This is a genomic window from Citrobacter sp. Cf088, from assembly GCF_030334295.1.
Taxonomy (GTDB): domain Bacteria; phylum Pseudomonadota; class Gammaproteobacteria; order Enterobacterales; family Enterobacteriaceae; genus Citrobacter; species Citrobacter freundii.
Window position 1 is genome coordinate 1 of the sequence record NZ_JAOWEE010000055.1, and the last position, 57,671, is coordinate 57,671.

At 53.1% G+C, this 57,671-nt stretch carries 52 protein-coding genes (1 of these 52 running past the window's edge); 32 read left to right on the forward strand and 20 right to left on the reverse strand.

Annotation, left to right across the window (positions count from 1 at the left end):
* From OGV71_RS19680 to OGV71_RS19695, 4 genes are all read right to left on the reverse strand, one after another.
* Positions 1 to 876: diol dehydratase reactivase subunit alpha (locus tag OGV71_RS19680; RefSeq protein ID WP_286526051.1), on the reverse strand; the 876-nt coding region annotated here is incomplete at its 3' end.
* A 10-nt stretch (positions 877 to 886) separates the two neighbouring features.
* Complete coding sequence (locus OGV71_RS19685; protein ID WP_003024721.1) at positions 887 to 1,315, reverse strand: diol dehydratase small subunit; 429 nt, start codon at positions 1,313 to 1,315, stop codon at positions 887 to 889.
* A 2-nt stretch (positions 1,316 to 1,317) separates the two neighbouring features.
* Positions 1,318 to 1,902 carry a propanediol/glycerol family dehydratase medium subunit gene (locus OGV71_RS19690; RefSeq protein WP_003024724.1) on the reverse strand — a complete coding sequence of 195 codons (585 nt, stop codon included), beginning with the start codon at positions 1,900 to 1,902 and terminating at the stop codon, positions 1,318 to 1,320.
* An 11-nt stretch (positions 1,903 to 1,913) separates the two neighbouring features.
* Entirely contained in the window at positions 1,914 to 3,581 is a 1,668-nt protein-coding gene (locus OGV71_RS19695) for a propanediol/glycerol family dehydratase large subunit (protein ID WP_048217121.1), read from the reverse strand.
* Between the two features lie 392 nt (positions 3,582 to 3,973).
* Between OGV71_RS19695 and OGV71_RS19700 the strand changes: the two genes are divergently transcribed.
* The 4 genes from OGV71_RS19700 to OGV71_RS19715 are packed head-to-tail and all read left to right on the forward strand — an operon-like array spanning position 3,974 to position 6,489.
* A complete protein-coding gene (locus OGV71_RS19700; RefSeq protein WP_003024730.1) occupies positions 3,974 to 4,402 on the forward strand; it encodes a GlcG/HbpS family heme-binding protein in 429 nt (142 codons plus the stop codon).
* A 22-nt stretch (positions 4,403 to 4,424) separates the two neighbouring features.
* On the forward strand, positions 4,425 to 5,588 hold the full coding sequence (gene dhaT / locus OGV71_RS19705; protein ID WP_148361444.1) for a 1,3-propanediol dehydrogenase: 1,164 nt from the start codon (positions 4,425 to 4,427) through the stop codon (positions 5,586 to 5,588).
* Between the two features lie 16 nt (positions 5,589 to 5,604).
* Positions 5,605 to 5,958 (forward strand): glycerol dehydratase reactivase beta/small subunit family protein, encoded by a 354-nt coding sequence (locus OGV71_RS19710; RefSeq protein ID WP_032950260.1) that lies wholly within the window; start codon positions 5,605 to 5,607, stop codon positions 5,956 to 5,958.
* Positions 5,959 to 6,489: a cob(I)yrinic acid a,c-diamide adenosyltransferase gene (locus OGV71_RS19715; RefSeq protein WP_003841452.1), complete on the forward strand. Its 531-nt coding sequence runs from the start codon at positions 5,959 to 5,961 to the stop codon at positions 6,487 to 6,489.
* Here the strand turns inward: OGV71_RS19715 and dhaR are convergent.
* Positions 6,467 to 8,392, reverse strand: coding sequence for a dihydroxyacetone kinase operon transcriptional regulator DhaR (dhaR, locus tag OGV71_RS19720; RefSeq protein WP_193863309.1), 1,926 nt, complete (start codon positions 8,390 to 8,392; stop codon positions 6,467 to 6,469). The genes OGV71_RS19715 and dhaR overlap by 23 nt on opposite strands.
* A gap of 91 nt (positions 8,393 to 8,483) precedes the next feature.
* On the reverse strand, positions 8,484 to 9,581 hold the full coding sequence (locus tag OGV71_RS19725) for a glycerol dehydrogenase (protein ID WP_003024745.1): 1,098 nt from the start codon (positions 9,579 to 9,581) through the stop codon (positions 8,484 to 8,486).
* A gap of 561 nt (positions 9,582 to 10,142) precedes the next feature.
* Here OGV71_RS19725 and OGV71_RS19730 point away from each other — a divergent pair.
* The gene (locus OGV71_RS19730; RefSeq protein WP_032950267.1) at positions 10,143 to 11,801 is read left to right on the forward strand and encodes a glycerone kinase; all 1,659 of its coding nucleotides are present in this window, start codon (positions 10,143 to 10,145) and stop codon (positions 11,799 to 11,801) included.
* An 89-nt stretch (positions 11,802 to 11,890) separates the two neighbouring features.
* Here the strand turns inward: OGV71_RS19730 and cfa are convergent, their stop codons facing one another.
* A complete protein-coding gene (gene cfa / locus OGV71_RS19735) occupies positions 11,891 to 13,045 on the reverse strand; it encodes a cyclopropane fatty acyl phospholipid synthase (protein ID WP_286533898.1) in 1,155 nt (384 codons plus the stop codon).
* Between the two features lie 67 nt (positions 13,046 to 13,112).
* Between cfa and OGV71_RS19740 the strand changes: the two genes are divergently transcribed.
* Complete coding sequence (locus tag OGV71_RS19740) at positions 13,113 to 13,961, forward strand: helix-turn-helix domain-containing protein (protein ID WP_286533900.1); 849 nt, start codon at positions 13,113 to 13,115, stop codon at positions 13,959 to 13,961.
* On the opposite strand, the gene OGV71_RS19745 is transcribed toward OGV71_RS19740, so the two are convergent.
* Positions 13,958 to 14,740 carry a siderophore-interacting protein gene (locus tag OGV71_RS19745; RefSeq protein WP_016151014.1) on the reverse strand — a complete coding sequence of 261 codons (783 nt, stop codon included), beginning with the start codon at positions 14,738 to 14,740 and terminating at the stop codon, positions 13,958 to 13,960. The genes OGV71_RS19740 and OGV71_RS19745 overlap by 4 nt on opposite strands.
* A 236-nt stretch (positions 14,741 to 14,976) precedes the next feature.
* Between OGV71_RS19745 and OGV71_RS19750 the strand changes: the two genes are divergently transcribed.
* Positions 14,977 to 15,654 carry a PadR family transcriptional regulator gene (locus OGV71_RS19750; protein WP_162138602.1) on the forward strand — a complete coding sequence of 226 codons (678 nt, stop codon included), beginning with the start codon at positions 14,977 to 14,979 and terminating at the stop codon, positions 15,652 to 15,654.
* Between the two features lie 53 nt (positions 15,655 to 15,707).
* Here OGV71_RS19750 and OGV71_RS19755 read toward each other — a convergent pair whose 3' ends face one another.
* Complete coding sequence (locus OGV71_RS19755) at positions 15,708 to 17,228, reverse strand: methyl-accepting chemotaxis protein (protein ID WP_003024763.1); 1,521 nt, start codon at positions 17,226 to 17,228, stop codon at positions 15,708 to 15,710.
* 430 nt (positions 17,229 to 17,658) lie between these two features.
* Between OGV71_RS19755 and ygjG the strand changes: the two genes are divergently transcribed.
* On the forward strand, positions 17,659 to 19,038 hold the full coding sequence (ygjG, locus tag OGV71_RS19760) for a putrescine aminotransferase (protein ID WP_168150126.1): 1,380 nt from the start codon (positions 17,659 to 17,661) through the stop codon (positions 19,036 to 19,038).
* Positions 19,039 to 19,111: 73 nt separating this feature from the next.
* Here ygjG and OGV71_RS19765 read toward each other — a convergent pair whose 3' ends face one another.
* A complete protein-coding gene (locus OGV71_RS19765; RefSeq protein ID WP_003024768.1) occupies positions 19,112 to 19,444 on the reverse strand; it encodes a tRNA-binding protein in 333 nt (110 codons plus the stop codon).
* Positions 19,445 to 19,653: 209 nt separating this feature from the next.
* Between OGV71_RS19765 and ebgR the strand changes: the two genes are divergently transcribed.
* The 7 genes from ebgR (at position 19,654) to OGV71_RS19800 (ending at position 31,683) form a co-directional block, all read left to right on the forward strand.
* Positions 19,654 to 20,637: a transcriptional regulator EbgR gene (ebgR, locus tag OGV71_RS19770; protein WP_003024771.1), complete on the forward strand. Its 984-nt coding sequence runs from the start codon at positions 19,654 to 19,656 to the stop codon at positions 20,635 to 20,637.
* A 207-nt stretch (positions 20,638 to 20,844) separates the two neighbouring features.
* The gene (gene ebgA / locus OGV71_RS19775) at positions 20,845 to 23,937 is read left to right on the forward strand and encodes a beta-galactosidase subunit alpha (RefSeq protein WP_204583254.1); all 3,093 of its coding nucleotides are present in this window, start codon (positions 20,845 to 20,847) and stop codon (positions 23,935 to 23,937) included.
* Entirely contained in the window at positions 23,934 to 24,383 is a 450-nt protein-coding gene (locus OGV71_RS19780; RefSeq protein WP_003024776.1) for a beta-galactosidase subunit beta, read from the forward strand. Before ebgA ends, OGV71_RS19780 begins: the two co-directional genes overlap by 4 nt.
* Positions 24,384 to 24,449: 66 nt before the next feature.
* Positions 24,450 to 25,883: an amino acid permease gene (locus OGV71_RS19785; RefSeq protein ID WP_003846220.1), complete on the forward strand. Its 1,434-nt coding sequence runs from the start codon at positions 24,450 to 24,452 to the stop codon at positions 25,881 to 25,883.
* A gap of 207 nt (positions 25,884 to 26,090) precedes the next feature.
* Entirely contained in the window at positions 26,091 to 27,152 is a 1,062-nt protein-coding gene (gene ygjJ, locus OGV71_RS19790; RefSeq protein ID WP_048232835.1) for a protein YgjJ, read from the forward strand.
* Between the two features lie 15 nt (positions 27,153 to 27,167).
* The gene (gene ygjK / locus OGV71_RS19795) at positions 27,168 to 29,519 is read left to right on the forward strand and encodes an alpha-glucosidase (protein ID WP_204583253.1); all 2,352 of its coding nucleotides are present in this window, start codon (positions 27,168 to 27,170) and stop codon (positions 29,517 to 29,519) included.
* A 145-nt stretch (positions 29,520 to 29,664) separates the two neighbouring features.
* A complete protein-coding gene (locus tag OGV71_RS19800) occupies positions 29,665 to 31,683 on the forward strand; it encodes an oxidoreductase (RefSeq protein ID WP_204583252.1) in 2,019 nt (672 codons plus the stop codon).
* 128 nt (positions 31,684 to 31,811) lie between these two features.
* On the opposite strand, the gene rlmG is transcribed toward OGV71_RS19800, so the two are convergent.
* On the reverse strand, positions 31,812 to 32,948 hold the full coding sequence (gene rlmG, locus OGV71_RS19805) for a 23S rRNA (guanine(1835)-N(2))-methyltransferase RlmG (RefSeq protein WP_003024789.1): 1,137 nt from the start codon (positions 32,946 to 32,948) through the stop codon (positions 31,812 to 31,814).
* An 84-nt stretch (positions 32,949 to 33,032) separates the two neighbouring features.
* On the opposite strand from rlmG, the gene OGV71_RS19810 reads away from it, so the two are divergent.
* The 4 genes from OGV71_RS19810 (at position 33,033) to sstT (ending at position 37,331) form a co-directional block, all read left to right on the forward strand.
* Complete coding sequence (locus tag OGV71_RS19810; protein ID WP_003024792.1) at positions 33,033 to 33,533, forward strand: M48 metallopeptidase family protein; 501 nt, start codon at positions 33,033 to 33,035, stop codon at positions 33,531 to 33,533.
* A 72-nt stretch (positions 33,534 to 33,605) separates the two neighbouring features.
* The gene (locus OGV71_RS19815; RefSeq protein WP_003846207.1) at positions 33,606 to 34,604 is read left to right on the forward strand and encodes a Gfo/Idh/MocA family protein; all 999 of its coding nucleotides are present in this window, start codon (positions 33,606 to 33,608) and stop codon (positions 34,602 to 34,604) included.
* Between the two features lie 271 nt (positions 34,605 to 34,875).
* Positions 34,876 to 35,844, forward strand: coding sequence for a TerC family protein (locus OGV71_RS19820; RefSeq protein ID WP_003828551.1), 969 nt, complete (start codon positions 34,876 to 34,878; stop codon positions 35,842 to 35,844).
* A 242-nt stretch (positions 35,845 to 36,086) separates the two neighbouring features.
* A complete protein-coding gene (sstT, locus tag OGV71_RS19825) occupies positions 36,087 to 37,331 on the forward strand; it encodes a serine/threonine transporter SstT (protein WP_032950278.1) in 1,245 nt (414 codons plus the stop codon).
* Positions 37,332 to 37,347: 16 nt separating this feature from the next.
* Here the strand turns inward: sstT and OGV71_RS19830 are convergent, their stop codons facing one another.
* The 3 genes from OGV71_RS19830 to uxaC all read right to left on the reverse strand — a co-directional run bounded on the left by OGV71_RS19830 (position 37,348) and on the right by uxaC (position 41,025).
* Positions 37,348 to 37,902: a YgjV family protein gene (locus tag OGV71_RS19830; RefSeq protein ID WP_003024807.1), complete on the reverse strand. Its 555-nt coding sequence runs from the start codon at positions 37,900 to 37,902 to the stop codon at positions 37,348 to 37,350.
* 207 nt (positions 37,903 to 38,109) lie between these two features.
* A complete protein-coding gene (locus OGV71_RS19835; protein WP_204583251.1) occupies positions 38,110 to 39,597 on the reverse strand; it encodes a UxaA family hydrolase in 1,488 nt (495 codons plus the stop codon).
* Between the two features lie 15 nt (positions 39,598 to 39,612).
* Positions 39,613 to 41,025 (reverse strand): glucuronate isomerase, encoded by a 1,413-nt coding sequence (uxaC, locus tag OGV71_RS19840; protein ID WP_003024811.1) that lies wholly within the window; start codon positions 41,023 to 41,025, stop codon positions 39,613 to 39,615.
* A 471-nt stretch (positions 41,026 to 41,496) separates the two neighbouring features.
* Here uxaC and OGV71_RS19845 point away from each other — a divergent pair, with 471 nt between their 5' ends.
* The 11 genes from OGV71_RS19845 (at position 41,497) to OGV71_RS19895 (ending at position 49,294) form a co-directional block, all read left to right on the forward strand.
* Positions 41,497 to 42,798: an MFS transporter gene (locus OGV71_RS19845; RefSeq protein WP_003024814.1), complete on the forward strand. Its 1,302-nt coding sequence runs from the start codon at positions 41,497 to 41,499 to the stop codon at positions 42,796 to 42,798.
* A 134-nt stretch (positions 42,799 to 42,932) separates the two neighbouring features.
* On the forward strand, positions 42,933 to 43,709 hold the full coding sequence (gene exuR / locus OGV71_RS19850; protein ID WP_003024817.1) for a transcriptional regulator ExuR: 777 nt from the start codon (positions 42,933 to 42,935) through the stop codon (positions 43,707 to 43,709).
* Between the two features lie 348 nt (positions 43,710 to 44,057).
* Positions 44,058 to 44,720, forward strand: coding sequence for a DedA family general envelope maintenance protein YqjA (gene yqjA / locus OGV71_RS19855; protein WP_003024820.1), 663 nt, complete (start codon positions 44,058 to 44,060; stop codon positions 44,718 to 44,720).
* An 18-nt stretch (positions 44,721 to 44,738) separates the two neighbouring features.
* Complete coding sequence (mzrA, locus tag OGV71_RS19860; protein ID WP_162838710.1) at positions 44,739 to 45,107, forward strand: EnvZ/OmpR regulon moderator MzrA; 369 nt, start codon at positions 44,739 to 44,741, stop codon at positions 45,105 to 45,107.
* Positions 45,108 to 45,255: 148 nt separating this feature from the next.
* Complete coding sequence (locus OGV71_RS19865; protein ID WP_003024825.1) at positions 45,256 to 45,624, forward strand: DUF1090 domain-containing protein; 369 nt, start codon at positions 45,256 to 45,258, stop codon at positions 45,622 to 45,624.
* Between the two features lie 33 nt (positions 45,625 to 45,657).
* Positions 45,658 to 45,963, forward strand: coding sequence for an ElaB/YgaM/YqjD family protein (locus tag OGV71_RS19870; RefSeq protein ID WP_003024832.1), 306 nt, complete (start codon positions 45,658 to 45,660; stop codon positions 45,961 to 45,963).
* 2 nt (positions 45,964 to 45,965) lie between these two features.
* Positions 45,966 to 46,361, forward strand: a complete 396-nt coding sequence (locus OGV71_RS19875) for a phage holin family protein (protein ID WP_003024834.1) — start codon at positions 45,966 to 45,968, stop codon at positions 46,359 to 46,361.
* Positions 46,361 to 46,660 carry a YqjK-like family protein gene (locus tag OGV71_RS19880; protein ID WP_003024845.1) on the forward strand — a complete coding sequence of 100 codons (300 nt, stop codon included), beginning with the start codon at positions 46,361 to 46,363 and terminating at the stop codon, positions 46,658 to 46,660. The genes OGV71_RS19875 and OGV71_RS19880 overlap by 1 nt, the downstream gene beginning before the upstream one ends.
* Positions 46,661 to 46,832: 172 nt before the next feature.
* Positions 46,833 to 47,225 carry a DoxX family protein gene (locus tag OGV71_RS19885; RefSeq protein WP_003024847.1) on the forward strand — a complete coding sequence of 131 codons (393 nt, stop codon included), beginning with the start codon at positions 46,833 to 46,835 and terminating at the stop codon, positions 47,223 to 47,225.
* A gap of 72 nt (positions 47,226 to 47,297) precedes the next feature.
* Positions 47,298 to 48,284 (forward strand): glutathione S-transferase family protein, encoded by a 987-nt coding sequence (locus tag OGV71_RS19890; RefSeq protein ID WP_204583250.1) that lies wholly within the window; start codon positions 47,298 to 47,300, stop codon positions 48,282 to 48,284.
* Positions 48,285 to 48,928: 644 nt separating this feature from the next.
* Positions 48,929 to 49,294, forward strand: a complete 366-nt coding sequence (locus OGV71_RS19895; protein WP_130715090.1) for a DUF805 domain-containing protein — start codon at positions 48,929 to 48,931, stop codon at positions 49,292 to 49,294.
* Positions 49,295 to 49,331: 37 nt separating this feature from the next.
* Here OGV71_RS19895 and yhaJ read toward each other — a convergent pair whose 3' ends face one another.
* Positions 49,332 to 50,228 (reverse strand): DNA-binding transcriptional regulator YhaJ, encoded by an 897-nt coding sequence (yhaJ, locus tag OGV71_RS19900; RefSeq protein ID WP_003024855.1) that lies wholly within the window; start codon positions 50,226 to 50,228, stop codon positions 49,332 to 49,334.
* Between the two features lie 104 nt (positions 50,229 to 50,332).
* On the opposite strand from yhaJ, the gene OGV71_RS19905 reads away from it, so the two are divergent.
* Both OGV71_RS19905 and OGV71_RS19910 read left to right on the forward strand, forming a co-directional pair.
* The gene (locus tag OGV71_RS19905; RefSeq protein ID WP_003024860.1) at positions 50,333 to 51,034 is read left to right on the forward strand and encodes a pirin family protein; all 702 of its coding nucleotides are present in this window, start codon (positions 50,333 to 50,335) and stop codon (positions 51,032 to 51,034) included.
* Between the two features lie 26 nt (positions 51,035 to 51,060).
* Positions 51,061 to 51,210, forward strand: coding sequence for a protein YhaL (locus tag OGV71_RS19910; RefSeq protein WP_003841507.1), 150 nt, complete (start codon positions 51,061 to 51,063; stop codon positions 51,208 to 51,210).
* 54 nt (positions 51,211 to 51,264) lie between these two features.
* Here the strand turns inward: OGV71_RS19910 and OGV71_RS19915 are convergent, their stop codons facing one another.
* The 5 genes from OGV71_RS19915 to pflB all read right to left on the reverse strand — a co-directional run.
* Positions 51,265 to 52,575, reverse strand: a complete 1,311-nt coding sequence (locus tag OGV71_RS19915) for an L-cysteine desulfidase family protein (RefSeq protein WP_086504594.1) — start codon at positions 52,573 to 52,575, stop codon at positions 51,265 to 51,267.
* A 24-nt stretch (positions 52,576 to 52,599) separates the two neighbouring features.
* Positions 52,600 to 53,931 carry an SLC5/6 family protein gene (locus OGV71_RS19920; RefSeq protein ID WP_003841510.1) on the reverse strand — a complete coding sequence of 444 codons (1,332 nt, stop codon included), beginning with the start codon at positions 53,929 to 53,931 and terminating at the stop codon, positions 52,600 to 52,602.
* Positions 53,932 to 54,213: 282 nt separating this feature from the next.
* The gene (gene tdcG / locus OGV71_RS19925; protein ID WP_286533909.1) at positions 54,214 to 55,578 is read right to left on the reverse strand and encodes an L-serine ammonia-lyase; all 1,365 of its coding nucleotides are present in this window, start codon (positions 55,576 to 55,578) and stop codon (positions 54,214 to 54,216) included.
* Between the two features lie 87 nt (positions 55,579 to 55,665).
* Entirely contained in the window at positions 55,666 to 56,061 is a 396-nt protein-coding gene (locus OGV71_RS19930) for an enamine/imine deaminase (RefSeq protein WP_003024870.1), read from the reverse strand.
* A 13-nt stretch (positions 56,062 to 56,074) separates the two neighbouring features.
* A protein-coding gene (gene pflB, locus OGV71_RS19935; RefSeq protein WP_003024871.1) for a formate C-acetyltransferase crosses the window boundary here: on the reverse strand, positions 56,075 to 57,671 show its 3' portion. Its footprint extends 698 nt past the window's final position; only the last 1,597 of its 2,295 coding nucleotides appear in the window; its start codon lies off the right edge, out of view; the stop codon is at positions 56,075 to 56,077.

Genomic DNA, 57,671 nt, shown 5'->3' on the forward strand with positions numbered 1-57,671 from the left:
CACGGGCGCGCAGGCGCTCATCGCCTGCATAATGGCCTGCGCGCCTTGCGCTACGTCGGCTTCACCGCCACGCTTTTCACCACGGATAAAGATCTTACCCGCCGGGATCACTCTTGATTGCACATCGCCCTGCGGGGTTTTCAGCACCACGGCGGAACGGTTGCCAATCAGCGCTCTGGCGATGGGGACGATAGTTTGCGTTTCCTCGGGCGTCAGGGCAAAGAAGGTCGCAATGCCGTAAGGGTTCGACAGCACCCGCACCACCTGTCCTGGGGCCGCCACTTCCACCGCCGCCAGAACACCTTCCGGTACCTTCTCCAGCAGAGTGACTTCATCAACCACCGGCATTGGCCGATGCAGGCGATTATTCACCAGCACGCCATCATCTTTTTTCAGGATGGCCGCCACCACATTGACGCCGCGATCCAGCGCTTCATTGATAAACCAAACCGCCTCAAGGAAATCCATCTCCTCACCTACCAACGGGATCCAGCCCTGGGCAAATCGATCCTCGCTCAACGCCGCCAACTTCTCCACGGCGATGGTGGTTCCCATGCCCACGCCAACGCCACCGGGCGTTTGCGGGTTATGACCAATCATCGTCGATTCGGTAATGATGGTTTCAGTGATGGTTTCCATCGCCACATCGCCAATCACCGGTGCGGCCTCGTTGATGCAAATTTTTGCTACGTCCTGCAGCGACCACGGCGTGTTATTCAGCGCCTGCTGCAGGGACGCGACTACCCCGGCGATATTATCCCGCGTGCCTTTCATACCGGTCGTGGCGACAATCCCGCTGCCGATAAACCGGCCATCCTGCGCCAACGCCACTTCGGTGGTGGCGTTGCCGATATCGATCCCTGCAATTAACGGCATGCTGCCTCCGTCACTGGCTGCCTTTACGCAGCTTATTTCTCTGCTGATATACCTCTGCCGATTCGCGGACAAACCCGGCGTTCACCGTGGCATGCCATGTGTGTTCCAGTTCATCGGCAATGGCCTGCAACTCGGCGAAAGAAGAACGAAACGGTCGCAGCGCGTTGTAGATCTCCAGAATGCGGGCATCCGGAATCGCAATCAGTTCTGCCGCACGACGAAAATTGCGCGCCACGGCATGACGCTGCATCTGCTCGGCAATCTGCGCCTGGTACTCCAGCGTTTGCTGAGAAATACGCACATCCTGCGGTCCTACGCGGCCCGCCAGCACATTCTCAAGAGTAATGTCGGTTAGCGGCTTGCCGGTAGGCGTCTGGATTTTCTCCGGGCAGCGGGTCGCTAATGGGTAATCCTGCGCAGTCATGATGTTGTCGTTCATGGTCATTCCCTTACCAGTGCAATATGCAACGTGACAGGCGCAGCATCCTGCACCACGTGTTTGGTTTCTTTGATATGAAACAGCGCGGCCTTGGCCATAAATTTAGGGCGCACCATCTGGTCATTGACCACTGGCACCGGCGAAGGCGACTCTTTGCGTGCATATCGCGCGGCGTTTTTACCAATCTGACGATAGGTTTCCAGCGTCAGCAGCGGAGCCTGAGAGAACAGCTCGAGGTTGCTTAACGGCAGCAGATCGCGCTGATGAATCACCGTGGTTCCTTTCGACTGGATGCCAATCCCGATGCCTGAGCCGCTGAGGTTTGCCGCATCCCATGCCATAAAAGAAACATCCGAGGTGCGCAGGATCCTCACTACCCGCGCATGTAATCCCTCTTCTTCGATGCCAGCAACCAGCTCTTTCAGAATCGCGTTGTGAGGCATATCAATCAGGGTTTTATGCTGGTGCTTGCCAAAGGCCGGGCCGACGCCAATCACCACTTCATCCACGCGTTCATCCGCGTTAGCCGCCTCGCCTTCGCTCACTTGTAAGGTGAAAACCGGCTTACGTTCAGTTGTGCATTCCACAGTGTTCCGCCTTATTCGATCGAGCCGGGCTGAACCACGCCCGCAATATTTTTAATTTCCGCCCAGCGTTCGGCACTGATGCGATAGCCGGTACCAGGTCCCTGATAATCATTGATGTCGTTGACGGCGCTGACGACGTCGAACTGGCGATCCAGAATGGCCGACGTTTGCAGGTAATCACCAGTAACACGCTGTCTCAGCATATTGAGGATATTGCTGGCGATATCTTCAAAACCGCTGCAACTCAACGCGCCGACGATATCCAGCCCGGTGATATTACGCTTCATCATCTCTTCCACGGCCGCCAGATCCTCCACTACATTGCGCGCAGGCATATCTTTGCTGCCGTGAGCATAAGTAGCGGCTTCCACTTCTTCATCGCTAATCAGCGGCAGGCCCAGTTCGCGGAACACCGCCTGAATGGCGCGTGCAGCCTTATTGCGTATAGCGATGGTTTCTTCTTCAGTCACCGGACGCAGACCGCCGTCAACCATCAGATCGCGTTGCAGGATGTTGTAATCATCGAAGTCTTCAGCGTCGAAGTTCGACCCGGCAAACATGTTGTCGTAGTTGGGTACCGCGCTGTAACCAGAGAAAATAAAGTCGGTACCCGGCAGCATCTGCATCAGGGTGCGGGCAGTACGGCGAATATCGGAGTGAGAAAAGGTCTGGTCATTGGCGGAGGCCACTTCAAGGTCGAGCATTGAGGCAATCAGGTTTTCCGCCAGCACCGCGCGGATCCCCGAAGGCACGGCGCCGGTCATGCCGATGCAGCTGACCGCACCGTTTTGCAGCCCCTGTACGCCCGCGCCTTTAGTGATAAAAATGCAGCGCGACTCCAGATATAGCATCGATTTACTTTCGGAATAGCCCATCAGCGCTTCCGAGCCAGTGCCGGAGGTGTAGCGCATCTTCAGGCCACGCGATGCATAAGCCGAGGCGAGAAACGCTTTGGACCACGGAGTGTCATCACCGTCGGTAAACACCGATTCTGTGCCATACACCGACACAGTTTCGGCATAACTGGTTAGCCCACGCATGCCCAGCTCCAGCTCCGTGGCCTCTTCAACAGAACATTGCGTCAGCACACCAGGACGACCGCACTGGGAACCCACCAGCAGCGCCAGGGCGTTAAACGGCGCGTAGCGGGCGATGCCAACCGTCGTTTCCTGCTCGGAAAAGCCACGGATCCCCGCTTCAGCAGCGTCGGCGGCAATCTGTACCGGGTTATCTTTCAGGTTGGTCACGTGGCACTGGTTGGAGGGCGTGCGTCTGGCACGCATTTTTTGCAGCGCCATCATCATCTCCACCACGTTCATTTGCGCCATCACTTCCACCGCTTTCGCCGGGGTGATGGCAGTGGTAATGGCAATAATATCTTCCCGACTGACGTGGATATCCACCAGCATTCTGGCGATCTCCAGCGCGTCGAGCTGCATGGCGTGCTCGGCCTCAGCCACGTTAATGGCGTAGTCGGCAATGAAACGGTCGATCATGTCGAACTCGGCGCGGCTCTTACCGTCCAGCTCAACAATACGACCATTTTCCACCTTCACCGACGACGCTGGATCGTAGGGGCTTTCCATGGCGATCAGCCCCTCTTCAGGCCATTCGCCAATCAGCCCATCCTGATTTACAGGCCGCTTCGCAAGTACTTCGAATCGTTTTGATCTTCTCATGATTTATTGACTCAAAAGATAAAAAATAGGGACGCCGGGCCGCATTGCCGGGGACACAACACCCGTCATTCGCCTTTCATCAGCAATGGTCGAACTCTAAATGAGCAGAACAATAAAAAAATAAAATTAATTTCGTTCCAATTTGGTACCTAATAAAAACGCATCGTTTCATATTGAAACGCAATTCAGGAATATCCATCGTGAATTGTGACGAGGTTAAATGATCATTATCAATAAACGCAAAACCGGGAAGGTGAATTTAATATCTTTGAAATTTTCGCCCTATTGACTTAATAACGTGCGGCGAGAAAATAAGGTAAAGCCAATGATAAAAATAGCTGTTGCGCGATATGTTTCGTGACCTCAGCCCTACAACATTTTCAGGAGAAACTGTGAATAAGAGCCAACAAATTGCCACCATTACGCTGGCGGCTGCAAAAAAAATGGCGCAGGCCGTTGAGGCTAAAGCGCTTGAGATCAGCGTTCCGGTGGTCTTTTCCGTGGTGGATCGCGGTGGGAATACGCTGCTAATGCAACGCATGGACGATGCGTTTGTCACCAGCTGTGATATCTCTCTTAATAAAGCGTATACCGCCTGCTGCCTGCGCCAGGGTACCCATGAAATTACCGATGCGGTACAACCTGGTGCTTCGCTATATGGTTTGCAGCTTACCAACCAACAGCGCATTGTTATTTTCGGCGGCGGTTTACCTGTCATATTAAACGGTAAATTAATTGGTGCCGTTGGCGTTAGCGGCGGCACCGTGGAACAAGACAGATTATTAGCAGAAACCGCACTGAATTGTTTCTCTGAATTATAATTTAAATCTAAGAAGGTATATTATGAGCTATCGTATGTTTGATTACCTGGTGCCAAATGTGAACTTCTTTGGCCCCAATGCTATTTCCGTTGTCGGCGAACGCTGCAAACTGTTAGGCGGTAAAAAAGCGCTGCTGGTTACTGATAAAGGTCTGCGGGCCATTAAAGACGGCGCGGTAGATAAAACCCTCGCCCATTTACGTGAAGCGGGCATTGACGTGGTGGTTTTTGATAGCGTTGAACCTAACCCCAAAGACACCAACGTGCGTGACGGTCTGGAAGTCTTTCGCAAAGAGCATTGCGATATCATCGTTACCGTCGGTGGCGGTAGCCCGCATGACTGCGGTAAAGGCATCGGTATCGCAGCAACTCACGAAGGCGATCTCTACAGCTATGCCGGGATTGAAACCCTGACCAACCCGCTGCCGCCGATCGTTGCGGTGAATACCACTGCCGGTACCGCCAGCGAAGTCACCCGCCACTGCGTGCTGACCAATACCAAGACCAAAGTGAAGTTTGTGATTGTCAGTTGGCGTAACCTGCCGTCGGTCTCCATTAACGATCCGCTGCTGATGCTTGGCAAACCCGCCCCGCTGACCGCCGCGACGGGTATGGACGCCCTGACCCACGCCGTGGAAGCCTATATTTCCAAAGATGCCAACCCGGTCACCGACGCTGCCGCTATTCAGGCTATTCGCCTGATCGCACGCAACTTGCGTCAGGCCGTAGCGCTGGGCAGCAACCTGAAAGCTCGCGAGAACATGGCCTACGCCTCCCTGCTGGCAGGTATGGCTTTCAACAACGCCAACCTCGGCTACGTTCACGCGATGGCGCATCAGCTTGGCGGTCTGTACGACATGCCGCACGGCGTGGCGAATGCCGTACTGCTGCCGCACGTGGCGCGCTATAACCTGATCGCTAACCCGGAAAAATTTGCCGACATTGCAGAGTTTATGGGCGAAAACACTGACGGACTTTCCACCATGGATGCCGCCGAACTGGCTATTCACGCCATTGCCCGTCTCTCTGCTGACATCGGCATTCCGCAGCATCTGCGCGATCTGGGTGTCAAAGAAGCCGATTTCCCGTACATGGCGGAAATGGCGCTGAAGGACGGCAACGCCTTCTCTAACCCGCGCAAAGGGAACGAGAAAGAAATTGCCGAGATCTTCCGTCAGGCATTCTGATAGTACAGGGGGCGCAATGTCACTTTCATCACCGGGCGTACATCTGTTTTATCACTCACGCTGGCAGGATACTCGCGTGCTTGATGAGCTGTGCTGGGGACTGGAAGAGCAAGGCGTCCCTTGCCGGGCAATCTGTTGCGACGAGCATGACTGCGCACTGGCATTGAGCAAACTTGCGGCCAAAAGCTCAACGCTACGTGTCGGTCTGGGTCTTAACGCCACGGGTGATATTGCGTTAACCCACGCCCAGTTGCCCGAGGATCGGGCGCTGATCCGTGGTCATATCCGCGCCGGTGCAGCCCGGCTCCGCGTCCTCGGTGCTAATGCTGGTCAACTGGTCAAAGTGCTTCCCTTCAGCGAGATAAAATAAATGTACCGCATCTACACCCGAACCGGCGATAAAGGCACGACCGCACTGTTTGGCGGCAGCCGTATCGACAAAGACGACATCCGCGTTGAGGCCTATGGCACGGTGGATGAACTGATTTCCCAACTTGGCGTCTGCTATGCCAGCACGCGTCAGGCCGGGCTACGCCAGGATCTGCACGCCATACAGAAAATGCTGTTTGTTCTGGGTGCGGAACTCGCCAGCGATGAGAAAGGACTCGCTCGCTTACAACAGCGTATTGGTGAAGAGGATACTCAGGCGCTGGAGCAGCTTATTGACCGTAATATGGCGCAAAGCGGCCCGCTCAAAGAGTTTGTTATTCCGGGGAAAAATCTCGCATCGGCACAGCTACACGTTGCGCGAACCCTGACGCGCCGACTGGAGCGGGTCCTCATCGCGATGAGCAGATCGCTAACGTTACGCGATGAACCCAGGCGTTATATCAACCGACTGTCAGACGCGCTGTTCTCGATGGCGAGAATTGAAGAAACTAGTCCAGATGCTTGCGCTTAAACTGGCTGGCATCAATGTCGTACTGCTTCATCTTGCGCCACAAGGTAGTGCGACCGATATTCAACAGTTGCGACATCTCCTGCACGCGCCCGCTGGTGACGCGGGCAGCATGGATAATCGCCTCTTTTTCGATAGCGGTAAACGTCAGACTAGCAGGCAGCAGTGAAGACGCCGTCTCCAGACCTGGACGTTCGGCAAACAAATAATCCGGTAGATTGCTCAGCCGAATATGGCCGTTATCACTGCTGATGGCGATGTTTTCGATAATGCTGTTCAGCTCAAAGTCATTGCCCGGCCACGAATAGGCCACCAGTTGCGCCAGCGCGTCGTCGTCGATCTTCAAACTGTATGAAAAGCGTTTTTTCAGGCTATTCAGCCGCGTATAAATCAGCGAGGGAATACTACTGCGCCGCGCCCGCAGCGGTGGGATCACTATCTCAAAAGAGTGCAGCGCATAATACAGCTGACGGCTAAAGCGGTTTTGCTCCACCAGATTGGCGAGATCAACCGTGGTGGTGGCGATCACTTTGACATCCACCGGAATCAGCCGACGGGCATCCAGGCGGGTTAACACCCCCTGTTTGATCACCTGTAACAGCGCGGATTGCAGCTCCGGTGCCAGATATTCAATTTTTTCCAGAAACAGCGTGCCGCCGTTCGCCAGTTCAAGACGGCTCAACCGGCCATTTTCATCGTCGGTGGGCGCACTGCCCATAAAATCCTGCCCCAGTACGCTGTTGGCATACAACTGACAGTTCACGGCGATATACGGCCCGCTGGCGCGCTCGCTTTCATTGTGAATGGCCTGACTCAGCAGTTCTTTACCAACACCCTCTTCCCCACACAGCAGGATCGGGAAACTCCCCCTCGCTGCCTGGCGTCCAAAATGGATCAAGCGGCGGGTTTCCGGATCGTCAGTCGACATCTGCTCAAAGGTGTGGCTCACCTTGCCGAGCTGGCTGGTCATCAGTTGGCGCATTTGTTCCACTGGATGCAGCAGCAGAATAAAGCTGTTGCCCTGCTCCTCAACAATCGGCTTCAGGGTAATGACGGCATCAACAAACTGATGCTGGCTTTCAAAGGTAACTTCGACGTGATTCAGACCGCGGGCATGTTTGATCGCCCGGCGCAGCAGCATGGGGAGATTGAGCAGATCGTGAATGTTTTTCCCCTGACTGGCCTGCGCATCGAGATGCAAAAGCAGCGCCGCTCGCGCATTGATGAACTGCAATACGCCCTGTTCGTTCCAGGCCATCACACCATCATCCATACTCTCCAGCAGCCCGTACATCTGGTTCAGATGGCGGTTGGATTCAGCCAGCAGGCTGTCGGTCAGCAAAGAGTTGCCGACTTCTCTGGCAATCGCCAGCGTCAGGGATAAATCAGAAACGCACTCATGCTCCACCAGACAACATAGCGAGATGGAGCCGAACAGTCGACCATGGTTATCGAAGACCGGCGTCGAGCAGAACGACCACGGATGCAGCGCCTGTTTAAAATGCTGCTCGCCAGAGGTTTTTGTCGGCTGGCCCGGCATCGTCGCCAGCGACAGGGCACAACTGCCAATGATGCTTTCTGCACAGTAGCTGCCGTCACGAAACCCAAGCTCCGCCAGCTGTTCTACCGTCTGCGGATCGCCGCAACGGCTGAGAATACAGGCTGATTCATCCAGAATCAGCAGCGCGCACGGGCGGCCGTCCATAAACTCCCAGGCATCTTCCAGCGCAGCCTGAGCAATCGTCAGCAACGCCGTCTTGCGACGACAAATCGACTCAAAGGTCAGTCCCTGCGCCTGATGCGGCGCCTGCCAGGTTTCCCGCTGCATAAACTTGCTGCAACGATGCCATGACTGGGCAATGACTGAAGAGACTTCCTTCCCGATGCTATGCGTGTGCGCCGTCATATCCCTTTCCGCTGTTTAACCATAGACAACCCCTCCGGCAGAAACTGTCAGAGGGGGAGAAGATGCCGGATAAAAACCTACCGACGACTGATTAACGCGCCAGCCACTGCTGTCCCAGCAGATCTGCCGTCAAGATAGCGGCATGTACGCTTTCAGGCGTTACCGGGAACGGCATATTGTGGATGGTTTCACCTTCTGCGCAGGTCGCTTTCGCCACGGCCATGATCTTGCCGTCAACGTCTTCTTTCACGCCCATTTCCGCTAACGTTACCGGCAGGCCGACTTTCTGACAGAAATTCAGCACGGTTTCGATCTCTTCCATCGGGCTGTTTTGCAGCACCAGTTGCGCCAGCGTACCAAAGGCGACTTTTTCACCGTGGTACAAATGGTGGCACTCTTCCAGAATCGTAAAGCCGTTGTGGATCGCATGCGCCCCTGCAAGACCGCTGCTTTCAAAGCCGATGCCGCTGAGGTAAGTGTTAGCTTCGACAATACGCTCCAGCGCATCGGTCACCACGCCAGCCTGCGCAGCAAAGCGTGCCTTCTCGCCTTCCGCCAGCAGGGTATCATAGCACAAGCGCGCCAGGCTCAGCGCCGCCACGGTGGACTGTCCGCCCGCCATGCTGGTCGCTCTGGCGTCATAACAGGCTTTCGCTTCAAACCAGGTCGAGAGCGCATCGCCCATCCCGGCCACCAGCAGACGTACCGGCGCTTTGGCAATGATCGCAGTGTCCATCACCACCATATCCGGGTTTTTCGGGTAGATCAGATACTCTTCAAACTCACCGGCTTCGGTATAGATAACGGACAGCGCGCTGGTTGGCGCATCGGTAGACGCGATAGTCGGGATCACCACCACCGGCAGCTTCTGGTAGTAACCAATCGCTTTGGCGGTATCCAGCGTTTTCCCGCCGCCAATCCCAACCACGCCGCGACAACCGTGCTGTTTCAGAATGGCAATCAGTCGATTAATTTCAACATGGCTACATTCACCGTTAAAGCGTTCCGCATGGCAGCTAATGTCGTGGCTGTGCAGGCCGTTGAGTACTTTCTCTCCCGCCAGCTTCATCACGAAGTCATCCGCAATCACAAAAAAGCTGTCCGCCAGATTTTTAGCGTATTGACCAAACAAGGTGGAAGCGTCAGGACCCTGGAGATATTTGGCTGGAGATTGAATAACTTTTAGCATTCCTTTCATCCTCAAATAAGTACATGTTTTTACATGGTGAGCCCTGGCGTTAACCTGTTTGGCCTGATGCAGACGGCGAAAACGGGAGGTACCGGAGCGATGCAATAACTGTATGGCGAGGCGTGCACAAAAAAATCTTTCGTCTTTTTGTTCTGATATGAAACAGATAAAAACGGAGTACGTTCCATATTGGAACGCTTATCCACAAAAATGATAAGGTTTGCGATCCCGATCCGCTCATTTGCCACCAAATCTCCGGCACAGACGAATCTCACTTTCTTTTTTACCCACTCACTTGCCAAAAAACCGGCAAAAAAAAGCCGACAGTGCCGTATCAGCTGCATTCATCGCGAGAGAAAAAAGTCGAGCGAGCTCGCATTGTGATCGTTCCTCGTTCTTTTCAGTTTCATTATGGAACAAAAAACAATACCAACGTTCCGTAATGAAACTCATTTTAACGTTGTTTTTTTCCGCGCTGACTTCGCCAGAATCTCTCTATCGCCTCCGTACCATGACCATGCTTCCGGGGGTTTGTCTTACACTCAACCTCAAGGAGCCGTTATGTCTCAATTCTTTTTTAATCAACGCACCCATCTCGTGAGCGACGTCATCGACGGTACGATTATCGCCAGCCCGTGGAATAACCTGGCGCGTCTGGAAAGCGATCCGGCCATTCGCATCGTGGTCCGTCGTGACCTCAACAAAAATAACGTGGCGGTAATTTCCGGCGGTGGTTCAGGGCACGAACCCGCGCACGTTGGGTTTATCGGTAAAGGTATGCTAACCGCTGCGGTTTGCGGCGACGTTTTCGCTTCCCCGAGCGTGGATGCGGTACTGACCGCCATCCAGGCGGTAACCGGTGAGGCGGGCTGTTTATTGATCGTGAAAAATTACACCGGTGACCGTCTTAATTTCGGTCTCGCCGCCGAGAAAGCCCGTCGCCTTGGTTACAACGTTGAAATGCTGATTGTTGGCGACGACATCTCCCTGCCTGATAACAAACACCCACGCGGCATTGCGGGAACCATCCTGGTGCATAAAATCGCAGGCTATTTTGCCGAACGCGGCTACAACCTCGCCACCGTCCTGCGTGAAGCGCAGTACGCGGCCAATAACACCTTCAGCCTGGGCGTTGCGCTTTCCAGCTGTCATCTGCCGCAAGAAGCCGACGCCGCCCCGCGTCATCATCCGGGCCACGCGGAACTGGGCATGGGCATTCACGGCGAACCAGGCGCATCGGTTATCGACACCCAGAACAGTGCGCAGGTGGTGAACCTGATGGTGGATAAACTGATGGCAGCCCTGCCTGAAACCGGCCGTCTGGCGGTGATGATTAACAATCTTGGCGGCGTTTCTGTTGCCGAAATGGCCATCATTACCCGCGAACTGGCCAGCAGCCCGCTGCACCCACGTATCGACTGGCTGATTGGCCCGGCCTCACTGGTCACCGCTCTGGATATGAAAGGCTTTTCACTGACGGCCATCGTGCTGGAAGAGAGCATCGAAAAAGCGTTACTCACCGAGGTGGAAACCAGCAACTGGCCGACGCCGGTCCCGCCGCGTGAAATCAGTTGTGTACCATCATCTCAGCGTAGCGCACGCGTGGAATTCCAGCCTTCGGCGAACGCCCTGGTGGCCGGGATTGTGGAACTAGTCACCACAACCCTTTCCGATCTGGAGACTCATCTTAATGCGCTGGACGCCAAAGTCGGCGATGGCGATACCGGTTCGACCTTTGCCGCTGGCGCGCGTGAAATTGCCAGTCTGTTGCATCGCCAGCAGTTGCCGCTGGATAACCTTGCCACGCTGTTCGCGCTGATTGGCGAACGTCTGACCGTAGTGATGGGTGGTTCCAGCGGTGTGCTGATGTCTATTTTCTTTACCGCTGCGGGGCAGAAACTGGAACAGGGAGCTAGCGTTGCCGAATCCCTGAATACGGGACTGGCGCAGATGAAGTTCTACGGCGGCGCAGACGAAGGCGATCGCACCATGATTGATGCGCTGCAACCGGCCCTGACTTCGCTGCTCACGCAGCCGCAAAATCTGCAGGCCGCATTCGACGCCGCGCAAGCGGGAGCCGAACGAACCTGTTTGTCGAGCAAAGCCAATGCCGGTCGCGCATCGTATCTCAGCAGCGAAAGCCTGCTCGGAAATATGGACCCCGGCGCGCACGCCGTAGCGATGGTGTTTAAAGCGCTGGCAGAGAGTGAGCTGGGATAAGCCATAAGTGCCTGATGCGCTGCGCTTATCAGGCCTACGAGTGCAAAGCTTTGTAGGCCGGATAAGGCAACGCCGACATCCGGCGGACGTTAACGATAAACGCGGATCCCGCCCTCTACGCCGCGGCTAAACAGCACCTGCCAAAGCTCAATATCTCTGGCGCGGAAAGCCCCTGCGCACGCGCATAAATAGTAATTAAACATTCTTCTGAAGGTGGCGGAATAACGTGATGACAGCTCCGGCCATGCCTGATTAAAGCGCTCATGCCAGGCCATCAGCGTTTTATCGTAATCGCTGCCGAAGTTATGCCAGTCTTCCATCACAAACCGTGATTCGCTGGCCTCGGCAATATGGGAAATCGCCGGTAAGCAGCCATTTGGGAAAATGTATTTATTGATCCACGGATCGACGCTCATCCCTTTTTTATTGCTACCAATGGTATGCAGCAGGAACAGTCCGTCTGGTTTTAAACAACGGTCGGCGATACTGAAATAGGTGTCGTAGTTTTTCGGCCCGACATGTTCAAACATCCCCACGGAGACAATGCGATCGTAGTGTTTATTAAGATCGCGATAATCCTGCAGCAGAATGTTAACGTCCAACCCTTCACAGCGCTGCTGCGCCATTTTCTGCTGCTCTTTGGAAATGGTAACGCCTTCTACTGCTACGCCATAATGACGCGCCGCATATTCCGCCAGCCCGCCCCAGCCACAACCGATATCGAGTAAACGCATACCCGGTTTAAGCTGCAGCTTCTCGCAGATCATTTTTAATTTGGCATTTTGCGCATCGTTTAATGTGGTTGCATCTTTCCAGTAACCGCAGGAATATTGCATATGCGGATCAAGCATCAGCGCAAAGAGATCGTTACCAATATCATAATGCTCTTTACCGACGATCCATGCACGGCTACGTGACTGAAAATTAAACAGGCGCGCGCTGGCAATGCGTAAAATATCTTTCAGATTACCTGGCATCTGCTGGTCGAGTTTTGCTTTCAGGATTTTGCAGAACAGAATATCGAGCCGTTCGCAGTCCCACCAGCCTTCCATATAGCTTTCGCCAAGCCCTAATGAGCCTTGCTGCAATACTCGTTTAAAGAAACCGGTATGATGAAGTTGAATGTCCCAGGCGCGTGAGCCATTAATTCTGATATCCGCTTGTGAAAGCAGCTCTTTTCCCATTCGGGTCCAGTTATCATTTGTTTCATTGACGATGACAGCATCTGAACAAAGCGAGTTCATGGTATTTACCAAAAGTGGGCTAAAAATTATTACGCAAGATTATTATGGAAAAAAGAGTGTATGTATTATGATCCGCGGACAAGATCTATCGAACAGCGGACACATCATCGGGAGTATTGACGATTCATTTATGGAAACTCTGGCGCAAAAACAGTGGAACTCCTTCCCGGATAACTCCATGACCGAACTGCCGCAGGATGTATTCTTTCGCTCTTATGTCCTGGAAGCCAACCACCATGTACCGCAGCATTCACACTCTTTTATGCAATTTCATTTCGCCCGCAAAGGCAGCATGCGCATTGATGTTGCCGGTAAGTGCTGGATAATCCCGGCGCATTATGGCATCTGGATCCCCAATAATACTGAGCATGCAGTTTGGGCATTGGATGATGTGTATTTAGAAAATCTGGATATTAAACCGGGCTTTCTTGAAGAGAGCATCAATGAATGCAAAGTTGTGGCTATCAGTGATTTCGCCAGAGAGTTTATTCATTACGCCACGAATTCAATTTCAGGTCATTATGATAGCCAGTCAAAAGAGGGCAAACTGGTTAGCGTACTGGTCGATATTATTCTGCAACTCCCGGAAGTCGCCTTTGTATTACCCTGGCCGCAGGATCGCGAATTAACCAAAGTATGCCGAACCATACAAGAATCCCCCGCCCTGGAGCATTCAGTTGAATACTGGGCGCATCATCTGGGTATGTCTGCCCGTACCTTTTCACGCCATTTCAAAAAAGAAACCGGATTGCCTTTCAGCGTCTGGAAACAAAAAATGCGTATTCTGGAATCCGTATTAATGCTGAAAAAAAATAAAAGCGTGACCGCCGTGGCGCTCGACGTAGGATATTCAAGCACCGCGGCATTTAGCTATGCCTTCCGCCAGGCGTTTGGCGTTCCGCCATCTAATTATTAATCTGCCGCTTTACGCTGATGCCAGTAGGCTGCCGCACGCACCCGTTGAGGGTCAAACGCCTCGGTTTCAAAGCGAGCACTCAGGTTTTTTACCACCTTGCCTTCGCCAGTGATCCAGACGTAATAATCATCTGCGGGCACGGTTAGTCGCGATAAGCGTTCATTCACCGCCTGCGCGTCATGGCCGATAAACCACTCAATAGTAAACCCGTCGAGATGGGCAAGATAATCCTGGTACGCCGCATCCTGCACGCTGACCAGCGCCGTGACGTTTGGACGTACCGCTAAACGGCTGAGCGACTCCAGGCGTCGGCGTAGCGCGGGCATTCCCGACTCATCGCACACATAAACCTGATACGCATAATCCTCTGGCACCACCAAAGAACCGCGCGGCCCGCCGATTGTCAGTTTGTCGCCCTCGCGGGCATTCATCGCCCACGTACTCGCCACGCCGCCATCATGAATATAGAAATCGAGCGCCAGCTCATGGCGCGCTTCGTCATACAACGGTGTGTAGTCACGGGAAAGCGGACGCACACCGTCAGCCCAGACAATGCCTTCATCGGTGACGACAGGCGGCACAAAGTGGCTGCCCGGTTCAGGGAAAAAGACCTTGGTATGGTCGTCAAAGCCGTGTGAGCTAAAACCGTCCAGAGCGTCCCCGCCCAGTACAATGCGCTGAAAGCCCGCACTAATACGCTCTACGCGCAGGACGGTAAGTTCCCGAAAACGCAGTTCATTGCGAACGCGCTGCGGGTAGCGTGAGGTGTTTTTTGTCATGTTTTCGCCTTCGTGAAAATAATAAGATATATCTAAATTCATTTTTAAATGATAATGATTGCTAATCAAGAAGATTGCAAGCACTTTTTTGATATAGTTACCGTCTGATTAAACAGCTATCAAAAACCAATAAAAACACTAAATAATCATAAACTTAAACAACATATAATTTGTAGACTTGCAAAATAATAGTTTTTAGATATAAATTAGATATATCTAAACAACATCAGGAGACGATGATGCAAAACCATCATGAAGGTTGCTGCAAAAATACAGAGCACCAACACGAAGGCTGCTGCAAGGGTGAAGGACATCACCACGAAGGCCGCCACAACGAGCACCATGCAGGTTGCTGCAAAGGTGAAGAACATCGCCATGAAGGCTGTAACAAAGATCACCACCACGAGCACGGCTGCGGGCACCGCCACGGTCGCGGCGGCGGTGGTCGTCGCCAACGCTTCTTCGGTCACGGAGAATTACGCCTGGTCATTCTGGATATCTTGACCCGCGACGCCAGCCACGGCTATGAGCTGATAAAAGCGATTGAAACCCTGACTCAGGGTAACTATACCCCGAGCCCGGGCGTTATCTATCCGACGTTGGATTTCTTGCAGGATCAGGCACTGATCACCGTCAGCGACGAGGAAGGTGGGCGTAAACAGATTGCGATCACGACTCAGGGCCAGCAATGGCTAGATGAAAACCGTGAGCATCTGGAACATATCCACGAACGGATCAAAGCCCGCTGCGTGGGTTTTGAATTACGCAAAAATCCACAGATGAAACGCGCGCTGGAAAACTTCAAAGCCGTGTTGGATCTACGCGTTAATCATGGTGATACCAGCGATGCGCAGATCAAAAAAATCATCGGTATTATCGATCGCGCTGCGCTGGATATTACTCAGCTGGATTAATCTGCACAGCAGGCGGAACCCGTTTGCCCGACGTTCCGCCTGTATTATTAGTATTAATGCAGCACCGTGACCGCATCTTCCAGACGACCCGCGCGATGCTTCACCATTGCGGAAATCTGCGCACTCTCTTCAACCAGTTCGGCGTTTTTCTGCGTAATGTTGCTCAGCTCATTCACCGCGCGGGTCAGGCTGGAAAGACCATCCGACTGTTCCAGCGTTGAGTGGCTGATTTGGGCGATCAGCTGAGTGACGTTTTGCACCTGCGCCACAATATCGTCCATCGTGCGTCCTGCGGCGTGAACCTGGTCGGATCCGGACTGCACTTTGTCGGCGCTGGCATCAATCAGCTTGCGGATATCATTGGCCGCACTGGCGCTGCGGCTGGCAAGATGACGCACTTCTCCCGCCACCACGGCGAACCCTTTCCCCTGCTCGCCCGCCCGCGCGGCTTCAACAGCAGCGTTCAAAGCCAGAATGTTGGTCTGGAAGGCAATATCGTTAATCAGCGTGGTAATGGTGCCGATCCGCTGGGTGCTGTTGGCGATATCGTCCATGGTTTTGATGACGGTATCCATCGCCTCACCGCCGTGCGTTGCCGCGCTGCTGGCGGCAATAGAGAGCTTATCAGCCGCCGCGGCGGTCTCTGAGTTTTGTTTTACCGATGCCGCCATCTGATTCATGGTGGTCACCGTTTCCTGCACGTTCTCAACGGTCTGCTGCGTATGCTTATTTAAATCATCGCTACCTTTTGCCAGCGTTTCGCTGTCGCTGCGCACGCAACTCACCTGGCTGGAGACATCATGAATAAGCCAGCGACACATTAATCCCAGTTGGCCCACTGCTCGCAGCATCAGTCCCAGTTCATCGCTGCGGTTAAGATGCGACACGCTGTTCCGCTCACCGGTCGCCACTTTCAGCGCCTGACGGGTGACATTCTCAATAGGACGCACAATCTGCCATTCGAAAATAGCCGTTCCTAAAAGCATCACCAATGCACTCATCAACAGTAACGGCCATTCAGCACCCATTTGCTGCAATGCGACCGCTAGCAGGACAAACATGAATGCCATCACGCTGCGTACCCGCCAGCGAATCGGCATCGCCGGCAGTCTACCCAGCCAGCCTTTGCGTACCACCAACCCCTTATGGATACGCCGGTTGCAACGTCCTTCGTTCAGCGCTTTATATAAAGGCTCTACCGCTGCAATTTCCTCGTCAGTTGCCCGGGTACGAATCGACATATACCCGGTCACGCGTCCTTCCCGCACCATCGGCACCGCATTGGCCCTCACCCAGTAGTGATCGCCATTCTTACGCCGGTTTTTCACAATCCCGCTCCATGGCTCGCCCTGCTTCAGGGTGTACCACATATCCGCAAACGCCGCTTTTGGCATGTCCGGATGACGAACCAGATTGTGCGGCTTTTCGAGCAACTCATTCAGTTGATAGCCGCTGACCTGAACGAAGGTGTCGTTCGCATGGGTGATATAGCTTTGCAAATCGGTGGTCGACATGAGGGTGATATCATCATCCAGCGGTGTATTTTGCTGACTAACGTAGGGATGAGAAGACATGATTGCGTCCTGTGCAGGTTATCTGGTTGTTAACTCTTTCGGCTTATGTTATTTCGGCGATAATTTTTTTATCTTTAGTTGTTAAATTTGATTTAGATCGCAATTTGCGATTAAACCTCAAAAACTGTACGCATTCTAATCCATTGATTTAAAATACTTTCATCCAGTAACTATTCAATATTACTTCTACCAGCGCACTGTCACAGTGCAAATATTGCCCATTTTTAGAGCAAATTTGCGTTTATTCGATCTGTTTTCAGGCTCCTGACTTGGGCAAAATGCCAGCAAATGTTAAATAATGGCATTAAATGTTGCGTAAATAAGATGTTTCCTGGTGTTTATCCCGATTTTTGCTAAGCGCGCCGGAATGGCGCAATCCCTGCAATACTTAAATCAGTATCATGTGATACGCGAGCTCCGGGAGCATATTTTGAACAGGTTACCTTCCAGCGCATCGGCCCTGGCCTGCAGCGCACACGCACTGAATCTCATCGAAAAGCGCACGCTTGATCATGAGGAAATGAAATCGTTAAACCGAGAGGTGATTGAGTACTTCAAGGAGCATGTCAATCCGGGGTTCTTAGAGTATCGAAAATCTGTAACTGCAGGCGGGGATTACGGAGCCGTAGAGTGGCAAGCGGGAAGCCTCAATACGCTTGTCGACACCCAGGGGCAGGAGTTCGTCGATTGCCTGGGTGGTTTTGGAATTTTCAACGTGGGGCACCGTAATCCAGTCGTGGTTTCCGCCGTACAGAATCAACTCGCGAAACAACCTCTGCACAGCCAGGAGTTACTTGACCCTCTGCGGGCCATGCTGGCAAAAACTCTCGCCGCACTGGCGCCCGGTAAACTGAAATACAGTTTCTTCTGTAACAGCGGGACCGAGTCGGTTGAAGCCGCCCTGAAGCTGGCGAAAGCGTATCAATCACCGCGCGGTAAATTTACGTTTATTGCCACCAGCGGCGCATTCCACGGTAAATCACTGGGCGCGCTGTCCGCCACGGCTAAATCTACCTTCCGCAAACCCTTTATGCCGCTGCTGCCGGGCTTCCGTCATGTGCCGTTTGGCGATGTTAACGCGATGCGCACCATGCTCAGCGAGTGTAAAAAGACCGGTGACGATGTCGCAGCCGTGATCCTCGAACCCATCCAGGGCGAAGGGGGGGTGATCCTGCCGCCACAAGGCTATTTAACCGCTGTTCGTAAACTTTGCGATGAGTTCGGCGCACTGATGATCCTTGACGAAGTGCAGACCGGGATGGGGCGTACCGGCAAGATGTTCGCCTGTGAGCACGAAAATGTGCAGCCCGACATTATGTGTCTTGCCAAAGCGTTAGGCGGCGGCGTGATGCCCATTGGCGCAACCATTGCCACCGAAGAGGTGTTCTCCGTCCTGTTCGACAATCCTTTCCTGCATACCACCACGTTTGGTGGCAACCCGCTCGCTTGTGCGGCTGCGCTGGCCACCATTAACGTCCTGCTGGAGCAAAATTTACCGGCTCAGGCGGAGCAGAAAGGCGATATGTTGCTGGATGGTTTCCGTCAGCTTGCGCGGGAATACCCGGACCTGGTACATGATGTACGCGGCAAAGGCATGCTGATGGCGATTGAGTTTGTCGATAATGAAATCGGCTATAACTTTGCCAGTGAGATGTTCCGCCAGCGGGTACTGGTCGCCGGGACGCTGAACAATGCCAAGACGATCCGCATCGAACCGCCGCTAACGTTAACGATCGAGCAATGCGATCTGGTGTTGCGATCAACACGCAAAGCCCTGGCAGCATTACGGGTGAGCGTGGAGCAGATGTAACAGATGTCTGTCCGGCCTGCGTGAGCAAACGTAGGCCGGATAAGGCGTAGCCGCCATCCGGCATCAGCACAATTTAAACAATCCGCACGCCTGCAGGCATCACCCGTTCTGGCGTTAACAGCACGCTTTCGCTGCCATCGTCAGTCTCAGCGCACAGCAGCATACACTCTGATGTTTCACCGCGCATTTTGGCCTTTTGCAGATTACACAGCACCACCACCGTTTTCCCCATCAGCTCCTCTTCGCTGTAATAAGGCACCAGGCTGGTCACGGTTTGCAGCGTTCGCTCTCCCACATCAACCTGTACGATATACAGCTTATCGGCATTGTCATGGCGCTTAACCTGTGCGATTTTTCCAACACGTATTTCCATGCGGGCAAAATCAGCAAATGCGACAGTATCCATTGTTTTCTCCTTTGGTAAAATTTTACTAAATACTAGCAAACTATTTTCCGGGCATTGTTCTCAAAAGCGGGGAAATGACGTATCCATCACACTCTGCAAGCCCAGTTTTACCCCGAGCATGTCAATTAAACGTGCTTTTTTTACTGAAAACAGATGAATAGATAAGCACTTCATTTACAATGCGCAGGTAACTCAGGGAAAAGGCAAACATGGCAACACTTAAAGACATCGCAATCGAAGCTGGCGTGTCCCTGGCGACAGTGTCCCGGGTTTTAAACGATGACCCCACGCTGAATGTAAAAGAAGAGACCAAGCATCGCATTCTGGAGATCGCGGAAAAGCTGGAGTACAAAACCAGCAGCGCCCGTAAGAACCAGACCAGCGCACTCGGCCCCCAGCATATTCTGGCGCTCTACAGCTATCAGCAGGATTTGGAAATCAACGATCCTTACTATCTCGCGATCCGCCATGGGATTGAAACCCAGTGCGAGAAGCTGGGGATTGAACTGACCAACTGCTATGAGCACAGTGGGTTGCCGGAGAGCAAAAACATTACCGGCATTCTTATTGTCGGCAAACCTTCTCCTGCGCTGCGCGAGGCGGCAACAGCGCTTACCGACAACATCTGCTTTATCGATTTTCATGAACCCGGCAGCGAATATGACGCTGTCGATATCGATCTGGCCCGCATCAGTAAAGAGAGCATCGACTACTTCATCGCCCAGGGCGTGACCCGCATTGGCTTCATCGGCGGCGAAGATCAGCCTGGCAAGGCTGATATCCGTGAAGCCGCGTTTGTCGAATACGGTCGCCTGCAGCAGGTCGTTTCAGAACAGGATATTTATCGCGGCGGCTTCTCCAGTTCATCAGGCTATGAACTGGCCAAAAAAATGCTGGCGAAAGCCGACTATCCCAGCGCCCTGTTTGTGGCTTCTGACTCGATTGCTATTGGCGTTCTGCGCGCCATTCACGAGCGTGGACTGAACATTCCGCAGGATATTTCGCTGATTAGCGTTAATGATATCCCGACGGCGCGCTTCACCTTTCCTCCGCTTTCCACCGTACGCATCCATTCAGAAATGATGGGCAGTCAGGGCGTCAACCTGCTGTTTGAGAAAGCCCGCGACGGACGTGCACTTCCCCTGCTGGTTTTTGTTCCCAGCAAGCTGAAACTGCGCGGCACCACCCGCTAAAATCCCCCGTTAATCCGTCCGGTTTCTGCTGAAGCCGGGCGCGCATTGTCATGCATTTTTTTCTGCGCCCGAATTATTTTCGTGATCCAGTTAAAGTAAATCACCTCACTCGCTATATTTTAGTAAAACTTTTACTAAAATCACCATCAATTACACTTACTCACCATTAAAATGAATGGTTCCGATTTTTCTCCACCGGGAGGCCTTATGAATCGCTGGGAAAACATTCAGCTCACCCACGAAAATCGACTGGCGCCACGCGCATATTTTTTCTCTTACGACTCCGTTGCGCAGGCTCGCTCGTTTGCCCGCGAAACCAGCAGCCTCTTTCAGTTGCTGAGCGGTCAGTGGAATTTCCAGTTCTTTGAGCATCCGCTGCAGGTGCCGGAAGCCTTTACATCGCAGTTTATGAGCGACTGGGGCAACATCACCGTCCCCGGTATGTGGCAGATGGAAGGGCACGGCAAGCTGCAGTATACCGACGAAGGTTTTCCTTTCCCGATTGATGTCCCCTACGTGCCGACCAATAACCCCACCGGAGCCTACCAGCGTATTTTCTCTCTCAGCGAAGGCTGGCAGGGCAAACAGACGCTGATTAAATTTGATGGCGTAGAAACCTACTTCGAAGTTTACGTGAATGGTCAGTACGTTGGCTTCAGCAAAGGCAGTCGCCTGACGGCCGAGTTTGATATCAGCGCGGTGGTGAAAACCGGTGACAACCTGCTGTGCGTTCGCGTCATGCAATGGGCTGATTCCACCTACGTTGAAGACCAGGATATGTGGTGGTCAGCGGGAATTTTCCGCGACGTCTATCTGGTCGGCAAACAGGCGACCCATATCCAGGATTTTACCGTTCGTACCGATTTCGATGATGACTATCGCGATGCCACCCTCTCCTGCGACATCGTGCTGGAAAACATCGCCTCCACGCCAACGATGGCATCGCTCGAATACACTTTGTTTGACGGTGAGCAGACACTGCATAGCGGCGTGATTAACGCTCTGACAGTGGATAAACTCACCCGCACCGCGTTCAATTTCAAGGTCAGCGCACCACAGCAGTGGTCGGCGGAATCGCCGTATCTCTATCATCTGGTGATGACCCTGAAAGATGCCAGCGGCAACATCCTTGAGGTTGTGCCGCAGCGCGTCGGATTCCGCGATATCAACGTTCGCAACGGTCTGTTTTACATCAATAACCGCTATGTCATGTTGCATGGCGTCAACCGTCATGACAACGATCATCTCAAGGGCCGCGCGGTTGGTATGGATCGCGTAGAAAAAGATCTGCTGTTAATGAAGCAGCACAACATCAACTCCGTACGCACCGCCCATTACCCGAACGATCCACGTTTCTATGAATTGTGCGATATCTACGGTTTGTTCGTCATGGCCGAAACCGACGTTGAATCTCACGGCTTCGCTAATATCGGCGATATCAGCCGGATCACCGACGATCCGCTGTGGGAAAATGTCTACGTTGAGCGCATCGTACGCCATGTCCACGCGCAGAAAAACCACCCGTCGATCGTCATCTGGTCGCTCGGCAATGAATCCGGCTACGGCTGTAATATTCGCGCCATGTACCACGCGGCAAAAGCGCTGGATGACACGCGTCTGATCCACTACGAAGAAGATCGTGACGCCGAAGTGGTGGATATCATTTCCACCATGTACACCCGCGTACCGTTGATGAATGAGTTTGGTGAATACCCACATCCTAAACCGCGCATCATCTGCGAATATGCTCACGCAATGGGCAACGGCCCCGGCGGGCTAACGGAATATCAGAACGTCTTCTATCAGCATGATTGCATTCAGGGACACTATGTCTGGGAGTGGTGCGATCACGGGATTCAGGCCAAAGATAACGACGGTAACGTCTGGTACAACTATGGCGGTGACTACGGCGACTACCCGAACAACTACAACTTCTGCCTTGATGGCCTGATTTATTCCGATCAAACCCCAGGCCCGGGTCTGCAAGAGTACAAGCAGGTAATTGCACCAGTGAAAGTGCGCGCGCAGGATCTGGCTCGCGGCGAGCTGCGGGTAGAAAACAAACTGTGGTTTACCACGCTTGACGACTACACCTTGCATATTGAGGTTCGCGCCGAAGGAGATACGCTCTCTGCTCAGCAGATAAAACTGCGCGACGTTCCTCCCAACAGCGATACGCTGCTGCAATGCACGCTGCCGGAGCTGGATGCGCGCGAGACGTTCCTCAACGTCACCGTGACGAAAGATTCCCGCACGTTATACAGCGAAGCCGGGCATCACATCGCGACTTATCAGTTCCCGCTGAAAGCCAGAACGGCGACTGCCGTACCGTTCAGTCTGCAAAACGCCACCCCTTTGACGCTGGAAGAGAACCGCCAGAGCTGCACCGTTCGCGGTTATAACTTCCATCTGACGTTCTCAAAGCTGACCGGTAAACCCATTAGCTGGAACGTCAATGGTGAAGAGCTGATTACCCGCGAGCCGAAGATTAATTTCTTCAAACCAACCATAGATAACCACAAGCAAGAGTTCGAAGGCCTCTGGCAGCCAAATCATATACAGATAATGCAGGAGCATCTGCGCGACTTTACCTTTGAGCAAACCGAAGATGCGCTGCTCATCACCAGCCAAACGATTATCGCCCCGCCGGTATTTGATTTCGGTATGCGCTGCACCTATCGCTGGCGGATTGCCGCAGACGGTCAGTTGAATGTGGAGCTTTCCGGCCAGCCTTACGGCGAGTACCGGGACATTATTCCGTGCATCGGCTTCACGATGGGCATCAGCGGTGATTTGGGACAGGTGGCCTGGTACGGACGTGGTCCTGGTGAAAACTATGCCGATAGTCAGCAGGCCAACATCATCGACATTTGGCGCAGCAGCGTGGATGAGATGTTCGAGAATTATCCGTTCCCGCAAAACAACGGCAATCGTCAGGACGTGCGTTGGGCAACGCTAACCAATCGTCACGGTAACGGTTTGCTAGTGATTCCGCAGCGCCCTGTCAACCTGAGCGCCTGGCGCTATACGCCAGAAAATATCTTTGCCGCACAGCACTGTAATGAGCTGCAGCACAGCGATGACATCACCCTTAATCTGGACCATCAGCTACTGGGCTTAGGTTCTAACTCGTGGGGAAGCGAGGTACTTGATTCCTGGCGCGTCTGGTTTACGTCATTCAGCTACGGCTTCACGTTGTTGCCGGTTTCCGGCAGTGAGTCTGGCGCTCAAACCACCGCCAACCGTGCCTTTGGCACCGGGTTCTTTTCCACGAATATGCACAGCGAGAATACAAAATGAGGATCATCGACAACTTAGAGCAGTTCCAGCAACGCTATGCTTCGGGTCGGAAATGGCAACGCTGCGTCGAGGCCATTGAAAATATTGACAATATTCAGCCAGGCGTCGCTCACTCTATCGGTGATTCTCTGAGCTACCGTGTAGAGACGGACTCTGCAACCGATGCGCTGTTTACCGGCCATCGTCGTTATTTTGAGATCCACTACTACCTGCAAGGACAGCAAAAAATAGAGTATGCCGCCAAAGAGGATCTCCAGGTGGTTGAATATTATCGCGATGAAACCGACCGCGAATATTTGAAAGGCTGCGGAAAAACCGTAGAAGTGCACGAAGGACAAATGGTTATTTGTGACAACCATGAAGCCTATCGTTTTATCTGTAATAGCGTAGTGAAGAAAGTCGTACTCAAAGTCACCATCGAAGATGGTTATTTTCATAATAAATAAAAAACACAGGCGGCGCCGACGTTGCGCCGCCAGTACCCTATAATAATCAGGAATCGGAGATGTGCTATGTCTGATACCAAACGTAATACCATCGGCAAGTTCGGCTTACTTTCACTCACCTTTGCCGCGGTTTATAGTTTTAATAACGTTATCAACAATAATATTGAGCTTGGTCTGGCATCCGCACCGATGTTTTTCCTCGCGACAATTTTCTACTTTATTCCATTCTGCTTAATCATCGCCGAATTTGTTTCGCTGAATAAAAACTCCGAAGCCGGTGTCTACGCATGGGTGAAAAGCTCGCTGGGCGGGCGCTGGGCCTTTATTACCGCCTACACCTACTGGTTCGTTAACCTGTTCTTTTTTACCTCGTTACTCCCGCGCGTTATCGCCTATGCCTCGTACGCATTTTTAGGCTACGAATACATTCTGACGCCGTTCGCCACAACCGTGTTAAGTATGGTGCTGTTTGCCTTCTCGACCTGGGTTTCGACCAACGGCGCAAAAATGCTGGGGCCGATTACCTCCGTCACCTCCACGTTAATGCTGCTGCTGACGCTGTCTTACATTTTACTGGCGGGTACTGCGTTGGTGGGCGGCGTGCAGCCTGCTGACCCCATCACCGTTGATGCAATGATCCCGAATTTTAACTGGGCGTTCCTCGGTATTACCACCTGGATATTCATGGCGGCAGGCGGCGCGGAGTCCGTGGCGGTATATGTCAACGACGTCAAGGGCGGGTCAAAATCGTTCGTGAAGGTCATTATCATTGCCGGGATTTTTATCGGCGTGCTTTATTCCATCTCCTCGGTGCTGATCAACGTCTTCGTCAGCAGCAAAGAGCTGAAGTTTACCGGTGGATCGGTGCAGGTATTCCACGGTCTGGCGGCATACTTTGGTCTGCCGGAACTCATCGTTAACCGCTTTGTCGGCCTGGTCTCCTTTACCGCGATGTTCGGCTCTCTGCTGATGTGGACCGCAACGCCGGTGAAGATCTTCTTCTCTGAAATTCCGGCGGGTATTTTCGGTAAAAAAACCGTCGAACTGAATGAAAACGGCGTACCGGCCCGCGCAGCGTGGATCCAGTTTCTGATCGTTATTCCGCTGATGATTATCCCAACGCTCGGTTCCAATACCGTGCAAGACTTAATGAACACCATCATCAACATGACCGCCGCCGCATCGATGCTGCCGCCGCTGTTTATTATGCTGGCCTACCTGAATCTGCGCGCAAAACTGGACCACTTACCGCGCGACTTCCGTATGGGTTCGCAAAAAACCGGCATTATTGTGGTATCAATGCTGATCGTCCTGTTCACTATCGGATTTATTGCCTCTACCTTCCCGAGCGGCGGAAATATCATAACCATTATTTTCTATAACGTCGGTGGGATTGTTATTTTCCTCGGTTTTGCCTGGTGGAAATACAGTAAATACATCAAAGGGCTAACTAAAGAAGAAAAAGCTATTGAGGCTGCTCCCGCTTCAAATATCAATTAATGACTAAAACATAATAACAATAAACAATATTCTCCAAGGCTATAACCAAAATAATTCGAGTTGCATGAAGGCGGCAAGTGAGTGAATTCCCAGGAGCATAGATAACTATGTGACTGGGGTGAACGAACGTAGCTAACGCACATGCAGCTTGAAGGATGAAGGGTATATAACAATAAAAATTATATTTTATTTGCTTAGGATCGAAGCATGAATAACATTAGCCATTATTGCAGGGCAATTATTGCCCTGCCCTTTTTCTGCGTCTCTTCTGTGGGTGCAGAAGAAGTTCGCCCTGCTGAACACGACGATACGAAAACACCTGCTATAACCTCCCCCTCTTTTCGTTTTTATGGCGAATTGGGCATGGGTGGATATATGGATTTAGAAGGAAAAGATAAGCATAAATACAGCGACGGTACTTACATTGAAGGTGGCCTGGAGATAAAACACGGTTCATGGTTTGGTCTGATCTACGGCGAGGGCTGGACCGTGCAGGCCGACCATCAAGGCAATGCCTGGGTTCCTGACCATAGCTGGGGCGGATTCGAAGGCGGGATCAACCGCTTTTACGGTGGTTACCGTACCGATGCAGGAACAGAGGTGATGCTCAGCCTGCGCCAGGACTCCTCGCTGGATGACCTGCAGTGGTGGGGGGATTTCACGCCAGACCTGGGCTACGTTATTCCGAATACCCGAGACATCATGACCGCCATTAAGGTGCAAAACCTGACCGGCCCTTTGCGCTATAGCGTGACCGCTACACCCGCCGGACATCACGATGAAAGCAAAGCCTGGTTGCACTTTGGTAAATACGATCGCTACGACGATAAATATACCTATCCGGCCATGATGAACGGTTACATCCAGTACGACCTGACTGAAGGCGTAACCTGGATGAACGGTCTGGAGATAACGGACGGTACCGGACAGCTGTTCCTGACCGGCATCCTCTCGCCCAACTTCGCCGCCCGCGCGTGGCACCACACAGGTCGCGCCGACGGGCTGGATGTGTCCGGCACCGAGACCGGCTATATGGTCAGCGCGATGTATGAAGCGCTAAAAGGCGTTTACCTCTCCACCGCATATAGCTACGCCAAACACCGACCAGATCGCGCCGAGGAAGAAACCACGTCCTTTATGCAGTTCGGTATCTGGTATGAATACGGCGGCGGACGTTTCGCTACCGCCTTCGACAGCCGGTTCTATATGCAGAATGCATCTGGTGACCCGAGCGACCAAATCTTCCTGATGCAATATTTCTATTGGTAACAAGGACCGGAACCCATGAATATCAAACCTCTTCTTACGCCGCTGGCCTGCCTCCTGCTGATGAACGTCTCTGCGCATGCCGCCAGCGTTAATGACTTCAAAAACATCATTAATCGCACCGGTGCGCCGGACTACATGCATGACTACGATCACGACGACCACCAGCGTTTTAATCCCTTTTTCGACCTCGGCTCATGGCACGGGCATCTGTTGCCAGATGGCCCCGCAACAATGGGCGGCTTTCCTGGCGTCGCACTGCTGACCGAAGAGTACATCAACTTTATGGCCAATAATTTTGACCGGCTGACGGTGTATCAGCACGGTAAAAAGGTCGATTTTGCCCTCGAGGCTTACAGCATTCCCGGGGCGCTGGTACAGAAATTGTCATCAAAAGATGTACAGGTAGAGATGACGCTACGCTTCGCCAGTCCGCGCACTTCGCTGCTGGAAACCAAAATCACCAGCAACTCGCCGCTGGATCTGGTGTGGGACGGCGAACTGCTGGAAAAACTGGAGGCAAAAGAGGGAAAAGCCCTGTCGGATAAAACCATTGATGGCGAGTTCCCTGGCTATCAGCGCAAAATCACCGCCACGCACGACGGCCTGAAAGTCACCTTCGGCAAGGTACGTTCAACCTGGGATCTGCTCACCTCCGGCGAGTCGGAGTATCAGGTGCATAAATCTGTCGCCATGAAAACCACGGTTAATGGTCATCGCTTCACGGGGAAGACCCATATCAACGGTTCGACGACGATTTACACCACCTGGTCTCATCTGCTTACCGCCGAAGATGTGGCAAAAGAGCAACCGCAGATCCGCGATATTCTGGCGCGTCCTTCTTCTTACATGCTCGCCTCACAGCAGCGCTGGGACGACTATCTCAAGAAAGGCTTAAACAACCCGGACGCCACGCCAGAACAAACCCGAGTGGCGGTGAAGGCGATCGAAACGCTGAACGGTAACTGGCGCTCGCCGGGCGGTGCGGTAAAACACAATACCGTGACACCGTCGGTTACCGGCCGTTGGTTCTCCGGCAACCAGACCTGGCCGTGGGATACCTGGAAGCAGGCCTTCGCCATGGCGCACTTTAACCCGGAGATCGCCAAAGAGAACATCCGCGCCGTCTTTTCATGGCAGATTAAACCCGGCGATCCCGTTCGCCCGCAAGACGCCGGATTCATTCCCGACCTGATTGCCTGGAACCTTAGCCCCGAGCGCGGCGGCGACGGCGGCAACTGGAACGAGCGTAACACCAAGCCAAGCCTGGCTGCCTGGTCGGTAATGGAAGTCTACAACGTCACCAAGGATAAGGCCTGGCTCGAAGAGATGTATCCAAAGCTGGTTGCATATCACGACTGGTGGCTGCGAAACCGCGATCATAACGGCAACGGCGTACCGGAATACGGCGCGACCCGCGATAAAGCCCACAATACCGACAGCGGTGAAATGCTGTTTACGGTGAAAAATGGCGACAAGGAAGAAACCCTTTCCGGACTGAAAAACTACGCCAACATCACCAGTAAAGGGCAGTATGACAGCCTCGAGATCCCAGCACAGGTTGCTGCTTCCTGGGAATCCGGGCGTGACGATGCGGCAGTCTTTGGTTTTATCGACAAAGAGCAACTGGATAAATACGTCGCTAACGGTGGGAAACGCAGCGACTGGGTAGTGAAATTTGCCGAAAACCGCAGTAACGACGGTAAGTTGCTGGGTTACTCGCTGCTGCAGGAATCGGTCGATCAGGCCAGCTATATGTACAGCGACAACCATTATCTGGCGGAGATGGCGACCCTGCTCGGTAAACACAAAGAAGCGCAGCGCTACCGCCAGTTGGCGCAAAAACTGGCGGATTACATCAATACCTGCATGTTCGACCCAGACACCCGATTCTTCTATGACGTGAGGATCGAAGATACCCCGTTGACCAACGGCTGTGCGGGTAAACCAATCGTCGAACGTGGCAAAGGGCCGGAAGGCTGGTCGCCGCTGTTTAACGGGGCGGCAACGCAGCCCCATGCGGATGCGGTGGTTAAGGTGATGCTCGATCCCAACGAGTTCAACACCTTTGTCCCACTTGGTACTGCAGCGCTGACCAACCCCGCCTTCGGCGCGGACATCTACTGGCGCGGGCGCGTCTGGGTGGATCAGTTCTGGTTTGGGCTAAAAGGGATGGAGCGTTATGGCTATCGCGATGACGCGTTAAAACTGGCGGATACCTTCTTCAGCCACGCCAAAGGCCTTACAGCAGATGGTCCGATTCAGGAAAACTATAACCCATTGACCGGTGCACAGCAGGGCGCGCCAAACTTCTCCTGGAGCGCGGCACATCTTTATATGCTGTATAACGATTTTCTAAAACAGCAGTAATCGTCGATTGGCTCTCCTGAAAAGGAGAGCCTCTTTTTTGAATCCCATCACAATCACGGCATTCCCCTTTTCCCTTTTACGCGGCGACGGCTAAATTAGAACTCATCCGACCACATAACAATAATTTTACATACTGGACACCTTTATGAGCTATTCGTCGCTGTTCGCCCCGCTCGATTTAGGCTTCACCACGCTTAAAAACCGCGTGCTGATGGGTTCAATGCATACCGGGCTGGAGGAGTATCCCGACGGTGCAGAACGGCTGGCCGCGTTCTACGCCGAGCGCGCTCGTCACGGCGTAGCGTTAATTGTGAGCGGAGGCATTGCGCCTGCGCTTTCCGGCGTGGGGATGGAAGGCGGCGCGATGCTCAACGACAGCAGCCAGCTTGCACACCATCGCGTCATTACCGATGCCGTGCATGACGAAGGCGGTAAAATCGCCCTGCAAATCCTGCACACCGGGCGTTACAGCTACCAGCCGCATCTGGTGGCCCCATCTGCTATTCAGGCCCCCATTAACCGCTTTACGCCACATGAGCTGACGCACGATGAAGTGCTGCAGTTGATTGAAGATTTTGCCCATTGCGCCCAACTGGCGCGGGAAGCGGGCTACGATGGCGTAGAAGTGATGGGGTCGGAAGGGTATCTCATCAACGAATTCCTGACTCTGCGTACCAACCAGCGCGATGACCAATGGGGTGGTGAGTATGCCAACCGCATGCGTTTTGCCGTTGAGGTGGTGCGAGCGGTACGTCAGCGTGCCGGTAATGACTTTATAATTATCTTCCGCCTGTCGATGCTCGATCTGGTAGAAAACGGCGGAACCTTCGACGAAACCGTCCAGCTGGCGCAGGCTATAGAAGCCGCCGGGGCCACCATTATTAACACCGGTATTGGCTGGCATGAGGCGCGTATTCCCACTATCGCGACCCCGGTACCGCGCGGCGCGTTTAGTTGGGTGACGCGTAAGCTGAAAGGGCATGTGACAATCCCACTGGTCACCACCAACCGCATTAACGATCCCCAGGTCGCCGATGACATTCTGGCCCGTGGCGATGCCGATATGGTGTCGATGGCCCGTCCGTTCCTCGCCGATGCCGAACTGCTGTCAAAAGCGCAAACCGGACGAGCGGATGAGATTAACACCTGTATCGGCTGTAACCAGGCCTGTCTGGATCAGATCTTTGTCGGCAAAGTCACCTCTTGCCTGGTGAATCCGCGCGCATGCCATGAAACCAAAATGCCGATCGTTGCGGCAGCTGTGCCGAAGAATCTGGCGGTTGTCGGTGCGGGTCCTGCGGGCCTCGCCTTCGCCATTAATGCCGCCGCACGCGGACATCACGTCACGCTGTTTGACGCGCATGGCGAAATTGGCGGGCAGTTTAATATCGCCAAACAGATCCCCGGCAAAGAAGAATTCTATGAAACCCTGCGCTACTACCGCCGGATGATCGACGTGACTGGCGTGACCCTGAAGCTGAATCATTTTGTCAGCGCACACGATCTGCACACTTTCGACGAAGTGATCCTTGCCAGCGGGATCGAGCCACGTATGCCGCCGATCGAGGGGATCGAACATCCAAAAGTGCTGAGCTATCTCGACGTCCTGCGCGATAAAACGCCAGTGGGCAAACGCGTAGCGATCGTTGGCTGCGGCGGGATTGGTTTCGATACAGCCATGTATCTGAGTCAACCCGGTGAAGCCACCAGCCAGAACATTGCGGAGTTCTGCGTGGAATGGGGGATCGACACCAGCCTGCAACAGCCTGGCGGCTTACGCCCGGAAGGTCCGCACTTATCCCGCAGCCCGCGCCAGATAGTGATGTTGCAGCGTAAAGCCAGCAAACCGGGGCAAGGTTTAGGTAAAACGACGGGCTGGATCCATCGCGCCACCCTGCTCTCACGCGGCGTGAAAATGATCCCGGCAGTCAGCTACCAGAAGATTGATGATGATGGGTTACACGTCGTGTTGAACGGCGAACCGGTGATCTTTAACGTGGATAACGTGGTGATTTGCGCCGGACAAGAGCCACGCCGTGAACTGGTCGATCCGCTGCACGCGGCAGGTAAAACGGTGCATCTGATCGGCGGCTGCGATGTGGCGATGGAACTGGATGCCCGACGCGCTATTGCGCAGGGGACCCGCTTAGCGCTGGAGATTTAACACGTTGTATCCCGTAGGTCGGATAAGGCAACTGCGCACATCTTTGCCTGATGGCGCTACGCTTATCAGGCCTACGATGCAGCTCGTGTAGGCCGGATAAGGCGTTAGCCGCTATCCGGCACAAGGGCTTAACGACGGCGACCGGTTTTGACCGCTTTTAGCACCACGAATTTATTATTGGTGGCGATGGTTACGCAGTTGCCGAAAATCTTCTTCAACTTGTGGAAGTAGTCGAGGTGACGGTTAGCCACAATGTACAGCTCACCGTTGATTTTCAGGCAGCGGCGGGCGTGGTGGAACATCTCCCAGGCGATATTATCGGTCAGCGCATGCTTCTGGTGGAACGGAGGGTTGCAGAACACCGCGTTGAAGCGGAACGGTTCTACGCCGGAGAGCGCGTTATTAATCATAAATTCGCTGCGATCCAGCGCGTCCGGCAGGTTGGTTTCCACGTTCAGACGGCTGGAAGCGACCGCCATCGGTGATTCATCAACAAACACCACGCTGGCTTCTGGGTTCTTCGCCAGCAGCGTCATGCCCAGCACGCCGTTACCGCAGCCGAGATCGACAATCTCGCCTTCCAGGTTTTCCGGCAGATGTTCCATAAAGAAACGTGCGCCGATGTCCAGCCCGGTACGGGAGAAGACGTTGGCGTGGTTGTGGATGGTCCAGTCGGTGCCTTCCAGCTTCCAGCTCAGGGTCTGGGCGGTATCGGCCAGCGCCGGTTTGGTAAAGGTGCCGTTGATCAGGCGCGCCTTTTTCCATGCCAGCGTGGTGGTGGTTGGTCCCAGCACTTTCTCAAACAGCTCCAGCGTAGAGGTGTGGATATCACGCGCTTTTGCACCGGCGATGATACGCGTCTGAGGCGTGACCACTTCACGCAGGGCGCGCAGTTGCTGCTCCAGCAGCGCCATGGTTTTTGGCAGCTTAATCAGCACCACGCCCGGCGCCTGCGGATAGTCAGCGGTACTGTCGAGGAACTTGACGCTCGACTCGGCAATATCGTTGTGACGCAGGTTCTCACGTGTGGCAAGCTCGCTGAGATAGGAGTCGCCAATGCTGTACGGCGTATGTTCCGCCAGCGCACAGCCCAGCGCACCGAAGGTATCATTCAGGATCAGCACCGGGCCGCTAATCTCGGTATCGTCCAGCTGTTGCAGCAGATATTCATCTGCAGCTTCCCACGCCAGCAGCGGGTTAACGTCATCCGTTTCCGGGAAACGTTTAAGTGACAGCGAACGGAAACCGTTGTCTATGTGGCTCATCGGCCCTCCTGAATGGTAAAATTTCGGCGTATCCCTGAAAAGGGTGCGTGAGTATACACTTTTTATACTTTATATGGGGCACTAATGAGTCAGTTGATCTATCTGCAAGGATATCCGGAGAATTTACTTTCTCAGGTGAGAACGCTGATTGCTGAGCAACGCCTGGGCGCAGTGCTGGAGAAGCGCTATCCGGGTACGCATGACTTCGCGACCGACAAAGCGCTCTGGCAATATACTCAGGATCTGAAAAATCAGTTTCTGCGTAACGCCCCGCCGCTGAATAAAGTCATGTATGACAGCAAGATCCACGTTCTGAAGAATGCGCTGGGACTGCATACCGCCGTATCTCGCGTGCAGGGCGGAAAGCTCAAGGCTAAAGCGGAGATCCGCGTGGCGACCGTTTTTCGCAATGCCCCCGAACCCTTTTTGCGTATGATTGTCGTTCATGAACTGGCGCATCTGAAAGAAAAAGAACACGACAAAGCGTTTTACCAGCTGTGCTGTCATATGGAGCCTCAGTATCACCAACTGGAGTTCGATACCCGCCTGTGGTTAACGCAACAATCGTTAAAGCAAACTGCGTAGTCGCGCACTGGCTTTGTCTTCAGGGCATGCTAAATTGACGAAAGAATCCCTTTTCGCAGCCTGAAGGCCTTTATGATACGTTTCGCAGTAATTGGCACAAACTGGATCACCCGCCAGTTTGTCGATGCCGCCCATGAAACCGGCAAGTATAAGTTAACCGCAGTCTATTCTCGTAGCCTTGAGCAGGCACAGACCTTCGCCAACGATTATCCCGTCGAGCATCTGTTTACTTCGCTGGAAGCGATGGCGCAAAGCGAGGCGATCGACGCCGTCTACATCGCCAGTCCAAACTCCCTGCACTTCCCGCAGACCGAGCTGTTTTTGCGGCACAAAAAGCATGTTATTTGCGAAAAGCCACTGGCCTCCAACCTGGCGCAAGCCGAAGCCGCTATCGCCTGCGCACGTGAAAACCAGGTCGTGCTGTTTGAAGCGTTTAAAACCGCCAGCCTGCCTAACTTCCTGCTGTTACAGCAATCGCTCCCAAAAGTTGGAAAAATCAGGAAGGCATTTATCAATTACTGCCAGTACTCCTCGCGTTACCAGCGCTATCTGGATGGTGAAAATCCGAACACGTTTAATCCGGCGTTCTCCAATGGCTCGATTATGGATATCGGTTTTTACTGCCTGGCCTCGGCGGTTGCGCTGTGGGGCGAACCACAGAGCGTTCAGGCCAGCGCCAGCCTGCTGGAAAGCGGCGTGGATGCCCACGGTGTGGTGGTGCTGAATTACGGTGATTTCAGCGTTACGCTCCAGCACTCAAAAGTAAGCGATTCAGTATTAGCCAGTGAAATTCAGGGCGAGTCGGGATCGCTGGTCATCGAGCATATTTCCGAATGCCAAAAGGTGTGCTTCGTTCCACGCGGGGGAAAAACGCAGGATCTGACGACGCCTCAACACATCAATACTATGCTGTATGAGGCAGAGGCTTTTGCCCATTTGGTTGAATCCGGCGAAGTGGATCACCCGGCACTGGCCGTCAGCCGTATCACCGCTAAACTGCAAACGGAGATTCGCCGCCAGACCGGCGTGGTTTTCCCTGCAGACGAAACGGTAACCTCGCTGACTGCGTAAAAGTGTGTAAATGGAATGTTGCAGGCCATTGACTGAATGCATGGCCTGTAATATTTTGTAACCCGCAAAGGGGAGTAACTTCGTTGTCGGTTGATCGTCATTACGATGTGTGAAAAACCACATCCGGTCACCGGGCGATAACAAAGGAATACGCCATCGTATTCCTTTGTTGTTGTAAGTGAGACCTTGCCGAATGGCAAGGTCTATGCATAAAAAGCAGCGGCTAACGTCATTCGGCGTTGGCCGTTTTTTTTATGCATGGGGAAATACAATGAATACTGTCGGCACACCGTTGTTATGGGGTGGCTTCGCTGTCGTAGTGGTAATTATGCTGGCCATCGACCTGCTGTTGCAGGGTCGTCGTGGCGCACATACGATGTCGATGAAACAGGCTGCGGCCTGGTCAATCGTCTGGGTAACGCTGTCGCTACTGTTTAACGCCGCCTTCTGGTGGTACCTGGCGGAAACCCAGGGCCGCGCCGTTGCCGACCCACAGGCACTGGCGTTCCTGACCGGCTATCTGATCGAAAAATCGCTGGCAGTAGATAACGTCTTTGTCTGGTTGATGCTCTTCAGCTACTTCTCAGTGCCGCCTGCGTTGCAGCGCCGGGTATTGGTGTATGGCGTGCTGGGAGCAATTGTTCTGCGTACGATCATGATCTTCGCCGGCAGCTGGCTTATCACCCAGTTTGAGTGGCTGCTGTACGTGTTCGGCGCGTTCCTGCTGTTTACCGGCGTGAAGATGGCGCTGGCGAAAGAAGATGCCTCCGGTATCGGCGACAGACCGTTAGTACGCTGGCTGCGCGGCCATTTGCGCATGACCGATACCATCGAAGATGAAAAATTCTTCGTGCGTAAAAACGGTCTGCTGTTTGTCACGCCGCTGATGTTGGTGTTGATTCTGGTTGAGCTGAGCGACGTGATTTTCGCCGTCGACAGTATTCCGGCTATCTTTGCGGTTACCACCGACCCGTTCATCGTGTTGACCTCGAACCTGTTTGCTATTTTGGGGCTGCGTGCGATGTACTTCCTGCTGGCGGGCGTGGCAGAACGTTTCTCCATGCTGAAGTACGGCTTGTCAGTCATTCTGGTGTTTATCGGTATTAAGATGCTGATCGTCGATTTCTACCATATCCCGATCGCTATCTCGTTAGGCGTGGTATTTGGCATTCTGTTTGTGACGCTGATTGTTAACGCATGGGTCAACCACCAGCACGATAAAAAGCAGCAAATACAGTAAGTTTCATCTGCTAGCTGAAAAGCCCGACAGCACACTGCGTGCGTCGGGCTTTTTGTCTATCATGTCAAAAAAATGTTAACTCAAGGTTATAAAATATGATCTCAGCGCGGAATCCAGTATATTTCGCTTCCAGAACCCCGTTCTTTCCTTATACTCAGCCATGCAAACATTTGCCCCATCCTGAAAGATGCGTCAACAGAACGCACAAAGGTAAGGCAACAACACAATGAAAGGATCACTACATGACTACGCAACGTTCATCGGGGCTACTCTCGCGTTTGGCGCAAGGGAGCCTGGTTAAACAAATTTTGATCGGTTTGGTACTGGGGATTTTACTGGCACTGGTGTCAAAACCTGCGGCAGAAGCCGTTGGTTTACTGGGTACGCTGTTCGTCGGCGCATTAAAAGCTGTCGCGCCAATTCTGGTTCTGATGCTGGTCATGGCCTCTATCGCCAACCACCAGCACGGGCAAAAAACCAATATCCGCCCCATTCTGTTCCTTTACCTGCTCGGAACATTTTCAGCGGCATTAGCCGCCGTTGTCTTCAGCTTTGCTTTCCCATCAACACTGCATCTTTCCAGCAGCGCCAGCGATATTGTGCCACCGTCCGGCATCGTTGAAGTAATGCGTAGCCTGCTGATGAGCATGGTTTCTAACCCAATTGATGCCCTGCTTAACGCTAACTATATCGGTATTCTGGTCTGGGCCGTTGGTCTGGGCTTTGCACTGCGCCACGGTAATGAAACGACCAAAAATCTGGTCAATGATATGTCCAACGCCGTCACCTTTATGGTAAAGCTGGTGATTCGTTTCGCGCCAATCGGTATCTTTGGTCTGGTCTCATCCACGCTGGCAACCACCGGTTTTGCCACGCTGTGGGGCTACGCTCAACTGCTGACCGTGCTGGTAGGCTGTATGCTGCTGGTGGCGTTTGTGGTCAACCCACTGCTGGTCTTCTGGAAAATTCGCCGTAACCCGTATCCGCTGGTGCTGGCCTGTCTGCGCGAAAGCGGCGTGTACGCTTTCTTTACCCGCAGCTCTGCCGCCAACATTCCGGTGAATATGGCGCTATGTGAGAAGCTGAATCTGGATCGTGATACCTACTCGGTATCTATCCCGCTGGGCGCCACCATCAATATGGCGGGTGCGGCGATCACCATTACCGTGCTGACGCTGGCGGCGGTGAACACGCTGGGTATTCCGGTCGATTTACCGACGGCGCTATTACTGAGCGTGGTGGCTTCGCTTTGCGCCTGTGGCGCATCTGGCGTGGCGGGTGGATCTCTGCTGCTGATCCCACTGGCGTGTAATATGTTCGGTATCCCGAATGATATCGCCATGCAGGTAGTTGCCGTCGGCTTTATCATCGGCGTATTGCAGGATTCCTGTGAAACGGCGCTGAACTCTTCTACAGATGTCTTGTTTACCGCGGCAGCCTGCCAGGCTGAAGACGAGCGTCTGGCAAACAACGCCCTGCGCGGCTAATCCCTGCGCCCCTCCGTTATCGGGCGGAGGGGCTCTTTTCTTGTACGCTTTTTTCAATTTTGAACGGATCAATTCCGCGTTTTTGCATCCGCCGGAAGCGAATAATGTTCAGGCCATTCATCACCAGAAAACTCCCTTCGATCATCGTCCCGCCAATCGATCCCAGCCAGAAATTATGGATAACCCAACAGGCGGTTGCGCACCACATTACGCAACGCACGGTTAACCCTTTGCAGCGAAACAGCGCCCAGGTGCTGGCCAGCGTGCCAATTATCGGTAACAGCTCCATCGCATGCTGTAATTTCGCCAGACCGAGAACCAGGGTGAGGATAATAAAAACGGTCATCACCCACAGTTTGCGGGTATGCATTGAGACAAGTGTGCGGATGGTGTTGAGTTCTGCGCTCATTCCCGCGGGCCAGGCGCCCATCAGAAAAAAATGCACGCCAATGGTGGCGCTATAGACAGCAAGTTGCAGCCGGAAGCGGCGCTCATCGCGATTGAAAAAGGTGGTAATGCCGATCAGAAAGGCGATGACACCTACGCCCTGGGCCAGCCAATACGCGGTCATGAATGATCCTTGTCAGGTAATGCAAAAACAAACGGCGCTCCATATTATGAAACGCCGTTTTTAGATTCCACCATAAACAAACTTACCCAAAAGATTTTGTGCTACAGCAAGGCGGCAAGTTCGCACATCCCCGAGAGCTTACATGAGTAAGTGACCGGGGTGGGCGAACGCAGCCAACACAGCTGTGGTGCAAAAGATGAAGGGTAATTACAACGTTACGCCGCTTTTAAAGATAGCCAGTTCCCGGAAATCGTTGCGCTCGTTGCAGGTTTGCTTACCGTTGGCGAACTCAACGATCGTATCGACAAACTCGCTCAGCAGTTGAGGCATCGCTTTACCGTGGATCAACTGTCCAGCGTCAAAATCGATCCAGTGCTTTTTCTTCGCTGCCAGCTCGCTGTTGGTGGCAATTTTCACCGTCGGTACAAAACCACCGTACGGCGTACCGCGACCGGTACTGAACAACACCATATGACAGCCCGCGCCCGCCAGCGCGCTGGTGGCGACGGCATCGTTGCCCGGTGCGCTCAGCAGGTTCAGGCCGTGGGTTTTCAGACGCTCGCCGTAGCGCAGCACGTCCACCACCTGACTGGAGCCTGCTTTTTGCGTGCAGCCCAGAGATTTATCTTCCAGCGTGGTAATACCGCCCGCTTTGTTGCCCGGCGATGGGTTCTCGTAGATCGGCTGGTCGTGGGCAATGAAATACTGCTTGAAGTCATTAACCATGGTGACCAGCTTGCCAAACGTTTCTTCATCGCGGCAGTGGTCCATCAGCAGCTGCTCGGCGCCGAACATTTCCGGTACTTCGGTCAGCACTGTAGTTCCGCCGTTAGCAATCACGTAGTCGGAGAAACGGCCCAGCATCGGGTTGGCGGTAATACCGGAGAGGCCGTCAGAGCCACCGCATTCCAGACCAAACTTCAGCTCGCCCAGCTTACCCGGTTCACGCTTATCGTTACGCATCACGTTGTACAGCTGGTGAAGATGTTCAATCCCCGCTTCCACTTCGTCTTCCTGATGCTGGCAGACCATGAAGTGAACGCGATCAGGATCGTACTCGCCTAAGGTTTCGCGGAAAGCATCCACCTGATTGTTTTCACAGCCCAGACCAACCACCAGCACCGCACCCGCATTCGGATGGCGCACCATGTTTTGCAGCATGGTGCGAGTATTAATGTGGTCGTCGCCGAGCTGTGAACAGCCGTAGGTGTGGCTGAAGAGATGCACGCCGTCGATTCCTTCGGCGTCGTTAGTCTCTTTCAGAAAACGGTTCTGCATCTGGCGCGCCATGGCATTAACGCAGCCTACCGTCGGTAGGATCCACAGTTCGTTGCGCACCCCAACGTCACCGTTCGCGCGTCGATAAATCTGCACATCGCGATCCGCCGGTTGTGCAACTTCCGCCTGAAAATCAGGTTGGTAGCGATACGTATCCAGGTCGCTCAGATTGGTACGCGTGTTGTGAGCATGAATATGCTCACCCGCCGCAACATCCACCAGCATATGGCCAATTGGCAAACCGTATTTAATGACGTTTTCGCCTTTCGCAATATCGCATAAGGCGAATTTATGGCCACGAGAGACCGCCTGGCGCAGGATTACCGCCTGCCCATCAACGGTGACTTCGTTTCCTTCAGCCAAATCAGCAAGCGCAACCGCGACGTTATCCAGCGCATGGATCTTGATGTATTGCATACCTTCACCCAGGCCTTAGTTCAGTTCAATGGCGAAATAATCGCGCGCATTGTTGAAGCAAATATTTCTGACCATTTCACCCAGCAGCTGGATATCTGCCGGTGCTTCACCTGCAGCAACCCAACGGCCAATCATCTGACACAGAATGCGACGGAAGTATTCATGACGGGTGTATGACAGGAAGCTACGGCTATCGGTCAGCATACCGACGAAACGGCTCAGCAAACCGAGCTGGGCCAGCTGCGTCATCTGACGTTCCATCCCGTCTTTCTGATCGTTGAACCACCAGCCGGAACCGAACTGCATTTTGCCCGGCATACCTTCGCCCTGGAAGTTACCGATCATAGTCCCAAGCACTTCGTTATCGCGCGGGTTCAGACAGTACAGAATGGTTTTCGGCAGCAGGTTTTGTTCATTCTGCTTGCTCAGCAGTTTGGACAGCTCTTCCGCCATCGGACGGTCGTTGATGGAGTCGAAGCCGACGTCCGCGCCGAGCAGTTTGAACTGACGCAGGTTGTTATTACGCAGCGCGCCGATATGGTACTGCTGTACCCATTCGCGACGGGCGTATTCAGCGCCGAGGAACACCAGAACGGCGGTTTTGAACTGCGCCACTTCATGTTCACTCAGGGTTTCACCCGCCAGGCGACGCGCCAGAATGCTATCCAGCTCAGATTCGTTAGATTCGGCAAACAGCACCACATCCAGCGCATGGTCAGAGACTTTACAGCCGTGAGCTGCGAAGTGATCAAGACGTTTGGTCAGTGCAGCTTGCAGGTCGCTGAAGCGGCGGATATCCGTGTCAGACACTTCACCGAGCTTCGCCATGTAGTCATTAAAGGTCGCCAGCTCAATGTTAAAGGCTTTATCCGGACGCCAGCTCGGCAGCACTTTCACATCAAAGCTTCCGTCTTTAGCAACGGCCGCATGGTGCTCCAGAGAGTCGATCGGATCATCGGTAGTGCCGACCATTTTCACATTCATCTGCTGCATGATTCCGCGCGCAGAGAATTTATCCTGCGCCAGCAGCTCGTTGCACTGGTTCCAGATTTCGTCAGCCGTTGCCGGAGACAGCAGCTTACCTGTAATACCAAACGGACGACGTAATTCGAGGTGGGTCCAGTGGTACAGCGGGTTACCGATGGTGTGCGGAACCGTGGCGGCCCATGCGTCAAACTTCTCGCGATCGGACGCATCGCCGGTACACAAGCGCTCAGCGACGCCATTGGTACGCATCGCACGCCATTTGTAGTGATCACCCTTCAGCCAGATGTCATACAGGTTATTAAAACGGTAGTTTTCAGCGATTTGTTGCGGTGGTAAATGGCAGTGGTAATCGAAGATCGGCTGGTCTTTGGCGTAATCATGGTACAGACGGCGGGCAAATTCGGTGTCCAGCAGGAAATCTTCAGTCATAAACGGGGTCATTATCGTCTTCCTCTCAACGAGTGCGTCAGATTGCTTATGTTTTGATGTTGACAAAGTTATCACACCAATTTCCATACACTGAAGATATTTTCGTGAGTTAGATCAACAAATGGTGACAAAAAAATTACTCTCAAAGAGGTAAATCACGCGTCAAGCCGCGCCAGTTCTGGCTTTGCTGAATCGAAATAATGACCACACGAAGATTCACGCTTTTGTGATGGCACTCACCTTTTAAAGCTGTATGACAAGTTATCTTTTGGCCGTCGCGATACATAAGCCGACGGAATGCAAATTACCGATGGATATCCATCGGATTGACCGGTACGGAAACCGAATTAGCACAATTATTGACATGGCAAAGTTCGGGGTGTACCGGCTTTTTTTCGGTCCCCCCTCGTAAAAGAACATCCTCCGCCCTGAACTGGAAGATGACCGCTCGTTCGCGGACATAACAAAACGATGAGGTTTTACATGCGTAAAATTAAAGGGTTACGTTGGTACATGATTGCACTGGTGACACTTGGCACCGTGCTGGGTTACCTGACACGTAACACTGTGGCGGCAGCTGCGCCAACTCTGATGGAAGAGTTACACATCTCCACTCAACAGTATTCCTATATCATCGCAGCGTATTCTGCTGCTTACACCGTAATGCAACCCGTTGCCGGCTACGTGCTCGATGTGCTCGGCACAAAAGTGGGTTATGCGATGTTCGCCGTTCTGTGGGCCGTCTTCTGTGGTGCGACCGCACTGGCTGGCAGTTGGGGTGGACTGGCGCTGGCGCGTGGCGCGGTAGGTGCCGCTGAAGCCGCAATGATCCCTGCGGGTCTGAAAGCCAGTTCTGAATGGTTCCCGGCAAAAGAGCGTTCAATTGCCGTAGGTTACTTTAACGTCGGCTCTTCTATCGGCGCGATGATTGCTCCACCGCTGGTGGTCTGGGCCATCGTCATGCACAGCTGGCAGATGGCATTCATTATTTCCGGTGCGCTGAGCTTCATCTGGGCGATGTGCTGGCTTGTGTTCTACAAACACCCGCGCGACCAGAAAAAACTGTCTGATGAAGAACGTGATTACATTCTGAATGGTCAGGAATCACAGCATAAAAACGCGACCTCGAAAAAAATGTCGCTCGGTCAGATCCTGCGTAACCGCCAGTTCTGGGGCATCGCGCTGCCGCGTTTCCTGGCAGAACCGGCATGGGGGACCTTCAACGCCTGGATCCCGCTGTTCATGTTTAAAGTCTACGGCTTTAACCTGAAAGAAATTGCGATGTTTGCCTGGATGCCGATGCTGTTTGCTGACCTGGGCTGTATCGTTGGGGGTTACTTACCGCCGCTGTTCCAGCGCTGGTTCGGCGTTAACCTGATCGTTTCGCGTAAAATGGTCGTCACCATGGGTGCATTGCTGATGATTGGCCCAGGGATGATTGGTCTGTTCACCAGCCCATACATTGCTATCGCCCTGCTGTGCGTCGGTGGCTTTGCTCACCAGGCGCTGTCCGGTGCGCTGATTACACTCTCTTCTGACGTGTTTGGTCGTAATGAAGTGGCAACGGCGAACGGTCTGACCGGTATGTCCGCCTGGCTTGCAAGTACGCTGTTTGCGCTGGTCGTCGGCGCACTGGCTGACACCATCGGCTTTAGCCCACTGTTTGCCGTACTGGCGGTATTCGACCTCCTCGGCGCGTTAGTCATCTGGACAGTATTGCAGAACAAATCGGCCAGCGAGGTAGAGTCAGAGTCGCAAACTGGCGATCCCGCTGCGCAAAGTTAACCGGACAAGATTTAACAAGGTTTTGCCATGCTAAGCCGCCAGTTATCTGGCGGCTTTTTTGACGTCGCGAGTGGAGCCGTAATCGTAAAAGTGGTATAACAAATAGAGTCTGCCGTATCATGCCTGGAGCGCATATGGAAATCACTGAACCACGACGTTTGTACCAACAACTTGCCGCTGATCTGAAAGAACGCATTGAGCAGGGCGTCTATCTGGTGGGTGAAAAACTCCCCGCAGAACGCTTTATCGCCGATGAAAAAAATGTCAGCCGTACCGTGGTTCGTGAAGCGATTATCATGCTCGAAGTTGAGGGCTATGTAGAAGTGCGCAAAGGTTCTGGCATTCATGTCATTTCGAACCAGGCCCGTCACCAGCAGGCCACCGACGAATCGCTTGAATTCGCCAATTATGGTCCTTTCGAGCTGCTTCAGGCTCGTCAGTTGATTGAAAGCAATATCGCTGAATTTGCTGCTACGCAGGTTACCAAGCAAGACATCATGAAACTGATGGACATTCAAGAGCATGCGCGGAATGAAAAATGCTTCCGCGATTCCGAATGGGATCTGCAGTTTCATATTCAGGTCGCGCTAGCCACGCAGAACTCAGCGCTGGCCGCCATTGTGGAAAAAATGTGGACCCAGCGCAGCCACAACCCGTACTGGAAAAAACTGCACGAACATATCGACGCACGTACCGTCGATAACTGGTGTGATGACCATGATCAAATTCTCAAAGCGCTGATCCGTAAAGATCCGAACGCGGCAAAACTGGCGATGTGGCAACACCTGGAGAATACCAAAATCATGTTGTTCAACGAGACCAGCGATGATTTTGAGTTCAACGCCGATCGTTATCTTTTTGCAGAAAATCCGGTCGTTCATCTCGATACGGCAGTTAACAGCGCTAAATAAGCAATCTTTTCGATGCAGGCGCGACAAAGCGCCTGTTTCTCCTGCTTGGTAAGCATTAGGTATAAAGTGTCAGCCTGTGTAAATCCTCTCGCCTCCCTCCATTGCGATAAGCAAAATCACAGTTCAACAACCGTAATTTCTATAACGGACAACGTTGACCTTTGTTACAATTAGATGCTATTTGAATTTTTGTGTTTGAGAGCTTGCTTACTTCACAACTTTACAGGGAATAGTTCAGGCCGTGAATTTGTGTCAGACCGCGATCCATGTAAAAAACACCAATAAAATTGCGGCGTTACAAACTCCAGAAAACCGGCATGACGACAACCGATTCTCCAGGAATATTGAATGGAACTACTGACTCAATTACTGAATGCTTTATGGGCTCAGGATTTTGAAACGCTGGCCAATCCTTCCATGATTGGCATGCTCTATTTCGTACTATTTACCATTTTGTTTCTGGAAAACGGACTGCTGCCAGCGGCCTTTTTACCTGGCGACAGTCTACTGGTGCTGGTCGGCGTACTTATCGCCAAAGGCGCGATGGGTTTCCCGCAAACGGTACTGCTGCTCACTACCGCAGCCAGCCTGGGTTGCTGGCTTAGCTATATCCAGGGGCGATGGCTGGGGAATACCCGCACAGTACAAAACTGGCTATCTCATCTGCCCGCGCATTACCATCAGCGCGCGCATCATCTGTTCCATAAGCATGGTTTGTCTGCGCTGCTGGTCGGTCGCTTCATCGCGTTTGTCAGAACATTACTGCCGACCATCGCAGGATTGTCCGGCCTGAACAATGCGCGCTTTCAGTTCTTCAACTGGATGAGTGGACTGCTTTGGGTTTTGATTCTCACAACACTTGGTTATCTGCTGGGCAAAACGCCGGTGTTTCTCAAGTATGAAGATCAGCTGATGTCTTGTCTGATGCTGCTTCCTGTGGTGTTACTGGTGTTTGGTCTGGCAGGTTCACTGGTTGTTCTTTGGAAGAAGAAATACGGGAACCGAGGATAAATTATGCTGAAATCATGCATAACGCTCCGACGACTTGCCTGGTCCACCACTTTTATGTTGTTCATTGGCGCGTTGCTCCTGACCTGGTCTGTCATTCGCCAGCAGGAATCAACGCTTGCCATTCGTGCCGTAAACCAGGGAGCCAGCATGCCTGATGGCTTCTCTATCTGGCATCACCTGGATGCCAACGGCATTCGTTTTAAAAGCATCACTCCGCAAAATGACGCACTGCTGATTACCTTTGATTCCAGCGCGCAGAGCGCAGCCGCAAAGGTCGTGCTGGACCGAACGTTACCGCACGGTTTCGTTATTGCTCAGCAGGATGATGATAATCAGGCGGTGCAGTGGTTATCCCGCTTACGTGATACTCCACACCGCTTTGGTTAATTTCCAGGAATCTGAATTAGATCACTCACTTTGGTGATTTCACCGTTTAGCGCCTATGATTAATAAACTGGGCTTATGACCCAACGTTTTATTATTCTGGAGCATCGACCCTAAACGACGAGGTCGAATCACAATGGAAGGTTCAAGAATGAAATACCGCATCGCTTTGGCAATTAGCCTTTTCGCTCTAAGTGCCGGCAGCTACGCCAACACCCTCTGTCAGGAAAAAGAACAAGACATTCAGCGGGAGATTAGCTATGCCGAAAAACACAATAATCAGAGCCGCATCAATGGGCTGAACAAAGCGCTGAGCGAAGTCAGGGCAAACTGTACTGACAGCAAACTGCGCGCCAACCATCAGAAAAAAATCGCCGAGCAGAAAAATGAGATTGCCGAGCGTCAACGTGACTTAGCCGAAGCTAAGCAAAAAGGCGATGCGGATAAGGTCGCAAAGCGCGAACACAAGCTTGCTGAAGCTCAGAAAGAGCTAAAAGAACTCGAGACCCGCGATTACTAAGTACGGTAACTAGCCACTCAACTGGAGAAAACTATGTCGAAAGATAATGCTACGGAAAACCTGCGCGCTGAGCTGAAATCTCTTGCGGATACGCTTGAAGAAGTACTTAGCTCTTCTGGCGATAAGTCGAAGGAAGAGATGAGTAAAATTCGCAGCAAAGCCGAACATGCGCTGCGCGAGAGCCGCCATCGTCTGAGTGAAACCAGCGATGTGATTGCCAAACAGACCCGTGAGGCCGCGGCTAAAGCCGATAACTACGTGCGCGAAAACCCATGGACAGGCGTCGGCATTGGCGCTGCAGTCGGTGTGGTGCTTGGTGTACTGCTGTCGCGCCGTTAACAATGGCTGATTCTCAACACGCACAAGGTCCAGGCAAAGGCGTACTGGGTATTGGACAGCGGATCCTGACGATTCTCGTTGAGATCGTAGAGACGCGGCTGCGGCTGGCCGTCGTTGAGCTGGAAGAGGAAAAAGCCAACCTCATCCAGATCCTGCTGATGCTTGGGCTGACTATGCTGTTCGCGGCGTTTGGCCTGATGAGCCTGATGGTACTTATCATCTGGGCCATTGACCCTCAATACCGCCTGAACGCCATGATTGCCACCACCGTAGTGCTGTTGCTGTTAGCGCTGATTGGCGGGATATGGACGCTGCGTAAAGCGCGTAAAACAACGCTGCTACGCCATACGCGCAATGAACTCGCGAACGACAGGCGGGCTCTGGAGGATGACGCATAATGAGCAGTAAAGTCGAACGTCAACAACGTAAGGCGCAACTGCTTGGACAGATCCAGCAGCAACGGCTGGATCTGTCTGCTACTCGCCGCGACTGGCTGGAAGCCACCGAGGTCTACGATCGTGGCTGGAAGACGCTGTTGAACCTGCGCGGCTGGGTGTTAGTCGGGAGCAGTATTATGGCGGTTCGCACCATCCGTAACCCAAATCTGCTGGTCCGCTGGGCCAAACGCGGCTTTAGCGTCTGGAGCATCTGGCGTCTGGTGAAATCGACCATCAGACAGCAGCAACTGCGCGGCTAATCCCTTCCCTACTCCCAACCTCAAAATTTTTGAAAAATACTGACAGTTTTCCTTGCTAACAATTCTCATTAGCCACGTTTATTATTCTCTTCATCGACAGCAACGACGCGCTCAGCAGCGTCGTTGCACAAAAAACACAATAAGCCGCCTGAGTGGTTTCCTGGAGAGTATGATGAAGAAATTAGAAGATGTTGGTGTACTGGTAGCGCGCATTCTGATGCCAATCCTGTTTATTACCGCAGGTTGGGGAAAAATCACCGGATATGCAGGTACCCAACAGTACATGGAAGCCATGGGCGTCCCAGGATTTATGCTGCCGCTGGTGATTCTGCTTGAGTTTGGCGGCGGTCTGGCAATTCTGTTCGGTTTCCTGACCCGTACTACCGCGCTGTTCACCGCAGGCTTCACGCTGCTGACGGCGTTCCTCTTCCACAGTAACTTTGCGGAAGGTGTGAACTCTCTGATGTTTATGAAAAACCTGACCATCGCAGGCGGCTTCCTGCTGCTGGCTATCACCGGTCCGGGCGCATTCAGTATTGACCGCGTACTGAATAAAAAGTGGTAAGCAAACTATACTGAACACATCAAAAAGCGAGGAGATATCTCCTCGCTTTTGCTATCTGAGGAGACGAAAATCATGGGACAACTGATTGACGGCGTCTGGCATGACACTTGGTACGACACCAAATCAACCGGTGGGAAATTTCAACGTTCTGCATCGGCTTTCCGTAACTGGCTCACCGCAGATGGCACGCCTGGCCAGACCGGTGAAGGTGGCTTTGCTGCCGAAAAAGACCGTTATCATCTGTACGTTTCTCTGGCCTGTCCGTGGGCGCATCGCACATTGATTTTGCGTAAACTTAAAGGGCTGGAACCGTTTATTTCCGTTTCCGTTGTGCATCCGCTAATGCTGGAAAACGGCTGGACCTTTGACGACAACTTCCCAGCGGCAACCGGCGATACCCTGTATCAGCACGAATTTCTTTATCAGCTCTATTTACACGCCGATCCTCACTACAGCGGTCGGGTGACCGTTCCGGTACTGTGGGACAAAAAAAACCACACTATTGTCAGCAACGAATCTGCAGAAATCATCCGCATGTTTAACACTGCGTTTGATGCGCTGGGTGCGAAAGCCGGGGATTACTATCCACCTGCCCTGCAAAGCAAAATCGACGAGCTGAACGGCTGGATTTATGACAACGTCAATAACGGCGTGTATAAAGCGGGATTTGCCACCAGCCAGGAAGCCTACGACGATGCCGTGGAAAAAGTCTTTCAATCTCTGGCACGACTGGAGCAGATCCTGGGTCAGCATCGCTTCCTGACCGGTGACCAGCTAACTGAGGCCGATATTCGCCTGTGGACCACGCTGGTGCGCTTTGATCCGGTTTATGTCACCCACTTCAAGTGCGACAAACACCGCATCAGTGATTACCTGAATCTGTACGGTTTTCTGCGCGATATCTACCAGATGCCGGGCATTGCGGAGACCGTCAACTTTGACCATATCCGTCATCACTACTTCCGTAGCCACAAAACAATCAACCCGACCGGTATTATTTCAATCGGCCCGTGGCAGGATCTCAGCGAACCTCAAGGGCGTGACGAGCGTTTCGCCTGATTTACACTGGCCTCCGCTTATTCCTCCAGGCTACCGGGTCGGGCGCGAGGAAACGTCCCTGTAAAACGCGCCCTGAACCCGCATCCATGCGGGTTCTCCCGGCCTTACGGAAACACGTCGGCAATTTTCAGCCGGACCAGCCCACACCTGACCATCTGCGTTTTTTTTGAATATATCTGAACAGCAAATCAGATTTAACTGGAAGTCAGAGCATTACAGCGATGACCCCGGTCCGGCTGAAAATCGATGAGGCGTTGACGGCTGACCGGGGCTGCCCGCAGGGATGCGGGCAGAGGGGACGGCCTGCATGGACGCAGGCTCGGCCCCGACCCGACAGGCAGACGGAATAAGACGAATACATCGCGCAGCGACGATTTTCCCGCCGGGAGCCTGGGTTGCAAGGGAGGCGGCGGTGAGCCTCCCTTGCCCGTTCACGGGTATAAAGATATCAGAGAAGCAACGCACATGAGGTGAACGGAACCCTGAGCAAGAATCACATGTTCACCATACATGCTTAACTGATCGGCATTGCCCGTTTGGAGGCCAAATAATTAACAACACAAATATTTACCAGCATTCCATTCGCAGCTATTCTTAATTTGATTGCTTTAAAAACAAGTAATTGAACGCAGAACGAGGCAAAAATGGATTGGTATTTAAACGTATTAAAGAACTACTTTGGGTTTGGTGGCCGCGCGCGTCGTAAAGAATACTGGATGTTTGTGCTGGTCAACATCATCTTCACGTTCGTGCTGGGCATTCTGGACAGAATGCTTGGCTGGGAACGCGCCGGAGGAGAAGGCATATTAACGACGATTTACGGGGTTCTGGTCTTTATCCCGTGGTGGGCGGTACAGTTCCGGCGTTTGCATGACACCGATCGTTCAGCCTGGTGGCTGCTGGTGCTATTGATCCCGATCGTCGGCTGGTTAATCATCATTATTTTCAACTGTCAAAACGGCACTCCGGGGAGTAACCGCTTCGGCGCTGACCCCAAACAGTTATCCTGAATTTAAATACGCCCCTTCCGTTGGAGGGGCGTATTTCTTATTTACCCGCAAACAGCTTGGGAATTTCTCGCAGACACCAGGATTTCGCCTCGCCCATGCTGTCACGACGCCAGGCCATAATAATATCTATCTCGCTTGTCGATTCCGGACTAACGACCCGCAGTCGACCAGCTGCAATATCCTCTTCCACCAGCGGGTACGGCATTGTCGCTACGCCCAATCCGGCCAGCAGCGCCTGACGTTTATCTTCTATCGTACTCACCGTCAGACGCGGCTGTTTATCCAGCAGTTGAACGGTCAGCACCGGACGTTCACGGGCGGTATCCGCCACAGCGATCCCACGGTATTTCACACGGGTGACTTCCGATAACGGTTCCGGCTCCTGATGGATAGGATGATCCGGTGCTGCCACATACACGTTCATCAGTGAGTACAGCTTGCGCGAGTTGATTTCGGAAGATGAGCGAAAATGCATATCCGGCGCAATCACGATATCCGCCCGCCCCTGCTCAAGACGCTCCCACGCCCCGGCCAGAACTTCGGTAATAACGGAAAGCTGGGTATTGGCCTTCCCGGCCAGTCTGTCGATCAGCGGGAAAAACGCCGCCGTTGGCACCAGTGCTTCGGTAACGATAGTCAAATGCGTTTCCCATCCGCGAGCCAACGCTTCGGCATCAGTAGTCAGCTTATCCGCAGCTTCCAGCAGTACGCGCCCACGCTCCAGCAGCATACGCCCGACGTTAGTGAATTTTGTGCGGTGGCCTGAACGGTCAAACAGCACTACGTCCAGCTCTTCCTCCAGCTTCTGCATGGTATAGCTAAGTGCGGAAGGCACGCGCCCCAGTTCGTCTGCTGCGGCGGCAAAGCTGCCGCGCCTGTCTATTGCGTCCATGACGCGTAACGCCTCAAGCGTTAAAGCCCTTTCTTTAGCCATCTCGTTCTCATTCAGGAAATTTGAACATACCAGGCAGAATATCTGGCTAACAATGCAGCGTCTAGCCATTTAACATAAAAGGAAGTAAAGAGAGGTCAAGAACTATGATTACTACCCGTACAGCCAAACAATGCGGGCAAGCAGACTACGGCTGGCTGCAGGCCCGTTATACCTTCTCCTTTGGACACTATTTTGATCCTAAACTGCTGGGTTATGCCTCGCTGCGTGTTCTGAACCAGGAAGTTCTGGCACCGGGGGCCTCTTTCCAGCCACGGACCTATCCGAAGGTGGATATCGTCAATCTGATCCTTGAAGGGGAAGCAGAGTACCGAGACAGCGAAGGCAACCATATCAAGGCCAAAGCAGGCGAAGTTTTACTGCTCGCGACACAGCCCGGGATTAGCTATAGCGAACACAATATCAGCAAAGACAAACCGTTAACGCGGATGCAGCTCTGGCTGGACGCCTGCCCGCAGCGTGAAAACGCCTGCGTACAGAAAGCCACGCTGGGTACCGGTAAGCATCAGCTGCTGGCCTCGCCGGACGGTGAACAAGGCAGCCTGCATCTGCGCCAACAGGTATGGGTGCACCACGTTGAACTGCAGCAAGGTGAATCGCTGAGTTTTCAGTTACATGGGCCACGCGCTTATTTACAGTCGATTCACGGCAGATTCCATGCGGTGACGTCTGGCGCCGAAAAAGAAGCGCTCACCTGTGGCGATGGGGCATTTATTCGTGACGAAACTAACATAACGTTAGTCGCCGATACCCCGCTGCGCGCTTTGCTGATAGATTTGCCCGTATAGTCAGGGAAAACAATGGAGTACGACTATTGAGCAAGAAATCATCAAAAAAACGCCAGCCGCAGGTTGAGCTGAAAAAACAGGAAACAGTTGCCTTCGGCTATGAAGAAATGCTGACAGAGCTGGAAGCGATTGTGGCCGATGCCGAGCTACGGCTGGAAGACGAAGAAGCCGCCTGAAAAGGCGGCTTAGACTTATGCCGGGTGGCGGCAACGCCTTACCCGACCTGGAGATTAATGCGCCTTACTGGCCATGATCTCAATGATCTGCTTGTCGGTTTCCTGCATCGACCGACACGCCAGTGCACACAGGTTAGCGATAGATTGTTCCACGTTATGCGCCACAATCCCTTCGTTTCCGGTTACGGCAGTATCATCCAGTGCCATCAGTACCGCTTTCCACGCCGCAGATGCGCTGGTTGAGACTTTCATCGCGCAGCTGTTTGAAGCGCCATCGCAAATCATTCCGCTCACGTCGCCAATCATGCTGCTGATCGCCATCGCGATGGTGTTGTAGCGGCCATCCACGATCCATGCCATCCCCGCTGCTGCGCCCATCGCCGCCGTAGTTGCCGCGCATAGCGCAGACAAACGCGGAAGCTGATGATGGATGTAAATAGCGCTCAGGTGAGACAACATCAGCGCCCGCGCCAGTTTCTCCTCATCCGCGCCAAAGTGCTCGGCCACCACCATGACCGGAACTGTCGCGGTAATACCCTGATTGCCGGATCCGGAGTTGCTCATGGCCGGCAGCGTCGCCCCGCCCATTCGCGCATCCGATGCCGCACTGGTACGGATCAAAATAGAGGTGGAGAGATCGTTCGCCAGCAGGCCACGCGCGCACTGCTTCTCAAGCGTGGTTCCGATGTGCAAGCCCCAGTTACCGCGCAGCCCTTCCTGAGACAGCGCACCGTTCAGCTTTGCCGCATCAAGAATAAAGCGGATCGACTCAAACGGTACCGCGTTCACGAACGCCAGAATCTCTTCCAGCGAGGTGTGAGACAATACCGCCAGCGGCGACTCCAGCTCCTCTTCCTGAGTATTCTGTTCTGTGGTGAACACTACACCCTTATTGGTCTCGATGTGGACGATGTTGGTATGACCGCCCACAATCGTCACGCACGCCCATCCTTCAGCGCTGTAAACCTTCGCGCGGGAAAAGAGGATATCCTCGCAAGGTTCCTGCAGCATCACCGCAACCTTGCCAGCGCTCAACATCGCTTTCGCATCAGCGATTGCTTGGGGCGACGCATCTTTCAGTACCTCTAAACCAGCACGGGCATTTCCCCCCAGCGCACCCAGCGCCGCCGCGACAGGTAACCCGACCATTCCAGTACCCGGCACGGTAACGCCCATGCCGTTTTTCATCAGGTTCGGTGAGACCCACGCATCGATACGTTCAACCGCGCCGTCCAGCTCAGAGGATGCGACCGCTGCCGCCAGCGCCAGAGAGATAGGTTCCGTACAACCCAGCGCAGGCTTAACCTCTTCCTGTACCGCGCGGATAAAACTATCCCATAATGGATTCAATGTAGTCTCAAACATAACAACAACCTTTGCTCAGATAACTCAGGAAAATGCCAGGAACGGAGAAACGCACAGCAGCAGGCCCGTGATAATAATCAGATACAGGGAAGCGCCTTTGTATTTGTGCAGTGAAGGAACTTTGTAGACCAGCCAGGCCGGGATCAGACAACCCACCATGCCGAAGATAGGACTACAAATAGAGGTGAAGCTCAGTACCGGCGCATTGAGCACAATTGCACTCCAGGCCAGCAGGATGGCAAAAACCATAATGCCGCGCTGAACCAGGGTTTCGTTGATTTTCTCGGCTGGCATTTTGCGGCGCAGCACGTTCATTACGATCCCCTGAGTCGCTTCACGGAAACCTAAGTAGACGCCGAAGAATGCGGTCATAACGGCAAAGATGTTCAAAACTACGCTGACGATTTTCACCCAACCAGCACCCGCACCGCTGATAAACTGCGCGGCAATCGCCAGAGCGGAAATATTCTGCTCATAAGCTTTAACCGCTTCGTCATGGCCCATCGCCAACGTGAAGGAAACGGCGTAGAAAAAGACGGTCACGAACAGAATGCCGAACGCGATATTCATCGCTCGCAGGGCTTTATGGCGCGCCACTTCAATGGATTTGTTGCGAGAACGATACGAGATAACCATCGGGCTTAATGTCTGAATAAACAGAATTGAGGTCAGCGTAAATGGCAACGTTATGATCGCGTTTTTGATCAGCAGCGCCATCGGCGGCAGTAAACCTACGTTATACAAATGCCACATCCCAACCATCGATACGCCAAGCGCTGCCACTACCAGCAGCTTGGTCAGCACCATGCCGGTGGAGATTTTAAACAGCAGTTTTTCCCCGCGTGACGAGATGGCCACCAGGATGCAAATCAGCACCAGGCCATAGAACGGGCTGTCGGACAGTAAACCTTCAGTAACGCCAAACGTGTGCAGATAAGAGGCGCTATCGTTGGTGATGGCGGTGGAATAGACAAACATCCAGATAACCAGCATCACAAAATACAACGCACCTAACAGGATGCCCCAGTTCTTACCCAGATAGCCGCTGATCACGCTCGGGTAGTCTTTACATTCTGGGGACTCAGCCAGCGTATTGATAAACAGACGCTGGAACAGATACATGGCTGGGTAGCCAATGATAGAGGACAGCAAGAACACCCACAGCCCCATTAACCCGACCTGGACAGGAAGAAAAACAATCCCCGCGCCAATTGCCATACCGATACTCATAATGACCCAGCCAGTGTCCATGCTGTCGAATTTAATGGCTTCACGCCATTCACTTTCGGTCATCCCCGCCCGACGCGCCGGAGCAGATGCGTCGAGTATTACGCTGTTATTCGTTGCCGTTTCCATAAAAATCTCGCTCAAAATGTAGGGTAAGGTTTTATTATTTTTCCGTTCCGCATCAATGCGATACGCGGTACGAGTCGTGCAGGCGAGTTCGTTAGAATGGAGAAATCATACGCCGAGGGTCAGAGAAAAACTTCACATAAATACCCACTCATTTCATAATGTTTAATAAAATTTTTCTATTTTATATTTACAAAATGGGATTAATTTCCCTTTTTGAAGCGGATCACAACAAAAAAAGGGCGCACTCAAGTGCGCCCAAAGGAGAAATAAACACAAATTTAGTTAAGTGCAAATCACTTTGATAGCCAGACCACCACGTGACGTTTCACGGTATTTGTCGTTCATGTCTTTGCCCGTCTCATACATGGTCTCGATCACTTTATCGAGCGAAACGCGTGGTTCTGACGTCCTACGTAGCGCCATACGCGCGGCGTTGACGGCTTTTACCGCGTTGATCGCATTGCGCTCAATACACGGTATTTGTACCTGTCCGGCGACCGGATCGCAGGTCAGTCCCAGGTTATGCTCCATGGCGATTTCCGCCGCAATACACACCTGAGACGGGCTACCGCCGAGCAACTCGGTCAGCCCAGCTGCTGCCATTGAACAAGCAACGCCAATCTCACCCTGACAGCCCACTTCGGCACCCGAAATCGAGGCGTTCATCTTATACAGCGCACCTATCGCCCCCGCGGCCAGTAAGTAGCGGGCAATGGAGTTTGCATTCACCGGGCGGCGGAACTTGTCGTAATAAGCCAGGACAGCAGGGATAATCCCACATGCTCCATTGGTCGGTGCCGTCACAACCCGGCATCCGGCGGCGTTTTCTTCGCTCACGGCCAGCGCAAACATGTTGATCCAGTCGATAACGTTCATCGGGTCGCTGGACAGGTTATCGCTGGAAACCAGCAACCGACGTAATGCCACGGCGCGGCGCGGGACGTTCAGTGGACCCGGCAGAACGCCTTCGGTGTTCATGCCGCGCTCAATTCCAGCGTGCATAACGTCCCAAATGGCAGCAAAGCCAGCATCGATTTCTTCTTTGCTGCGCATCGCCAGTTCGTTTTGCATCATCAGGCCGGAAACAGACAGCCCGTTGCGCTCGCACAATTTCAGCAGTTCGCTGGCGGAATGAAAATTGTAGGGCACGTGTGCTTCAACATCATGCGCCTGACCAAATTGCTCCTCTTCAACGATAAAACCACCGCCGATGGAGTAATAGGTTTTGCTTAATAGCGTCTCGGTGCCGTTCCATGCGGTGATACGCATGCCATTTTCATGGCGCGGCAGCGTTTCGGTATGAAAGAGAATATTTTCGTCTGGAATGAAATTGACAACATGCGTGCCCCCTGCAACCGGTAAACGTCCGGTACGGGCCACTTCCTGAGTAAAACCAGCGATAGAATCTATATTAACATTTTGTGGACTGTTACCGGCCAGTCCCATCATGATGGCGACATCTGTCGCATGACCTTTTCCGGTCAAGGAAAGCGATCCATAAAGATCGACCACAATATGCGTAGCTTTGGGGAGTTCCCCGCTGCTGACCAACAGATCGATAAAGCTTTTACCTGCGTTCATTGGCCCCACGGTATGGGAGCTGGAAGGTCCAATGCCAATCTTGAAAATATCGAATGCGCTAATCATATCCACACCCTCGGATTGCCGTTCAGTGAAGACCAGGTTTCACACTCATTAAGGATCGGGGCGATCCTGAGATCGCCCCGCAAGGGATTACAGCGTGTCGCCACGTACGGCGATGGCTTCAATCTCCAGCTTCACATCCTTTGGTAAGCGGGCGACCTGCACGCAGCTGCGCGTAGGGTAGATTGCCTTATGCTCATCAAAGAACTGCTGGTACACCTGATTGATGGTGGCGAAGTCGTTCAGGTCGGAAACGAAAACGGTGGTCTTGACGATATCGCTCACTTTCAAACCTGCAGACTCGACAATCGCTTTCACGTTTTCCAGGCTTTGACGCGCCTGATCGGATACGTTTTCAGCCACTTCACCGGTCTGTGGACACACCGGGATTTGACCTGACGTCAACACCATGCTGCCCAGATCCACACCCTGTACGTAAGGCCCAATCGCCCCTGGCGCACATTCGGTTGCAATAACTTTTCTCATAGTCCCTCCGGCATCAGAGCGCCTGGGTGAAAGTACGTGAAATAACATCCTGCTGCTGTTCACGGGTCAGCGCGTTGAAGCGCACCGCATAGCCAGACACGCGGATCGTCAGGTTCGGATAGTTTTCCGGGTGCTCAATGGCATCCATCAACATTTCACGGTTCATAACGTTAACGTTCAGATGCTGCCCACCTTCCACATGCGCTTCATGGTGGAAGTAACCGTCCAGCAGACCGACCAGGTTGGTTTTACGCACTCCATCCTCTTTGCCCAGCGCTGCCGGTACAATGGAGAAGGTGTACGAGATACCGTCTTTGGCATAGGTGAACGGCAGTTTGGCGACCGAGGTTAACGACGCCACCGCACCTTTACGATCGCGGCCGTGCATCGGGTTTGCCCCTGGCGCAAACGGCGTACCCGCGCGACGTCCGTCCGGCGTGTTACCAGTTTTCTGTCCGTACACCACGTTGGAGGTGATGGTCAGAATGGACTGCGTCGGCACCGCGTTACGGTAGGTTGGCAACACCTTAATTTTCTTCATAAAGCGTTCGACCAGGTCGCAGGCAATGCTGTCCACGCGCTCGTCGTTGTTGCCGTATTGCGGATAGTCGCCTTCGATTTCGAAATCAATTGCCAGGCCGTTTTCATCGCGAATCGGTTTCACGCGAGCGTATTTGATAGCCGACAGAGAATCCGCCGCCACGGACAGACCCGCCATACCACAGGCCATTGTGCGATAGACATCACGATCGTGCAGCGCCATCAGCGAAGCTTCGTAGCTGTACTTGTCGTGCATGTAGTGGATGATGTTCAGTGCGCTGATGTACTGCACGGCCAGCCAGTCCATAAAGTGGTCCAGGCTCTCCATCACCGTGTCGTAGTCCAGCACGTCATCCATCAGTGGTGCCGTTTTCGGCCCGACCTGGATTTTCAGCTTCTCATCCACGCCGCCGTTGATTGCGTACAGCAACGTTTTAGCGAGGTTGGCACGCGCCCCGAAGAACTGCATTTGTTTGCCGATAACCATCGGGCTGACGCAGCAGGCAATGGCATAGTCATCGCTGTCAAAGTCGGCACGCATCAAATCGTCGTTTTCATACTGCAAAGACGAGGTGATGATAGACACCTGGGCAGCGTACTTTTTAAAGGCGATTGGTAGCTGTTCAGACCACAGCACCGTCAGGTTCGGCTCTGGTGCCGGGCCCATGGTGTGCAGCGTATGCAGATAGCGGAACGAGTTCTTCGTCACCAGCGTGCGACCATCAAGCCCCATACCACCGATAACTTCGGTCGCCCAGATAGGGTCGCCTGAGAACAGGGTGTCGAATTCCGGCGTACGCAGGAAGCGCACCATACGGATCTTCATAATGAAGTGGTCGATCAGCTCCTGCGCCTGCTGCTCGTTTAAAATCCCCGCTTTGAAATCGCGCTCAATGTAGATGTCTAGGAACGATGCGGTACGGCCCAGCGACATCGCGCCGCCGTTCTGCGATTTCACCGCAGCCAGGTAAGCAAAGTACACCCACTGCACCGCTTCTTGCGCATTACGCGCCGGGCGGGAGATATCGCAGCCATACTTCGCAGCCATTTCCTGCATTTGCAGCAGAGCG

Coding starts and splice junctions, on each gene's coding strand:
- OGV71_RS19685 (WP_003024721.1), bottom strand. CDS start 1,315: ATGAACGACAACATCATGACTGCGCAGGATTACCCATTAGCGACCCGC.
- OGV71_RS19695 (WP_048217121.1), bottom strand. CDS start 3,581: ATGAGAAGATCAAAACGATTCGAAGTACTTGCGAAGCGGCCTGTAAAT.
- dhaT (WP_148361444.1), top strand. CDS start 4,425: ATGAGCTATCGTATGTTTGATTACCTGGTGCCAAATGTGAACTTCTTT.
- OGV71_RS19710 (WP_032950260.1), top strand. CDS start 5,605: ATGTCACTTTCATCACCGGGCGTACATCTGTTTTATCACTCACGCTGG.
- OGV71_RS19715 (WP_003841452.1), top strand. CDS start 5,959: ATGTACCGCATCTACACCCGAACCGGCGATAAAGGCACGACCGCACTG.
- dhaR (WP_193863309.1), bottom strand. CDS start 8,392: ATGACGGCGCACACGCATAGCATCGGGAAGGAAGTCTCTTCAGTCATT.
- OGV71_RS19725 (WP_003024745.1), bottom strand. CDS start 9,581: ATGCTAAAAGTTATTCAATCTCCAGCCAAATATCTCCAGGGTCCTGAC.
- OGV71_RS19730 (WP_032950267.1), top strand. CDS start 10,143: ATGTCTCAATTCTTTTTTAATCAACGCACCCATCTCGTGAGCGACGTC.
- cfa (WP_286533898.1), bottom strand. CDS start 13,045: ATGAACTCGCTTTGTTCAGATGCTGTCATCGTCAATGAAACAAATGAT.
- OGV71_RS19740 (WP_286533900.1), top strand. CDS start 13,113: ATGATCCGCGGACAAGATCTATCGAACAGCGGACACATCATCGGGAGT.
- OGV71_RS19745 (WP_016151014.1), bottom strand. CDS start 14,740: ATGACAAAAAACACCTCACGCTACCCGCAGCGCGTTCGCAATGAACTG.
- OGV71_RS19750 (WP_162138602.1), top strand. CDS start 14,977: ATGATGCAAAACCATCATGAAGGTTGCTGCAAAAATACAGAGCACCAA.
- OGV71_RS19755 (WP_003024763.1), bottom strand. CDS start 17,228: ATGTCTTCTCATCCCTACGTTAGTCAGCAAAATACACCGCTGGATGAT.
- OGV71_RS19765 (WP_003024768.1), bottom strand. CDS start 19,444: ATGGATACTGTCGCATTTGCTGATTTTGCCCGCATGGAAATACGTGTT.
- ebgR (WP_003024771.1), top strand. CDS start 19,654: ATGGCAACACTTAAAGACATCGCAATCGAAGCTGGCGTGTCCCTGGCG.
- ebgA (WP_204583254.1), top strand. CDS start 20,845: ATGAATCGCTGGGAAAACATTCAGCTCACCCACGAAAATCGACTGGCG.
- OGV71_RS19780 (WP_003024776.1), top strand. CDS start 23,934: ATGAGGATCATCGACAACTTAGAGCAGTTCCAGCAACGCTATGCTTCG.
- OGV71_RS19785 (WP_003846220.1), top strand. CDS start 24,450: ATGTCTGATACCAAACGTAATACCATCGGCAAGTTCGGCTTACTTTCA.
- ygjJ (WP_048232835.1), top strand. CDS start 26,091: ATGAATAACATTAGCCATTATTGCAGGGCAATTATTGCCCTGCCCTTT.
- ygjK (WP_204583253.1), top strand. CDS start 27,168: ATGAATATCAAACCTCTTCTTACGCCGCTGGCCTGCCTCCTGCTGATG.
- OGV71_RS19800 (WP_204583252.1), top strand. CDS start 29,665: ATGAGCTATTCGTCGCTGTTCGCCCCGCTCGATTTAGGCTTCACCACG.
- rlmG (WP_003024789.1), bottom strand. CDS start 32,948: ATGAGCCACATAGACAACGGTTTCCGTTCGCTGTCACTTAAACGTTTC.
- OGV71_RS19810 (WP_003024792.1), top strand. CDS start 33,033: ATGAGTCAGTTGATCTATCTGCAAGGATATCCGGAGAATTTACTTTCT.
- OGV71_RS19815 (WP_003846207.1), top strand. CDS start 33,606: ATGATACGTTTCGCAGTAATTGGCACAAACTGGATCACCCGCCAGTTT.
- OGV71_RS19820 (WP_003828551.1), top strand. CDS start 34,876: ATGAATACTGTCGGCACACCGTTGTTATGGGGTGGCTTCGCTGTCGTA.
- sstT (WP_032950278.1), top strand. CDS start 36,087: ATGACTACGCAACGTTCATCGGGGCTACTCTCGCGTTTGGCGCAAGGG.
- OGV71_RS19830 (WP_003024807.1), bottom strand. CDS start 37,902: ATGACCGCGTATTGGCTGGCCCAGGGCGTAGGTGTCATCGCCTTTCTG.
- OGV71_RS19835 (WP_204583251.1), bottom strand. CDS start 39,597: ATGCAATACATCAAGATCCATGCGCTGGATAACGTCGCGGTTGCGCTT.
- uxaC (WP_003024811.1), bottom strand. CDS start 41,025: ATGACCCCGTTTATGACTGAAGATTTCCTGCTGGACACCGAATTTGCC.
- OGV71_RS19845 (WP_003024814.1), top strand. CDS start 41,497: ATGCGTAAAATTAAAGGGTTACGTTGGTACATGATTGCACTGGTGACA.
- exuR (WP_003024817.1), top strand. CDS start 42,933: ATGGAAATCACTGAACCACGACGTTTGTACCAACAACTTGCCGCTGAT.
- yqjA (WP_003024820.1), top strand. CDS start 44,058: ATGGAACTACTGACTCAATTACTGAATGCTTTATGGGCTCAGGATTTT.
- OGV71_RS19865 (WP_003024825.1), top strand. CDS start 45,256: ATGAAATACCGCATCGCTTTGGCAATTAGCCTTTTCGCTCTAAGTGCC.
- OGV71_RS19870 (WP_003024832.1), top strand. CDS start 45,658: ATGTCGAAAGATAATGCTACGGAAAACCTGCGCGCTGAGCTGAAATCT.
- OGV71_RS19875 (WP_003024834.1), top strand. CDS start 45,966: ATGGCTGATTCTCAACACGCACAAGGTCCAGGCAAAGGCGTACTGGGT.
- OGV71_RS19880 (WP_003024845.1), top strand. CDS start 46,361: ATGAGCAGTAAAGTCGAACGTCAACAACGTAAGGCGCAACTGCTTGGA.
- OGV71_RS19885 (WP_003024847.1), top strand. CDS start 46,833: ATGAAGAAATTAGAAGATGTTGGTGTACTGGTAGCGCGCATTCTGATG.
- OGV71_RS19890 (WP_204583250.1), top strand. CDS start 47,298: ATGGGACAACTGATTGACGGCGTCTGGCATGACACTTGGTACGACACC.
- OGV71_RS19895 (WP_130715090.1), top strand. CDS start 48,929: ATGGATTGGTATTTAAACGTATTAAAGAACTACTTTGGGTTTGGTGGC.
- yhaJ (WP_003024855.1), bottom strand. CDS start 50,228: ATGGCTAAAGAAAGGGCTTTAACGCTTGAGGCGTTACGCGTCATGGAC.
- OGV71_RS19905 (WP_003024860.1), top strand. CDS start 50,333: ATGATTACTACCCGTACAGCCAAACAATGCGGGCAAGCAGACTACGGC.
- OGV71_RS19915 (WP_086504594.1), bottom strand. CDS start 52,575: ATGTTTGAGACTACATTGAATCCATTATGGGATAGTTTTATCCGCGCG.
- OGV71_RS19920 (WP_003841510.1), bottom strand. CDS start 53,931: ATGGAAACGGCAACGAATAACAGCGTAATACTCGACGCATCTGCTCCG.
- tdcG (WP_286533909.1), bottom strand. CDS start 55,578: ATGATTAGCGCATTCGATATTTTCAAGATTGGCATTGGACCTTCCAGC.
- OGV71_RS19930 (WP_003024870.1), bottom strand. CDS start 56,061: ATGAGAAAAGTTATTGCAACCGAATGTGCGCCAGGGGCGATTGGGCCT.